The sequence below is a fragment of the Aquiflexum gelatinilyticum genome (genome assembly GCF_024741135.1).
GTDB classification, from domain to species: Bacteria; Bacteroidota; Bacteroidia; order Cytophagales; family Cyclobacteriaceae; genus Cognataquiflexum; species Cognataquiflexum gelatinilyticum.
On record NZ_JANSUY010000003.1, the window covers coordinates 115,344 to 173,014 of the forward strand.

At 39.7% G+C, this 57,671-nt stretch carries 53 protein-coding genes and 2 riboswitches (2 of these 55 cut by a window edge); of the genes, 27 read left to right on the forward strand and 26 right to left on the reverse strand.

From position 1 onward, the window contains the following. Together NU887_RS06530 and fmt are read right to left on the reverse strand one after the other, a co-directional pair. On the reverse strand, window positions 1-589 hold the 5' portion of the coding sequence (locus tag NU887_RS06530) for a DUF4412 domain-containing protein (RefSeq protein WP_258422567.1). Its footprint begins 341 nt before the window's first position; 589 of the gene's 930 nt are visible here — the first part of the coding sequence; the start codon lies at window positions 587-589; its stop codon lies beyond the left edge, outside the window. 152 nt (window positions 590-741) lie between these two features. Further along, complete coding sequence (gene fmt / locus NU887_RS06535; RefSeq protein ID WP_258422568.1) at window positions 742-1,668, reverse strand: methionyl-tRNA formyltransferase; 927 nt, start codon at window positions 1,666-1,668, stop codon at window positions 742-744. A gap of 304 nt (window positions 1,669-1,972) precedes the next feature. Between fmt and NU887_RS06540 the strand changes: the two genes are divergently transcribed. The 4 genes from NU887_RS06540 to NU887_RS06555 all read left to right on the forward strand — a co-directional run bounded on the left by NU887_RS06540 (window position 1,973) and on the right by NU887_RS06555 (window position 9,049). Further along, window positions 1,973-2,338, forward strand: a complete 366-nt coding sequence (locus tag NU887_RS06540) for a hypothetical protein (protein ID WP_258422569.1) — start codon at window positions 1,973-1,975, stop codon at window positions 2,336-2,338. Window positions 2,339-2,589: 251 nt separating this feature from the next. Further along, window positions 2,590-2,772: a hypothetical protein gene (locus tag NU887_RS06545; RefSeq protein ID WP_258422570.1), complete on the forward strand. Its 183-nt coding sequence runs from the start codon at window positions 2,590-2,592 to the stop codon at window positions 2,770-2,772. 593 nt (window positions 2,773-3,365) lie between these two features. Continuing rightward, the gene (locus NU887_RS06550) at window positions 3,366-7,679 is read left to right on the forward strand and encodes a PAS domain S-box protein (RefSeq protein ID WP_258422571.1); all 4,314 of its coding nucleotides are present in this window, start codon (window positions 3,366-3,368) and stop codon (window positions 7,677-7,679) included. A gap of 62 nt (window positions 7,680-7,741) precedes the next feature. Beyond that, a complete protein-coding gene (locus tag NU887_RS06555; RefSeq protein ID WP_258422572.1) occupies window positions 7,742-9,049 on the forward strand; it encodes a hypothetical protein in 1,308 nt (435 codons plus the stop codon). Here NU887_RS06555 and NU887_RS06560 read toward each other — a convergent pair. Further along, window positions 9,046-9,636 carry a RidA family protein gene (locus NU887_RS06560; protein WP_258422573.1) on the reverse strand — a complete coding sequence of 197 codons (591 nt, stop codon included), beginning with the start codon at window positions 9,634-9,636 and terminating at the stop codon, window positions 9,046-9,048. The two genes, NU887_RS06555 and NU887_RS06560, sit on opposite strands and share 4 nt — an antisense overlap. Window positions 9,637-9,774: 138 nt before the next feature. Further along, window positions 9,775-9,875, forward strand: a riboswitch (SAM riboswitch). Window positions 9,876-9,933: 58 nt separating this feature from the next. Here NU887_RS06560 and NU887_RS06565 point away from each other — a divergent pair. The 4 genes from NU887_RS06565 to NU887_RS06580 are packed head-to-tail and all read left to right on the forward strand — an operon-like array spanning window position 9,934 to window position 15,505. Next, window positions 9,934-10,977: a homocysteine S-methyltransferase family protein gene (locus NU887_RS06565; RefSeq protein WP_258422574.1), complete on the forward strand. Its 1,044-nt coding sequence runs from the start codon at window positions 9,934-9,936 to the stop codon at window positions 10,975-10,977. Next, window positions 10,970-13,675, forward strand: a complete 2,706-nt coding sequence (metH, locus tag NU887_RS06570; RefSeq protein ID WP_258422575.1) for a methionine synthase — start codon at window positions 10,970-10,972, stop codon at window positions 13,673-13,675. Before NU887_RS06565 ends, metH begins: the two co-directional genes overlap by 8 nt. A gap of 5 nt (window positions 13,676-13,680) precedes the next feature. Next, window positions 13,681-14,634, forward strand: coding sequence for a methylenetetrahydrofolate reductase [NAD(P)H] (gene metF / locus NU887_RS06575; protein WP_258422576.1), 954 nt, complete (start codon window positions 13,681-13,683; stop codon window positions 14,632-14,634). 22 nt (window positions 14,635-14,656) lie between these two features. After that, window positions 14,657-15,505: a hydroxymethylglutaryl-CoA lyase gene (locus NU887_RS06580; RefSeq protein WP_258422577.1), complete on the forward strand. Its 849-nt coding sequence runs from the start codon at window positions 14,657-14,659 to the stop codon at window positions 15,503-15,505. Between the two features lie 47 nt (window positions 15,506-15,552). On the opposite strand, the gene NU887_RS06585 is transcribed toward NU887_RS06580, so the two are convergent. Then, on the reverse strand, window positions 15,553-16,605 hold the full coding sequence (locus NU887_RS06585; protein WP_258422578.1) for an acyloxyacyl hydrolase: 1,053 nt from the start codon (window positions 16,603-16,605) through the stop codon (window positions 15,553-15,555). Between the two features lie 331 nt (window positions 16,606-16,936). On the opposite strand from NU887_RS06585, the gene NU887_RS06590 reads away from it, so the two are divergent. Further along, on the forward strand, window positions 16,937-17,494 hold the full coding sequence (locus tag NU887_RS06590) for a PepSY-associated TM helix domain-containing protein (protein ID WP_258422579.1): 558 nt from the start codon (window positions 16,937-16,939) through the stop codon (window positions 17,492-17,494). A 52-nt stretch (window positions 17,495-17,546) separates the two neighbouring features. Next, window positions 17,547-19,199, forward strand: a complete 1,653-nt coding sequence (locus NU887_RS06595; protein ID WP_258422580.1) for a Na/Pi cotransporter family protein — start codon at window positions 17,547-17,549, stop codon at window positions 19,197-19,199. Window positions 19,200-19,269: 70 nt separating this feature from the next. On the opposite strand, the gene NU887_RS06600 is transcribed toward NU887_RS06595, so the two are convergent. Beyond that, a complete protein-coding gene (locus NU887_RS06600; protein ID WP_258422581.1) occupies window positions 19,270-20,097 on the reverse strand; it encodes a universal stress protein in 828 nt (275 codons plus the stop codon). A 146-nt stretch (window positions 20,098-20,243) separates the two neighbouring features. On the opposite strand from NU887_RS06600, the gene NU887_RS06605 reads away from it, so the two are divergent. Then, entirely contained in the window at window positions 20,244-21,008 is a 765-nt protein-coding gene (locus tag NU887_RS06605; RefSeq protein WP_258422582.1) for an SDR family NAD(P)-dependent oxidoreductase, read from the forward strand. Window positions 21,009-21,122: 114 nt separating this feature from the next. Then, window positions 21,123-21,776 carry a Crp/Fnr family transcriptional regulator gene (locus tag NU887_RS06610; RefSeq protein ID WP_258422583.1) on the forward strand — a complete coding sequence of 218 codons (654 nt, stop codon included), beginning with the start codon at window positions 21,123-21,125 and terminating at the stop codon, window positions 21,774-21,776. 63 nt (window positions 21,777-21,839) lie between these two features. Here the strand turns inward: NU887_RS06610 and NU887_RS06615 are convergent, their stop codons facing one another. From NU887_RS06615 to pdeM, 12 genes are all read right to left on the reverse strand, one after another. Further along, complete coding sequence (locus NU887_RS06615) at window positions 21,840-22,457, reverse strand: carbonic anhydrase (protein WP_258422584.1); 618 nt, start codon at window positions 22,455-22,457, stop codon at window positions 21,840-21,842. Then, window positions 22,457-24,208, reverse strand: coding sequence for a SulP family inorganic anion transporter (locus tag NU887_RS06620; protein ID WP_258422585.1), 1,752 nt, complete (start codon window positions 24,206-24,208; stop codon window positions 22,457-22,459). The genes NU887_RS06615 and NU887_RS06620 overlap by 1 nt, the downstream gene beginning before the upstream one ends. Window positions 24,209-24,375: 167 nt before the next feature. Continuing rightward, entirely contained in the window at window positions 24,376-27,339 is a 2,964-nt protein-coding gene (locus tag NU887_RS06625; RefSeq protein ID WP_258422586.1) for a TonB-dependent receptor, read from the reverse strand. 279 nt (window positions 27,340-27,618) lie between these two features. After that, a complete protein-coding gene (gldC, locus tag NU887_RS06630) occupies window positions 27,619-27,963 on the reverse strand; it encodes a gliding motility protein GldC (RefSeq protein WP_258422587.1) in 345 nt (114 codons plus the stop codon). Window positions 27,964-28,071: 108 nt separating this feature from the next. Next, the gene (locus NU887_RS06635; RefSeq protein WP_258422588.1) at window positions 28,072-28,731 is read right to left on the reverse strand and encodes a 3-oxoacid CoA-transferase subunit B; all 660 of its coding nucleotides are present in this window, start codon (window positions 28,729-28,731) and stop codon (window positions 28,072-28,074) included. A 154-nt stretch (window positions 28,732-28,885) separates the two neighbouring features. After that, a complete protein-coding gene (locus tag NU887_RS06640; RefSeq protein WP_258422589.1) occupies window positions 28,886-29,584 on the reverse strand; it encodes a CoA transferase subunit A in 699 nt (232 codons plus the stop codon). Window positions 29,585-29,603: 19 nt separating this feature from the next. Beyond that, on the reverse strand, window positions 29,604-30,536 hold the full coding sequence (locus NU887_RS06645; protein ID WP_258422590.1) for a bifunctional riboflavin kinase/FAD synthetase: 933 nt from the start codon (window positions 30,534-30,536) through the stop codon (window positions 29,604-29,606). Beyond that, window positions 30,523-31,206: a tRNA pseudouridine(55) synthase TruB gene (gene truB / locus NU887_RS06650; RefSeq protein ID WP_258422591.1), complete on the reverse strand. Its 684-nt coding sequence runs from the start codon at window positions 31,204-31,206 to the stop codon at window positions 30,523-30,525. Before truB ends, NU887_RS06645 begins: the two co-directional genes overlap by 14 nt. 1 nt (window position 31,207) lies before the next feature. Further along, window positions 31,208-32,002 carry an undecaprenyl-diphosphate phosphatase gene (locus tag NU887_RS06655; protein WP_258422592.1) on the reverse strand — a complete coding sequence of 265 codons (795 nt, stop codon included), beginning with the start codon at window positions 32,000-32,002 and terminating at the stop codon, window positions 31,208-31,210. 3 nt (window positions 32,003-32,005) lie between these two features. Beyond that, a complete protein-coding gene (locus NU887_RS06660; protein WP_258422593.1) occupies window positions 32,006-32,215 on the reverse strand; it encodes a DUF3098 domain-containing protein in 210 nt (69 codons plus the stop codon). 1 nt (window position 32,216) lies between these two features. Then, window positions 32,217-33,107, reverse strand: a complete 891-nt coding sequence (locus tag NU887_RS06665) for a cell division protein FtsX (RefSeq protein WP_258422594.1) — start codon at window positions 33,105-33,107, stop codon at window positions 32,217-32,219. Between the two features lie 51 nt (window positions 33,108-33,158). Beyond that, window positions 33,159-33,833 carry a ligase-associated DNA damage response endonuclease PdeM gene (gene pdeM, locus NU887_RS06670; protein WP_258422595.1) on the reverse strand — a complete coding sequence of 225 codons (675 nt, stop codon included), beginning with the start codon at window positions 33,831-33,833 and terminating at the stop codon, window positions 33,159-33,161. 112 nt (window positions 33,834-33,945) lie between these two features. Between pdeM and NU887_RS06675 the strand changes: the two genes are divergently transcribed. Then, window positions 33,946-34,389 carry a DUF2147 domain-containing protein gene (locus NU887_RS06675; RefSeq protein ID WP_258422596.1) on the forward strand — a complete coding sequence of 148 codons (444 nt, stop codon included), beginning with the start codon at window positions 33,946-33,948 and terminating at the stop codon, window positions 34,387-34,389. Between the two features lie 94 nt (window positions 34,390-34,483). Then, window positions 34,484-35,047 (forward strand): hypothetical protein, encoded by a 564-nt coding sequence (locus tag NU887_RS06680; protein WP_258422597.1) that lies wholly within the window; start codon window positions 34,484-34,486, stop codon window positions 35,045-35,047. 70 nt (window positions 35,048-35,117) lie between these two features. Here the strand turns inward: NU887_RS06680 and NU887_RS06685 are convergent, their stop codons facing one another. Next, window positions 35,118-35,507 (reverse strand): VOC family protein, encoded by a 390-nt coding sequence (locus tag NU887_RS06685; protein WP_258422598.1) that lies wholly within the window; start codon window positions 35,505-35,507, stop codon window positions 35,118-35,120. 173 nt (window positions 35,508-35,680) lie between these two features. Here NU887_RS06685 and NU887_RS06690 point away from each other — a divergent pair, with 173 nt between their 5' ends. Continuing rightward, window positions 35,681-36,820, forward strand: coding sequence for a DUF4221 domain-containing protein (locus NU887_RS06690; RefSeq protein WP_258422599.1), 1,140 nt, complete (start codon window positions 35,681-35,683; stop codon window positions 36,818-36,820). 49 nt (window positions 36,821-36,869) lie between these two features. Here NU887_RS06690 and NU887_RS06695 read toward each other — a convergent pair whose 3' ends face one another. Both NU887_RS06695 and NU887_RS06700 read right to left on the reverse strand, forming a co-directional pair. Next, entirely contained in the window at window positions 36,870-37,925 is a 1,056-nt protein-coding gene (locus tag NU887_RS06695) for a homoserine O-acetyltransferase family protein (protein ID WP_258422600.1), read from the reverse strand. 45 nt (window positions 37,926-37,970) lie between these two features. After that, complete coding sequence (locus tag NU887_RS06700) at window positions 37,971-39,269, reverse strand: O-acetylhomoserine aminocarboxypropyltransferase/cysteine synthase family protein (protein WP_258422601.1); 1,299 nt, start codon at window positions 39,267-39,269, stop codon at window positions 37,971-37,973. 188 nt (window positions 39,270-39,457) lie between these two features. Next, window positions 39,458-39,565, reverse strand: a riboswitch (SAM riboswitch). A 294-nt stretch (window positions 39,566-39,859) separates the two neighbouring features. Between NU887_RS06700 and NU887_RS06705 the strand changes: the two genes are divergently transcribed. Continuing rightward, window positions 39,860-40,816, forward strand: coding sequence for a DUF4097 domain-containing protein (locus NU887_RS06705; RefSeq protein ID WP_258422602.1), 957 nt, complete (start codon window positions 39,860-39,862; stop codon window positions 40,814-40,816). Here NU887_RS06705 and NU887_RS06710 read toward each other — a convergent pair. The 4 genes from NU887_RS06710 to NU887_RS06725 all read right to left on the reverse strand — a co-directional run bounded on the left by NU887_RS06710 (window position 40,813) and on the right by NU887_RS06725 (window position 45,692). Beyond that, a complete protein-coding gene (locus NU887_RS06710) occupies window positions 40,813-41,136 on the reverse strand; it encodes a YbjQ family protein (protein WP_258422603.1) in 324 nt (107 codons plus the stop codon). The genes NU887_RS06705 and NU887_RS06710 overlap by 4 nt on opposite strands. A gap of 123 nt (window positions 41,137-41,259) precedes the next feature. Next, a complete protein-coding gene (locus tag NU887_RS06715) occupies window positions 41,260-42,561 on the reverse strand; it encodes an amidohydrolase family protein (protein WP_258422604.1) in 1,302 nt (433 codons plus the stop codon). A 31-nt stretch (window positions 42,562-42,592) separates the two neighbouring features. Continuing rightward, entirely contained in the window at window positions 42,593-43,975 is a 1,383-nt protein-coding gene (locus NU887_RS06720) for an amidohydrolase family protein (RefSeq protein ID WP_258422605.1), read from the reverse strand. 19 nt (window positions 43,976-43,994) lie between these two features. After that, a complete protein-coding gene (locus NU887_RS06725; RefSeq protein WP_338080983.1) occupies window positions 43,995-45,692 on the reverse strand; it encodes an amidohydrolase family protein in 1,698 nt (565 codons plus the stop codon). A gap of 253 nt (window positions 45,693-45,945) precedes the next feature. On the opposite strand from NU887_RS06725, the gene NU887_RS06730 reads away from it, so the two are divergent. Genes NU887_RS06730 through NU887_RS06750 form a run of 5 tightly spaced genes read left to right on the forward strand, consistent with a single transcriptional unit; the run spans window position 45,946 to window position 51,804 of the window. Continuing rightward, window positions 45,946-46,308, forward strand: coding sequence for a response regulator transcription factor (locus tag NU887_RS06730; RefSeq protein ID WP_258422607.1), 363 nt, complete (start codon window positions 45,946-45,948; stop codon window positions 46,306-46,308). A 5-nt stretch (window positions 46,309-46,313) separates the two neighbouring features. Continuing rightward, window positions 46,314-47,906 (forward strand): hypothetical protein, encoded by a 1,593-nt coding sequence (locus tag NU887_RS06735; RefSeq protein ID WP_258422608.1) that lies wholly within the window; start codon window positions 46,314-46,316, stop codon window positions 47,904-47,906. Further along, window positions 47,899-49,362: a glycosyltransferase family 2 protein gene (locus NU887_RS06740; RefSeq protein ID WP_258422609.1), complete on the forward strand. Its 1,464-nt coding sequence runs from the start codon at window positions 47,899-47,901 to the stop codon at window positions 49,360-49,362. Before NU887_RS06735 ends, NU887_RS06740 begins: the two co-directional genes overlap by 8 nt. A gap of 7 nt (window positions 49,363-49,369) precedes the next feature. Next, entirely contained in the window at window positions 49,370-50,611 is a 1,242-nt protein-coding gene (locus tag NU887_RS06745; RefSeq protein WP_258422610.1) for a YaiO family outer membrane beta-barrel protein, read from the forward strand. Continuing rightward, window positions 50,611-51,804, forward strand: a complete 1,194-nt coding sequence (locus NU887_RS06750; RefSeq protein ID WP_258422611.1) for a hypothetical protein — start codon at window positions 50,611-50,613, stop codon at window positions 51,802-51,804. Before NU887_RS06745 ends, NU887_RS06750 begins: the two co-directional genes overlap by 1 nt. Before the next feature lie 17 nt (window positions 51,805-51,821). Here NU887_RS06750 and NU887_RS06755 read toward each other — a convergent pair whose 3' ends face one another. Beyond that, complete coding sequence (locus tag NU887_RS06755) at window positions 51,822-53,852, reverse strand: LTA synthase family protein (protein WP_258422612.1); 2,031 nt, start codon at window positions 53,850-53,852, stop codon at window positions 51,822-51,824. 88 nt (window positions 53,853-53,940) lie between these two features. On the opposite strand from NU887_RS06755, the gene NU887_RS06760 reads away from it, so the two are divergent. The 6 genes from NU887_RS06760 to NU887_RS06785 all read left to right on the forward strand — a co-directional run bounded on the left by NU887_RS06760 (window position 53,941) and on the right by NU887_RS06785 (window position 56,825). After that, window positions 53,941-54,489 carry a class I SAM-dependent methyltransferase gene (locus NU887_RS06760; protein WP_258422613.1) on the forward strand — a complete coding sequence of 183 codons (549 nt, stop codon included), beginning with the start codon at window positions 53,941-53,943 and terminating at the stop codon, window positions 54,487-54,489. 162 nt (window positions 54,490-54,651) lie between these two features. After that, window positions 54,652-54,918 (forward strand): DUF3253 domain-containing protein, encoded by a 267-nt coding sequence (locus tag NU887_RS06765; protein WP_258422614.1) that lies wholly within the window; start codon window positions 54,652-54,654, stop codon window positions 54,916-54,918. Window positions 54,919-55,047: 129 nt separating this feature from the next. Continuing rightward, entirely contained in the window at window positions 55,048-55,617 is a 570-nt protein-coding gene (gene msrA, locus NU887_RS06770) for a peptide-methionine (S)-S-oxide reductase MsrA (protein WP_258422615.1), read from the forward strand. Window positions 55,618-55,682: 65 nt separating this feature from the next. Beyond that, the gene (locus tag NU887_RS06775; RefSeq protein WP_258422616.1) at window positions 55,683-56,192 is read left to right on the forward strand and encodes a DUF4920 domain-containing protein; all 510 of its coding nucleotides are present in this window, start codon (window positions 55,683-55,685) and stop codon (window positions 56,190-56,192) included. Continuing rightward, window positions 56,185-56,610, forward strand: coding sequence for a hypothetical protein (locus NU887_RS06780; RefSeq protein ID WP_258422617.1), 426 nt, complete (start codon window positions 56,185-56,187; stop codon window positions 56,608-56,610). Before NU887_RS06775 ends, NU887_RS06780 begins: the two co-directional genes overlap by 8 nt. A gap of 5 nt (window positions 56,611-56,615) precedes the next feature. Next, on the forward strand, window positions 56,616-56,825 hold the full coding sequence (locus NU887_RS06785; RefSeq protein ID WP_258422618.1) for a hypothetical protein: 210 nt from the start codon (window positions 56,616-56,618) through the stop codon (window positions 56,823-56,825). Between the two features lie 40 nt (window positions 56,826-56,865). On the opposite strand, the gene NU887_RS06790 is transcribed toward NU887_RS06785, so the two are convergent. Then, window positions 56,866-57,671 carry the 3' portion of an HAEPLYID family protein gene (locus NU887_RS06790; RefSeq protein ID WP_258422619.1) on the reverse strand. Its footprint extends 76 nt past the window's final position, so only the last 806 of its 882 coding nucleotides appear in the window; its start codon lies beyond the right edge, outside the window; it ends in the stop codon at window positions 56,866-56,868.

Here is a 57,671-nt window from a genome sequence, read left to right on the forward strand (position 1 = left end):
AGACATCTTCTGATTTATCTTGGATTTCAGCATCTTCGGAAATTTCTGTTTCACTCATAGCTGCATAGTCATAAGCAAAAGTCATCCTCATTTTTTCGCCTTCATTTTCAAGCAGAGTAATTCCGGCATTCCTGTTGAAGTCGTAGATAAGAACATAGGTTCCATCTTCTTTTTTTTCAGGATCTGTAAATTTCATTCCTGTTATTTTTGGATTTTCTGAATAGTAAGAGGTCAAATTGATAGGGTCGTTTTGTTTTCCTTTTTCATCTATTCCTGTAATTTCCAATACCGAAAAGCCTTCAAATTCGTAGGATTCATCCACCTCGATATCATTATAAACTGATGATATCATTTTTTCAAAGTCAACAGTTGGAATGGTACTTGGGTCATCAGTCCCATAAACATCTTTGAACATTTTGTCGAGCTTTCTTCTCGCCATTTTTTCCATTTCACTTTCCACCTTCTTTTCAATTGCCCTGCTAACGCCACGTTCAGCGGCATTTTTTATCTTATTTATAAATTGGGCATTTGTAGAAAACGAAGTCAATAAAAAAGCAAGAGTGTAGAAGAATTGGAATGTCCTTTTCATTTGAATAAATTTTTATTGTAAGATGTGGTTTTGATTATTCAAGAAATCCTATAAAATATTGGAATGTAAATTATTCTATTTGACTTAGAAAGACAAGAAAAAACAGGTCCAATAAATAGAGCATTTCAAAATTCCTTTTGCTTACTCAAGTATCAAGTAAGTTTGTACCCTCTTAAAAATTCAGAAATTTCTAACTTTTTTTTCCCTTCCAACTGAAGTTCCAAAATTTTCAGTGAACCAAGGCCTGTTTGAAACACCAACTCCTTTTTGTTATCGGTCTGAAATTCTCCCGGTTGGAGTCCGGTCAGGTTATTTTCTGAAATTTCACTTTTGAAAATCTTACAAATTTTACCGTCCAATTGAGTCCATGCAGCAGGATAAGGAGAAAGTCCCCTGATCAGATTGTGTATCTCTTTGGCCGGTTTATTCCACTTTATTTCGCAGGTCTCTTTGAAAATTTTAGGTGCATGGTGTATTGCAAGCGATTCATCTTGGATCGTAGTCTTGATTTTTTTACCTGCAATAGCTTCTACAGTTCTCAAGACCAATTGGGCACCCTTGAGCTTAAGCTTTTCGTACAAAGTGCCAATATTGTCTGCTGGACTTATAGATTCTTTTTCTTGAAATATTATGCTGCCTGTATCGATTTCATGCTTTAAAAAAAAAGTGGTTATGCCTGTTTCTTTCTCACCATTGATTATTGCCCAGTTGATTGGTGCGGCCCCCCTATAATTTGGAAGCAATGAAGCATGGAGATTAAAAGTACCTAGGGGTGGCATACTCCAAACTATCTCAGGCAACATCCTGAATGCTACTACAATTTGTAAATCTGCTTTTAAATCCCTTAGCTGTTCAATGAATTCAGGAGATTTAAGGTTGGTTGGTTGAAGGATAGGAATACCAAATTTTAAAGCGGCTTCTTTCACAGGGGAAGGGATCAGTTTTTGTCCGCGACCTTGTGGTTTGTCAGGTGCAGTAATGGACGCTACAACGTTCCAACCGTTTTCAATTAGGATTTCAAAAGACGGAACCGCAAATTCCGGGGTTCCCATAAAAATTATTCTTAAACTTTTATCCATTTTTCATCAATGTACTGTTGTGAAGGTCGGAAATTATTTATGGAACAATATGAAGAAAAATAATAAAAAATAAAATTTCCTTTTTTTGGTCAAAATAATGTGTTGTAAAACAACAAAAAGTATCACTATTATTTCATGAAAAATAATTAAAACAATGTATATTCATTAATTTGTAAAATTTTTAATATTTTCTAATTGTTAAATATTTTGGTAAAATCTTAAAGAATCATCAATAAATGAAGTAATTATTATTCTTATCGAAAAATATAATTAGGATTAATAAAAAATTATATAATTTTGCAACATGAATCAAGGTTTAAAATTTGGTCTTTCAAAAGGAATTAGACTTTTCGTCGGTTCCATGGCTATATTTTTTACTTTATTGGCTGTTTTTGACAGTTTTGTAAAAAGAGCAGAAATAGTTTATACGGGTGAATTTGTTTCTGAAGCAGATTTTAAATTTATTGAACTTCCAAATACCTTACAAATTCCTTCAGGGAATAAAATTACAAAGCTTGGTAAAATTGAAGTTATTCATTCCCTGATTTCAATTCCACATTTAGTATTTGAATTGCCTTTGGTCTCTCATGATTTAGAGGCAGAAACCCTTTATATTTTTTTACCTGTTTCAAGATTACTTAAGTTCTCTCTAAATACTCACGCACCCTGAAAGAACACAATTAATCTAATTCTTGCTGTTGATTTCTTGTAAGAAATCAATCTTAAAAATCCCCAAAATTTCCAAAATCAGTTTTGTAAACCTATTCTCTGTAAAGGTTCAAAGTGTGTGTTCCTTTGTAAGGAACACAATACAAGCCTGATTTTAAAGGATTTTCTTAACGCACAATTTAAAATAAAACATTACCAAAAAAAACAAAAATCAAACAAACCGTCCTTTTGGACATTAAACAAACAAACACTATGAAAAAGACAATCTTTGCAATGATGATCGCTGCTACTGCATTTATGGCTTCTTGTGGCAACAAAACAACTGAAGAGGTAGAAGTTGTTGAAACTCCGGTTGAAGAAGTAGCTCCTAAAGTTGTAGAAGAAGCACCAGTAGATACTACTGCAGCTGCAGCTGATACCACCGCAGTGAATTAATTAAAAAATTAATTTACAATAAAAAAATCCCCGATAACATCGGGGATTTTTATTTTGGGGTAAACCCTTAATTGAACTTAAACACTTTTCAGAGAGACTCTAAAAACTTATCAAACTTATGCAATTAAAAGCCTATAAAAAATAACCAATACTGGGTATTTTTCTAGGATGAAAATTAGAAAAATTATACTTTAAGATGTAAAAAATCTAATTAAGACTTTTTTTGGATTGATTTTATAGTTTAAAGTTTTAATTGTATTGCTCTGAAATTAAGTTTTTATAGATCAATCTTCTTTGACCAAATTTTATTTAACTGCAATGAATTATAAATAATGGAAAATAATAAAGTTTTGGAATTGATATTGATTAGGAAATAACTGTAAAGAGACGGTATAGAAAATCCAATCAGATAAATTTAAAAACATAGTTTAATTTCTTAAATCCGGATTTTAAGTACTTTTTAATTTGAAACTTATTATTGATTTTATTTTTTAAATGATTAAACTTAGGCTTTGTAATTAGGTATATTTCCATGCTGATTTCCCAAACAGGAGCTGAGATTTTAAATTTCATTGAAAGTCATTCCGCAATACATGAGTGTAAGAAATAAATTAGATATTTTAGGTTTTTTTGATCAATTAAAAGATCCGGTTGTTGTTTTTTCCAACAAAAACGACATTTTTTTCAATGATTATTTTATCAAGAATGTCAAAGGAAATTTCACTGATTGGAAGGAATTATTCAATTCTGATAAAATCCGTCAAGAGCTTGTTATATTTCTTGAAACAGGTAAGCTGCCTGAAAGTAAATTTTGTTCCACTCTGCTTTTATCAGATGGCCTTTCTCCAAAGATTAATTGGGAATTTAAAAGCATCTTTGATGCGTCCGGGCAAAGGTATTGTGTTGCACTTGGTGCCAAATCGATTCAGGAAAATGATGAATTCTTTGATAAAGAGAATAGTCTTGGTGTCCTTGATTTAAATTTTGTGGCAAGCGTCCTAAGGCATAGCCATGATATGGTTGTGATATTGGATAAAGATGGAAAGTATAAATTTTTGAGTGCTGCAGTTATTGATAAATTGGGAATCGATACCTCAAAGATCATCGGAAAATCATATAAAGATTTTGTAAATGAAGGAATTATAAAAATTGATGAGGGGGATATTGATCAGGTTTTTAAATCAAAGTCTGAAATAAATATAAACTTTTGGGTAAATATTCCTGATGGTAAGAAAGTATATATTGAAAGTTACTGCAGGAACCTACTTGATGACCCCAATATTAATGGATTACTTTTTAGTGCCCGTGATATTACTGCCTATTGGAAAGCAAAAAAGTCTCTTCAGAAAAGGTATGAACTTGAGAATTTGATCAACAGAATTTCTGCAAAATTTGTCAATGCAGGATATAATCAAGTCGACCAGGTTTTCAACCTTTCTTTAAGGATGTTGGGAGAATTTGAAAAAGCCGATAGGGCATATATATTTCTCGTTCATGATGACCTGCAGGAAATCGAAAATGTCTATGAATGGACAGCCGATGGGATAGAGCCCCAGATTCAATACCTTAAAAACCTTCCGATTACTGAAGATAACCTGACGATAGATTCCTTGCGAAAAGGTGAGGTTCTTGTTGTCCCTGATGTTGATCTAATGCCTGACGAATTTGGGGTAGAAAGAGACATTTACCAACAGCAGGGAATCAAATCCTTTGTATTGATCCCAATATTTTCTGAAAACAAACTGATAGGGTTCTTTGGGTTAGATGCAGTCCATGAAAAAAGAGCTTGGCATGAAAAAGATGAATATGTTCTCAGGCAGCTTGGAGATATTTATGCAGGAAGTTTTATCAATAGGGCCATAAAGAAAAGACTTGAACGGAATGAAAAGCTGTTGGCTTCTACAGAAATTCTAGCCAAATCAGGTTCCTGGAGATTTAGCAATACCAAAAAAAAGATTTTCTTTTCCTCAGGTTTAAAGAGGATTTTTGAATTAGAGGAAAATATGTATTCTTCTAATTTTTTGGGTTTTTTAAAAAGAATCAAAAAATCTGACAGAAAAGGGTTTGTGGAAAGATTGAACCAAGCTGTCATGACCAAAAGTACTACTTATGGAGAGTTTAGTATTTATACAGGAGAAGGGAAAGAAAAATTTATAAACTTCACCATACAGGTGAGAGAAATCCAAGGCAGTAAGGATGTAGAAGTTTTTGGATATTGCTCTGATATAACACATAAAAAAGATGCTGAAAATTACCTGAAACTTCAATCACAGATCCTCACCCAAGTTGATGACCCGATTGTGGTGACTGATTCTTCCCTAAAAATAATCTACATCAATAAGGCTGGTCTCAAAGAATGTAAAATTTCCGAAGCAGAGAATTTCCAAGGGAAAATCACCGACCTATTTGAATTTATATTCGAAGATTCCAACACACTTGAAAAGTTATTGGTAAGCCTGAAATCCAATGAAGGCATTACCAAACAAATGCAACTCAGGTTGAGGACAGGAGTGGTTGATCCTTATGAAGTTTCTGTGCAACAGTTTTTGAATGATGACCTCGAAAAAATAGGGTTTTCATTTGTGATCAGAAATTTATCCCTTCAGGTGAGGCAAGAAGCAATCGCCAGAAAGGCGCAGATGATTGTCGAAAACAGTCCTGCGGTTTTGTTTACAGTAGATCCAAATGAGAATTTCAGGATTCTTTATATCACTGACAATATCAGGCAGTTTGGTTATAACTCTTCCAAACTTGTCAATTCCAAAACAAGCATACTTGATTTGATTCATCCGGATGATGTGGTTAGGCTTTTGGATTATCATTATTCTAAAGAAAGTGAAAACGGTATCCCAGCTTTTTCAGGAGAATACAGAATAAGAAAAGGAGACGGATCCTATAGATGGGTCGAGGACCGGACACGAGAAGTGTATGATTCGGAGGGAAGGATTTTTGTGCATGAGGGAATTCTTCAGGACATCACCGAAAGAAAAAACAACAGAGAAGAAATTCTAAGAAGCCAAGAAAGATACCGTGTATTAGCTTCAAATATACCTGGTACAAGTATCTTTCTGATAGACCGTGACTTGAGATATATTGCAGCACAGGGGACAAATTTTGCTGATTGGGGAATGATGGCCTCAGACTTTGAAGGAAAGACCTTAGCAGAAGTCCATACCGGTAACCTTAACGAAATTCAACCTATAGTTACCAGAGCATTGCTCAAAAATGAGATAATCCAAAAGCACCTTGTGTTCCGTCGCAGGGTATATGAAATTACTGTCCGTCCTATTATGTACGGGGGAGAGATTGAGTATGCACTTGGGATTTTGAGAGATATCAACGAGGAACATCAGGCAAAAGAAAATCTGAGAAAAAATGAAGAAAAGTATAGAAAACTGGTAGAGGAATCTACCGAAATCATTTTCTCATTAGATCTTGACATGACGCTTATCTATATTTCTCCCAATGTGAAGCAGTTTCTTGGATATCCTTCCGAGGAAGTCATGAGTAGGAATTTGACAGAATTTTTGCATCCTGAGGATATTTTAATATTTGCTGAAAAGAGTGGATCTGAACCTGACTTTTTTGAAAAAAACCAGTATCTCGAATTTCGATTACGGCACCTGGAAGGGGATTATAGGGTTTTCAGTTCCAATGGGAAGTTGGTAATTGATGACGAAGGAAAAAAAATGTATTACACAGGGATTGCAAGGGATATTACCAGTCTCAAAGAAGCCCAAAAGGAACTTTTCCATGCAAAAGAAAAAGCCGAACAAGCCTCAACTATAAAGTCTCAATTTCTTTCCATCATGAGTCATGAAATCAGGACTCCCATGAATGCGGTAATTGGGATGGCTCACCTGTTGATAGAAGATGAACCTAGACCGGACCAATTGGAGAATTTAAAAACCCTTCAATTTTCGGCCGAGAATCTCCTCGGATTGATTAATGATATCCTGGATTATAGCAAAATTGACTCAGGAAAAGTTGAGCTTGAAAAAGTCAATTTTGAACTCAGCAATGTTTTCAACCGAATCCTTCATTCCTATTCTTATCAAGCTAGGGAAAAGTCACTTCAGGTCATTTTTGAAGCGGATCCCAAATTGCCTCAAAATCTAATGGGTGATCCAGTGAGATTGGGGCAGATTGTAAACAACCTGGTTTCCAATGCCATAAAATTCACCGAAAAAGGATTTATCAAGATCAAGTTGACCAACGAGAAAGAAAATGAAAAGTCTATTGCCATCAGATTTGATTTTGAGGATTCAGGCATAGGAATTCCCAAGGAAAAACTTGACTTGGTATTTGAGGCATTTACCCAAGCAAGTGCTGCAACGACCCGAAAATATGGTGGGACAGGTCTTGGATTGGCGATTGTCAAAAGATTGGTGCAGTTGTTCGGGGCTGAGATCAAAGCTTACCAAAGAGAAGAAGGGGGAACAAGATTTACATTTACTGCCGTATTTGAAAAGCCACAAACCAAGGCTGTTTTCTCCCAAAGTGACCATTCAGAAGGATTAAAATTTCTGGAAGAAGCAAGTATCCTTGTCGCTGAAGATAACCTTGTAAACCAGATCATGATCAAAAAATTTCTCCATAAATGGGGGGTTAAAAATGTTGTCATGGCAAATGATGGAAATGAGGCAATCAAGGCATTTATGGATCAGGATTTTAATTTGATCTTGCTTGACCTTCAGATGCCCGAGAAGGATGGTTTTTTTGTTGCTGAATACATCAGAAACTTGGATGAGGCAAAAAAGAAGAATGTTCCTATAATTGCCTTGACAGCTTCTTCGTTGATTGAAGTAAAAGACCAATTGGATAAAGTGGGAATGAATGATTATATAAGCAAACCGTTTAACCCTGATAACCTTTATACCAAAATACTCAAATACCTTAAGCCATAAATTTGAAAAAAGGAGTTCGCAATAGCCACTTTCATTATAATTTTGAAGGCAAACAAATTGGTATGAGACTTTTCTTGGTACTGTTTCTTTCATGTTCTTTTGGATTCACTGCTTTTTCACAGTCCCCAAAATCCAATAGGACTACCATGTACATGACATACGGCAAAACGGGGGCAAACCTGAGGGAGTTCAATCAGATGCTATCGGGTAAGGGGCTTTCTCCGATGAGAAACAGCTACTCCAACCTTAGCTTTGGGTATTTGACGAGATTCAATGACTTCATTATTGGATTAGAACTTTTTCAAAACAGCGGTCCTAAATCAATCTTTGACGGATACCAAATTGATTACCATACCACTAGGTTTTATGTAAACGTAGGTTTTGCCTTTACAGAAGAAGGTAATTTTCAATTGATCCATTACATGTCAGTTGGAACAGGATTTCTCAATTTTCAGATGTTAAAAGAAAACCCGGCTGAAAATCTAGGAGAGTTTTTCGAAAATCCTGAGCATGGCTTTATTCTGAGAGACGGAAACCTTCACAAAGGGACTTTGAATATGACCGGATTTCTGACCGAAATTGGGTTTCAAATGAGTTATGATTTTCCCATTCCGGGCAGAGGTGAAGCTATTGAGCTCTTGGCGAGGTTTGGATATTCTTTTAGCCCTTTTGAGGATTCTTGGAAATTAAATGGAATCAGGTTTAATAGTGCACAAAGTGGGGCATTTCTGAGATTGGGGGCAGGATTGACTATACCGGATCACAATTTTTTCTACAAAGATGCTGCCATTGGAGCCCATTTGCTCTATGGATTCCATTTTACCAAACCAGATCGCTTCAATGCTATTCTTCAAGAAAAAGGTCTTACGCCATTTAAGGGAAGACCAAATAATATCGGTCTAAAAGTATTAGGAGAAAGTAAAGGTTTCCTTTATGGAATCGATTTTTATAATCTTGGGCTTTCGGGAGAAGCAGATGAATCAAAAAGCCATACTTTAAACAGTTTAAGAGTTTATGGAAACGTGGGACTGAAATTCTTTGAAAGAAGAAATCTTGAACTTGGCGGAACAGGCGGATTAGGATATGGAAATATCCGATATAGTCTCATCAGTAATGAAAAACCTGATTTTCCAAGATTATTTGAAGAGCCCATTCATGATGCGTTTTTGAGAAAAGGTGGCTTGATGGCCAAGCCTGAGGTTTTTGTAGCTTACGGGATCCCATTGTCACCAAACCACTCCTCCAAAATCATGTTTGGAATCAATGGTGGCTATGAAATCCCTTTGGCCAATTACAAACTACTCGATTTGCCAATGTCTGATTACATTTCAAATCCTTATTTTCAGGTAAGCGTTGGTATCAAACATTAATTGTCGTCAATCTCTACGATCAGTTCTACTTCCACAGATATATCCATTGGCAGTGCATTCATACCAACAGCAGACCTTGCATGTTTTCCTTTTTCGCCAAAGACCTCTACCATCAAGTCAGAGAAGCCATTGATGACCTGAGGCTGTTGGGTAAAATCAGGTCCACAATTGACCATGCCCAAAACCTTAACCACTCTTTTGACTTTATTCAAATCTCCCAATTCAGCTTTTAGGACTGCCAATTGGTTGATTGCAACCATCCTCGCTGCTTCTTTTCCCTCTTCAATCGTAAGGTCTTGCCCCACCTTTCCTGTTATAAATGTTCCGTCAGGAAGTCCAGGACCTTTTCCGGAAAGAAAAAGAAGGTTACCGCTTCTAACCGCATTGACATAATTGGCTACAGGAGCACTTGCCTCAGGAAGAACAATTCCCAAATCTTTGAGTTTTTGCTCTGCATCCCAGACCTCCTGATTTTTGGGTAATTGTTGATTTTGATTTTCTGTGGAACTACAGGAAAATGTAATCAGCAATATCAGGGTTGATAAAGCGAAAGATAGCCATCTGAAGGTTTGGGCTTTTAAGTCCATAAGGAGTTTGTTTGTTGTCGGTTAAATTTCCTTTTAAAGGAAGTGTTTGATTTAGCAGATATGAGAAATATATACCTATTTCATTAAAGAATCTCTATAAAAAACAGCAAAATTCAATTATTGGATTTAAATTTGGATTGCTTATCGAGAAAGACTGAGGGAAAGGCCCTATGACGTCTTGGCAACCTGACTTACAAGGTGCTAATTCCTATTCCGGAAAAGCCGGAAGAAGATGAGCGGAAGAATGAATTCTTTTTTCCGGTTCTTGCTCGTATAAGTTTTTGAAATTTATCATACATGAACAGAACCGCGTTATTACTCTCCTTAGCCAAGAAAAAAATTCTCATCCTTGATGGTGCCATGGGCACGATGATTCAGCGTTTTAAGCTGAATGAGGAGGATTTTAGAACACCAGAACTTGCAAATCACCCCAAACCATTGAAGGGTAACAATGACCTGCTCTCACTTTCGAGACCGGATGTCATCAAATCCATTCATGCAGCCTACCTTGAAGTTGGGGCCGATATCATTGAAACCAATACTTTTAGTGGAACATCCATTGCACAGGAGGATTATGCTTTGCAGCACTTGGCCTATGAGATCAATTTCCAATCCGCAAAAATTGCCCGCGAAGTGGCTGATGAATTCACCGCAAAAAATCCTGACAAACCACGTTTCGTGGCAGGTGCCCTTGGGCCGACCAATAAAACAGCATCCCTTTCTCCAGATGTCAATGATCCCGGATACCGGGCAATCACGTTTGACCAATTGTCTGAAGCTTACAAAGAACAGGTTAGGGGATTGCTTGATGGTGGATCTGACATCCTTTTGGTAGAGACGATTTTTGATACGCTCAATGCAAAAGCGGCACTTTTTGCTATTCAGGAAGTATTTGAGGAAAGAAGTATCCCATTGAATCCTGAAGAAGGTGGCATTCCCATCATGATCTCAGGAACCATCACTGATGCTTCAGGCAGGACACTTTCAGGACAGACGACGGAAGCATTTCTGATTTCAGTTTCCCATGTACCGCTTTTCAGTGTAGGATTGAATTGTGCACTTGGAGCCAAAGAGCTCAGACCATACCTCAAAGTAATGGCAGACAATGCACCATTTCTGGTTTCGGCCTATCCCAATGCCGGCTTGCCAAATGAATTTGGCCAATACGATCAGGGAGCAAATGAAATGGCAGGGCAGATCGAGGAGTTTTTGAAAGAAGGGTACGTCAATATTTTGGGAGGTTGTTGCGGAACGACACCCGAACATATTGCTGCCATAGCCAAAGCGGCTGAAAAATACGCCCCACGTAAGGTTGAAATTGTCACAGCAGAAAATGAGTAAAATTCAAAAATATAATGCCATGAAATTGTCAGGTCTGGAACCGTTGGTTTTCACTCCTGAAATCAATTTTGTCAATGTCGGTGAAAGAACAAATATCACCGGGTCAAAGAAATTTGCCAGACTGATTCTCAATGGCCAATACGATGAAGCGCTTGGAATTGCATTGGATCAAGTCAGAGGCGGCGCACAGGTATTGGACGTCTGCATGGATGAAGGCATGCTTGACGGTGTGGTGGCTATGAAAAAGTTTCTTAACCTCATTGCTTCCGAACCGGAAATCAGCAGGATTCCGATCATGATCGACAGTTCACGTTGGGAAATAATCCTTGCCGGACTCAAATGCATTCAAGGAAAAGGAATTGTCAATTCGATCAGTTTAAAGAATGGCGAAACCGAATTTATCAATCAGGCAAAGACCATCAAAAAATTTGGTGCGGCGGTGGTGGTCATGGCTTTTGATGAAAAAGGTCAGGCCGATACTTATCAGCGCCGGATAGATATTTGCAAAAGGAGTTATGATATTCTGGTCAATTTAGTCAGATTCAACCCTCAGGACATCATTTTTGATCCGAATATCTTTCCTGTTGCAACCGGAATGGACGAGCATCGGAAAAACGCCCTTGACTTTTTTCATGCTACCCAATGGATCAAACAAAATCTTCCGGGAGCCAAAGTCAGTGGCGGTGTAAGCAATGTGAGTTTTTCTTTCAGAGGCAATGATCCTGTGAGGGAAGCCATGCACGCCGCTTTCCTCTACCACGCCATTCGTCACGGGATGGATATGGGAATTGTGAATCCAACCATGCTTGAGATCTATGACGATATTCCAAAAGATTTGCTTCAAAGAGTCGAAGATGTCCTTTTTGATAGGTCTGAAGATGCTACCGAGCAATTGCTTGCTTTTGCAGAAACTGTAAAAGCTTCCGGAAAGAAAGAAATTGTCAACGAAGCCTGGAGGGAATTTCCGGTAGAAAAAAGAATTGAGCATGCTTTGGTCAAAGGCATTATTGACTTTGTCATTGAAGATACGGAAGAGGCTAGGTTGAAATACCAAAACCCACTCAAAGTCATCGAAGGGCCTCTGATGGACGGGATGAATGTGGTTGGAGATTTATTTGGTGAAGGTAAAATGTTCCTTCCCCAAGTAGTGAAATCTGCGAGGGTGATGAAAAAAGCCGTTGCTTATTTGGAGCCATTTATGCCCAAAATCGGGGATTTGGATTACAATGCCGAGCAAAGCAGCATCAAAAAAATCCTCTTGGCTACTGTCAAAGGGGACGTCCACGATATCGGAAAAAACATTGTAGGGGTGGTTTTGGCTTGCAACAGTTATCAGATCATCGACCTTGGCGTGATGGTAGACGCCCAAAAAATAATCGATGAAGCCATCAAAAACAAAGTGGATATTATCGGATTGAGCGGTCTGATTACACCTTCCCTTGACGAAATGGTCTACGTCGCTTCCGAAATGGAGCGTCAGGGAATGCAGATACCACTGCTAATCGGTGGAGCTACGACTTCAAGAATCCACACCGCAGTAAAAATTGATCCGGTCTACAGCGGGACTGTCATCCATGTGACTGACGCTTCCAAGTCGGTTCCGATAGCAGGGGAATCCATCAACGAGGAGACCAAGGCAACTTATCACAAGCAGATCAAGGAAACATACAGTCAGGTGCGGGCCGAGCATGAGGCCAAGCAACAGGTCAAGCAACTCGCCACATACGAAGAAGCCAAAGCTAATCCCGTCTATATCGATTGGAGTCAATACGTGCCTGTGGTTCCCGCCAAATTGGGAGAAACGATCTTCCAAGATCTTGACTTGGCGGTTTTGAGAAAATATATTGATTGGACGCCGTTTTTCAGCACTTGGATGCTGACAGGAAGGTATCCCAAAATCTTTGATGATGAGGTAGTGGGAAATGAGGCGAAAAAACTGTTTGATGAAGCCAACAAGATGCTCGATCAGGTGATTGCTGAAAAATGGCTGCAGGCCAAAGCAATAGTGAATTTGTTTCCTGTCAAAAGAAATGGGGAAGATGTAGCTGTCCTTTCCAAAGGAGTTGAGACCGGCTTCAACTTCCATTTCCTCCGTCAGCAGGGCAAAAAGGGGAAAGGTGTTCCCAACAGATCCTTGGTGGATTATATCCATCCTTCAAAAACAGATTATATGGGCGGATTTGCGGTGACTGCCGGTTGGGGAATAGAATCCAAACTGGAGGAATTTCAAAAAAACCACGATGATTACCATGACATCATGCTCAAGGCCTTGGCAGACCGGCTTGCAGAAGCAGGTGCTGAATATCTGCATGAAAAGGTCCGAAAAGAGCTTTGGGGCTATGCCAAATCAGAAATATTGGAAAATGAAGCATTGATCAAGGAAGAATATCAAGGAATCCGACCGGCACCGGGATATCCGGCTTGTCCTGAACATTCTGAGAAAAAGACACTTTTTGATTTGATGCAGGTCGAGAAAAGTATCGGGATTACCCTGACCGACAGTTATGCGATGTATCCCACATCCTCAGTAAGTGGTTTTTACTTTGGTCATCCTGAAAGCAAATATTTTGGTCTGGGCAAAATAGGGGAGGACCAAGTTTTAGATTATGCCAAACGAAAAGGGGTCAGTAAGGCGCAGGCAGAAAGATGGTTATCACCAAACTTAGCTTACTCACCATTGTTACAAGTTCAAGAATAAAATACATGAAAATCACTGAACATATAGAACAGGCGAAAAAAACCCTGTTTTCTTTTGAAATATTACCCCCTTTGAAGGGACAGAGTTTGAATGAACTTTGCATTGGGATAGAGCCATTGATGGAATTCAAGCCACCTTTTGTGGATGTGACCTACCATAGGGAAGAATTTATTTATAAAAAGCATCCCAACGGGCTTTTGGAAAAAGTAAGTACCAAAAAGCGTCCTGGTACAGTGGGGATTTGTGCAGCTTTGATGAATAGATTCAAAGTAGATGCCGTGCCCCATTTGCTTTGTGGAGGGTTTACCAAAGAAGAGACAGAAAATGCACTCATTGACCTCAATTTTATTGGTGTTCAGAATGTGTTGGCTCTGAGGGGTGATGCCCCAAAAAATGAGGGAACATTCAGGCCTGAGCCCAATGGACATGAATTTACAAAGGATTTGGTGAAGCAGATCGTAGGAATGAACCACGGCAGGTATTTGCATGAGGAAACAGAAACCGGTTTCCATACTGATTTTTGTGTAGGGGTAGGAGGGTATCCTGAAAAGCACTTTGAGGCTCCCAATATGAAATTTGACTTGAAGCATCTGAAGGAAAAAATAGATGCCGGTGCCGAATATATCGTTACCCAAATGTTTTTTGACAACCAAAAATATTTTGATTTTGTGAAAAACGTCCGGGCTTTGGGTATAAAGGTGCCAATTATTCCAGGATTGAAACCAATCACAACGCTTGGTCAGATCAGCATGCTCCCGAGGACTTTTTTCCTGGATATGCCGGATGCTTTGATGGATGAACTCGAAAAATGCAAAACCAATGCTGATGTCAAAGAAGTGGGAATTGCATGGGCCATTCAGCAAAGTAAGGAGTTGGTCGCCAATGGGGTAGATGTATTGCATTATTACACCATGAGTAAAGCTGACGCCACTTATAAAATAGCAAAAGAGGTCTTTTGAGGGATTTTGCTACATTCGTGGCATGATCAAATTGGTAGAATGTCCCCGTGATGCCATGCAGGGCCGGGCGGAGTTCATAGATACTTCTATTAAAGCTGCTTATATCAACCAACTGCTACAAGTGGGGTTTGATACCATTGACTTTGGAAGCTTTGTCAGCCCCAAAGCCATTCCTCAAATGAGGGATACAGCTGATGTTTTGGAGCAGCTTGACCTTTTTGGAACCAAATCCAAGCTTCTTGCCATCGTTGCAAATGTCAGGGGAGCGGAAGACGCTTCCCATTTTGAAGAAATCGATTACCTGGGTTTTCCCCTTTCCCTTTCAGAGACTTTCCAACAGCGCAATACCAACAAGTCTATTGCTGAAGCTTTGGAGGAGGTAGAAGAAATCCAAAACCTCTGTGAGACCAAAGGCAAAACCTTGGTCACCTATCTTAGTATGGGGTTCGGAAATCCTTATGGCGATGCATACTCCCCTGATCTGGTAGCAGAATTTGTCAGAAATTTGGATCAAATGGGTATCAAAATCATCTCTTTTGCCGATACCGTCGGTACTGCGGATTCGACACTGATCTCAGAACTGTATGAGATCAGTTCTCATTCCTATCCTAAAATTGAGTTTGGATTGCATTTACATACCCATCCCGAACAGCTTTCATCCAAAATTACAGCGGCATTGAAAGCAGGATGTTTACGGTTTGACAGTGCGGTATTGGGATTTGGAGGATGTCCCATGGCCAATGATGACCTTGTAGGTAATGTGGCCACAGAATCCTTGATCCGGATTTTGGAACAGGAAGGGTTTGAACTGGACCTCAAAAGGATGGAATTTGCGGAAGCGATGAAACTTGCCAAGGTAGTGTTTCATTGAATTGGGAGATTATAGGCCTTTTTCTTGTATTCAAAAGTAAAAGTTTTTTAAAAAACCCAACCTATTCTAAAATCCATAAACTCAGCGACATGCCCATGGGCCTTAAGTCCGGCTCCAATTCGGATATTTTTTCCCGTCATGTAATTCAATGTATACCGCTGGTAAAACGCCCTATCCTCTTGATACCCCATTGGTTTGGACATGTACTTGACCATACGCTGACTGAAATCAAATTTTCCAAATAGGAAATGATTCTCCAAAAAGATTCCTGGAATCACAGCCTCTATTCGACTTTCCTGGATTGGCAGTGAAAAGTCCTTAGCAATCTCAATTCCTCCTCCCAAGCCAATTATTCCGGTAAATTTACGGTAAGTACCTCCGGCAAGGGTAAAGTTTGGTTGACGGTTTCCATTGTCCGAGTCTCGTGTGTTGAATCCTAAGTCTGCATAAATAGACCAATTGTTCGGGAGAGGGCTTTTTTCATAGCTTGGTAAATCGGCTTTTCGGGTGTAATGAACAACTCCCAATCCCAGCATTGGATAGTTCATCCCCCGATTGGGCTGACTTTGTCCCCCATTGGAAATGTGGTTGTATGAAAATGAGGCTTGCAATTCCCATTGATGGCTAAGTTCAAAGGAAAGTTTTGGCGCAATAAAAAGTAAAAAACTGATCGGAGCACTAAAGAAGGTATTCCTTGGATTTTCGAAAGGGTCATAAATCCGGGTAAGGTAGCTTACCCCCATTCCTGTAGAAAGACTGGCCGACCACCTGTCAGTTCTGAAAAGGTATGGTTCAAAACTCCCTGAAAGGTTCCATGCCTGCCCCAACTCTTTGGGATTTTGAAAATCTACGACCAATAGGTTTAGCCCCAAATAATGGAAACAATTGCAGGCTTCCCAGTTTTTGCGGGTTGTTCTCATCCATTGGGAAGATATGTTCAGGGAAATGGGTCGGCTGGAAGCCAGATCCTGGAGTTCAGGATTATGGGCAATTATCCATCCATATTGACTTTCCAGCCCGATCTTGTGAGAGTTGACCTGCGCTTCTGCATTTACAGTCAAAAAACTGAGAATAAGAAAAATAAAGACTGCCTTTTTCAATATTTTCTTTTTTTGATTTCTACGAAAATGAAACAAAGAGGTATAGGCCTTAAATATGTTTTTTTATTCTTTTCACTGATAAACTTTTCTGATTAAATATTAACCAAAAGGATTTTCAAGGTGAATTTTCTCCAAAATGAGTCCTCTTAATGTTTTGAAATAAACAATATCGGAAGAATAATCGCAGAATTTTGAGGTCTCGCTGGTATTCAAATTCCAATAATTTTCAGGAAACTGTGTTTCGCCTTTCCTTCAAGAAACCGCCTGAAAAAAATAAAATACATCTGCCTCGATTTTAATTATTTTCGCCGATCGTTATTGATTATTTCTTATGATTTCTAAAAAAGCCCATCAAACCCGTATCTACAGGCGAATACACAAATGGATTAGTATAGTCTTTGTGTTTTTCCTTGTGGTCATTGGCATTACGGCTATTCTTTTGGCTTGGAAAAAAGAATTGGGTCTCATCCCCAAAACCCAAACTACGAAAGTCGAGAATCCTTCGAATTGGATTCCCTTGGAGAGAATGATGGAGATCGGGCAAACATTTGTTAGGGACAGTCTTAAAAAAAGTGATTTGATCGACAGGATAGATGTCAGACCTGAAAAGGGAATTGCAAAGATTGTCTTTAAAAGGCATTTTACCGAAATTCAGGTAGATGGCTACTCGGGAGAGATACTTTCAGTAAGCCAAAGAAACTCTGATCTTGTTGAAAAAATCCATGACGGAAGCATTTTAGATTTTTTGATGGTTTCCGATTCCGAAATTTCCAAAATCACCTACAGTACCTTGACTTCAGTTGTCTTGCTTTTGCTTTGTTTTACGGGTTTTTTTTTATGGTATTTGCCTAGGTTGATAAAGAAATTAAAAAACCGGAAGGCCTCCTAAATCATTCTAATTGTCACCATTGCTTTCTATATTTGGTTTAGGTTGAAAGGTTATGGATCATGTTGACTTTGACTTTTGGAAATTTTTTGCAGGGATAGGGATTTTCCTATGGGGGATTTTTCAACTTGAAAATGCGATCAAGGAAATCGGCGGTAATTCTCTCAAGCATTTGATGCATAGGTTTACCGGATCTGCCTGGAAGGGTATTTTGACCGGGACTTTGGTGACTGCTATTCTGCAGAGCAGTTCACTTGTCACACTAATGGTATTGGCATTTTTGGGTGCAGGTGTGTTAAATCTCAAAAATGCCCTTGGGGTTGTCTTGGGAGCAAATCTCGGGACTACCGCCACAGCTTGGATTGTAGCTACTTTGGGATTCAAGTTAAGTGTGGAAGCTTTTTCACTTCCATTTCTCGGATTTGGTAGTTTCCTTTTTTTATTTTTCAAAGACAGGCCTTTTCTTAAAAACTTTGGAGGCATTTCCATAGGTTTCGGATTGCTGTTTTTAGGACTTGATTTTATGAAAACATCCATAGAAGAAGTTGCCGGCAGCATGGATCTGGAAAGTCTCCAAGGCTACGGCACTTGGCTTTTCCTGATTGTCGGATTGTTCATTACCGCTGTGATGCAATCAAGTTCGGCTGCCATTGTTATTGTCTTGAGTACAATGGATGCAGGTTTGATCGGATTGACGGAAGGCGCTGCGATGGTCATCGGGGCTAATATCGGTACAACAGTGACCCTTGGAATCGGATCCTTAGGAGGAACAGCAGACAAAAAACGTCTTGCATTTGCCCATTTTTTGTTCAATGTGGTTACGGGGATTTTGATTTTTCTTTTATTGGATTGGGTGCTTCAATTTTTAATGACCGTATTTTCAGTTGAAGACCCTTTGATGGAATTGGTGTTATTCAATACTTTACTCAATGCAATCGGAATCCTGTTGTTCTATCCTTTTATTGCTCCATTGGAGAGATTTCTTAAAAAGCTGTTTAAAAAAGATGAACCACAGGGCATTTCTAAATACATCAAAAACGTAAGTACCAAACTTCCCTCAGTGGCATTGGAAGCTTTGGAAAAAGAAATTCTATTGGCCTATGAGGCTACCACAAACTTCATTGTCAATTTATTGCATAACGGTGAAACAAATAATGAGAACATTTCGATTTGGAGGAAAATTCTATATCAGCCTATAGATTTGCTCAATGAATACAGTAGGATAAAAAGTCTTGAAGACGAGATTACCAAATACCACATTCTTCTTCAAGAAGAGTTTTTGAGTGAAAAAGAAGCACAAAAGCTGACTTCCTTGATGTTGTCTCTCCGGACTATGGTTTTCGCCGCTAAAGACATCAAGGATGTCATGCACAACATCAGAGACATGGAAGATGAAGAGGATCGTCTTGTAGTGGAACTGCATGGCAAGATCAAGTCCTATATCATGTCTTTTCTGGAAAAAATGGATGATTATAAAAATTTGGAAACAGTACCGGAAAAGGAACCTTCATGGATCAATGAAAATGCGAAGCAATATAAAATATGGATTTCTGAACTATATGAAGATATGAAATCAAACAACCTTGAGTTTCCTATCTCTACCTTGACCAATGTCCTCAAACAGGTAATTTCCAGTATGGACAACTTGGGAAGTGCTGTGATTCATTGGAAACACCAAAAGAAGGAAGTTATCGATGTGATGCCCTGATAAAAAACAAGCAGGCCCTTGAAACATCGTTTCAAAGGCCTGTAACCTTACATCAAGCTGGTGGTTTTGGCTATTCGATTTTGATGCTTAACACCGCTATATCAGATTTGTATAGGACTGTATCAGTCACTCCCACCTGGTAAGTTGACATGCCTTTTCTATTTCCTGAGGCAATACCTATAAAACCTATTTTTCTGGTCTTTGCAAATTCAACTATCCCATTTTCGGGTTCTGTATGGCAGTAGACATGTTTATGGATCACCAAATCTTCAAATCCTTTGGCGTAAGCATCCATTCTTGATTCTGCGATATCTGAATTGACAAAATGGGAAGGTGTATTGACAAACAAGAAATGGACAGAGGTATGAAAATCTTTCAATACTGCTTTCATTTTAGTAAAGGCAGGCCTTGAATCTTCATTGAACATGGAAGCAAAAACCATTTTCCTTAAGTCATTTCCGCTAAGTATTTTTTTGACCGCCATTACAGGACAATCCGCATTTCGGAGTACATGTTGGATGGTTGATCCTATAAACTTACCTTCCTGATACCCTGCGCCATAAGCGCCTATTACGATCAGGTCAGCTTTGTGTTTTTGGGCCACTTCCAATATGACATGCTGGGGTACTCCTATTTCTACTATTGTTTCGACAGGTACTGTATGCAGTTTATGTTCTAAAACAAACGCTTTCAACTTATCTTTTGCTTCTGCTTCCAGATCCAGTATTTCGATGTTCTTTGCTTTTTGTTCATTTGATAAGCTATTCCAGTCTAACAATGAACTGACCACATTCACGCAGGTAATGCTGCTGTTGGCTTTTTGTGCGATTTTCAAAGCACTCAATAAAGCAAAATCTGAATAGGAGGAAAAGTCGATGGGGACGATTATTCTTTTCATGGTTATCGGATTTTTGGTTGCTGATTTCATAAAGGTCTAGAATTAACCGAAAAAATTCTATGATCAAAATCATGTGAATATCTGATTATTTTCCTGTTTAAGTAATTGTCTATGAGATAGATTTGATAAATCAATATCAAAAGACCATGAAACCATTGCATAATAAATCCATCATAATTACCGGAGGAGCAGGGGGCATCGGTAAGGCCACTGCACGGATGTTTCTTGATGAGGGAGGCACGGATGTACTCTTGGTAGACATAAATCCAAAAGCATTGGAGGAGGCAAAAAAAGAGTTAAACCATGCCGGAGTGAAAACTTATGTGGCTGATATCAGTAAGTCCAATGATGTAAAAGCTTATACCGACAAAGCCGTTGAACTGTTTGGTAAATTAGATGTGGTTTTTTTGAATGCAGGGTATGAAGGGATAGTAAAACCATTGACAGATTATCCTGAAGATATTTTTGATAAAGTTCTTGATATCAATGTCAAAGGTGTTTGGCTGGGTTTGAAATATGCTTTTCCACATATGCAAAAATCCGGTGGCTCAATTATCATCACTTCATCCGTTGCGGGACTTACAGGAACTGCCCAGATGATGGCATATACCACCAGCAAGCATGCTGTGATCGGTAGCATGAGGGTAGCCGCTTTGGAAGGCGCTCCCCATAACATCAGAGTCAATTCGGTCCATCCTGGTCCTGTTGACAACAGAATGATGCGGTCTTTGGAGGAAGGATTTGCTCCTGGAGCTGGGGACCAAGTCAAAAAAGGCTTTGAAAGTCAGATTCCTTTGGGAAGATATGCAACCAATGAAGACATCGCTTCCATGGTTACTTTCCTTGCCTCAGATAAAAGCAAGTATATTACCGGATCCATGCATATCGTAGATGGTGGATTCGTCATTTAATTTCATAGGGTTAAAAAGGTTAAAAAAGGCTGGAAGGATTTTCAGCCTTTTTTTTTGTGATAGTTGTCACTAAATTGCTCCTGTGACAAGGATATTTTTGACCAAACTTTGACTATGGAATTAGAAGATTTAAAACAAAAATTACCCAACATAACTGACCCTGCGCTTTTGAAGGCACTTTTGGAAAATGGTAAAGAGTTGGTGTTTCAACCCGGAAAAGTAATTACTGAACCGGGACAATTTGTGAAAATGGTTCCGATTGTCTTGGAAGGTTCTATCAAAATCATGAGGATGGATGAAGACGGGAAGGAACTTTTTCTTTATTATTTAGAACCCGGCGAAACCTGTGCACTTTCTTTGACTTGCTGTACCTCTTCACGGCCAAGCGAGATCAAGGCAGTCACTGAGGAACGCACAGTGATATTGGCTGTGCCTGTAGAAAAACATGAGGAGTGGTCTGACCATTTTAAACAGTGGAAAGATTTTGTGGCTATGACGTATCAGTCAAGATTTCATGAAATGTTGGTCGCATTAGATGCAGTGGCATTCAAAAGAATGGATGAACGCCTAATGCGGTATATCCTTACCAAAATGAAACAACACAAATCCAATGAATTGCATACCACCCATCAGGAAATTGCAAATGAATTAGGAACCTCCAGGGAGGTGATATCAAGATTACTGAAGCAGTTGGAGAAGAAAAAATGGATAGAACTCGGTAGAAACATCATCTATGTCAGGGATGATTTCGAAGAATTGATCAGCTAAAATCATCAATAAAATAGAAAAAATAACCCCCGAAAGCGCTTTTGTTTTTCTTGGGTTATTTTTTTAGACGATGCTTGGTTTGATGTTATATTTCTTCTTCAGGTCATGTACCACTCCAGTATTGAAATCAAACACCCATGCATAAAGCTTTAACTTATTTCCTGAATCAATCGCCTGTCTGTAAATTGAAGTCTGTTTGATGTTTTCTATTTGTTCCAAGACGTTCAATTCAACAAGTCTGTTAAGTCTGGTATTTTGGTCTTCGATGCTGTTCAATTCTGATTTATGGTGTCTGATTACATCTTTGATGTTTGCCAGCCAATTGTCAATCAATCCGTTTGAATTGTTTTCATAGGCGGCTTTGACTCCACCGCATCCATAATGGCCATAGACAATGATATCCCTAACCCCGAGATTTTCTACGGCAAACTGCATTACAGAAAGGAAATTGAGGTCAGTATGTGACACAACATTGGCGATATTCCGGTGGATAAAAAGTTCACCAAGTTCTGAACCCAAAACCATTGAAGGCGAAACGCGGCTATCCGAACATCCCAATAGAAGTGCTTTAGGATGCTGACCTTCTTTCAAGACATCAAAATATTCTTCGTTTTGGGACAATACAGTTTTGACCCAATTTTGGTTATTTTCTAGGTAGTGGTTGATATCGGTCGCGCACATTACTTTGAATTGGTTTGGGTGGCGTAGGATGAATATTTTTCCAATGTTTCCTCCGTGATGGCATGGTCAAAAGCAGATAGTGCTGTATTGTCGTCCAAGAAGATATGGTCCGAACCTACGCTTTCCAGAAGTGCCCATCTATTCAATACATCCCGTACAGGACCTTTTATACTTGTCATTGAAATGTCCATGCCGGATTTTCTCCAGGTATTGATCCACTCATTGAGTTCATGGGCGCCTGTACTGTCTATATTGCTGACACTTTCCATGTTGAAAACAAGCATTTTCACTTTCTTTCCTTTTTCGGTAATCCACAGATCCAGTTTGTCTTTGATAAATTCCACATTGGCAAAATATATCGGACCATCAATCCTCACCATCAATAAGTCATCCCTTACTTCGAGATTTTTGAATCTGCTGATGTTTCTAAAAGTATTAGTGCCGGGTACTCTTCCGAGTTGGGCAATGTGGGGCCTTGAAGCCCTGTAGATGATTACCAACAAGGATAAGACCATACCTGAGATAATTCCTGTTTCAATCCCCAAAGTCAATGTGATCACAAAAGTGGCTACCAACATAGCGAAATCAGCTTTGTCTTTGTGCCATAAATGGACAGGTTCTTTGAAGTCAATCAATCCTGAAACAGCAACAAGGACTACTGCTGCAAGAATAGCGCTTGGAAGGTTATAAAACAGTCCTGTAAAAAACAAAAGCGTAAGTACAATCAATATGGCACTGAAGATAGAAGAAAGGGTGGTTTTGGCTCCTGCATCATTGTTGACGGCAGTTCTGGAAAATCCCCCTGTCACAGGATATCCCTGGAAAAAGGCCGCCCCAAAATTAGCCATCCCCAAAGCGGTCAATTCCTGATTGGCATTCAATCTATAGTTTTTATGTTTTGCCTGAATCGTTTTTGCCACCGCAAAGCTTTCTGCAAAGCCTACCAAAGAAATGGTCAAGGCTATTGGAATCAACGTTCTCCAAGTGTTCAAATCAAAAGAAGGAGTTGAAAATGAAGGTAATCCACTTGGGACATCACCCACGATTTTGACTCCTTGGCTTGTCAGGTCAAATCCCGAAACCAATGCAATACCTACTATGACAGCCACCAAAGGCGCTGGAAAGCTTTTATGGATTTTCTTTCCGTATTTGATAATGATGATGCCGACTACACCAATTCCAAAGGTTATCCAATGGATATCACCGATATTCTGGTATATGGCAACAATCATTTCTTGGATGTGCTCTGAATTGGGAAGGTTGATTCTAAACAAATGCTTGATTTGGCTCAATCCAATGATAATGGCTGCAGCAGAGGTAAACCCGCTGATAACAGGGTGGGAGAGAAAATTGACTACAAACCCCAATTTGAAAAGCCCCATACCAAACTGAATCAGACCTACCAAAAAGGCCAAAGAAAGTGCATAAAGTAAATATTGTTCGGGAGATGATGCATTCAGCGTAGCTATCCCGGCAGCCGTAAGCAAGGAAACCATCGCTACCGGACCTACTGCCAATTGCCTTGAAGTTCCAAATATGGCATATAAAATAAGAGGAACAGTCACTGCATAAAGTCCATGGATGGGTTCCAATCCTGCAAGCATTGCATAAGCCATACCCTGTGGGATCAACATGATGCCCACCGTTAGACCTGCCGAGAGGTCACCCTGAAGGTCGGATTTCTTGTAGTTTGGCAACCATTCCAAGATAGGGATATACCCTTTTACACTTTGTAGGAAATTATTTTTCATAGCTGAAATTCTATTCTCAAGTTAGCAAAATTCAAGGACTTGTTTATTTAGCCCTGAAATCATCCCCAAAATTCCAAAAAAATGGACTTGGAATTTGTGATGATTGTTACGCAATAAAAAAAGCCATCCTTTGGGGATGGCTCTTTGAACTTAATTTTAGTATTTGATTAATTCAGGAATTCATCAAATGTAATGGATACAAAGTACATGGATCCAACGGTTGGGTTACCCCAAGCCTGACGGTAGCCACTGTTAAGTAAGTTTGTACCTCCAACTTTGATGATGGATTTGATAGATTTCACTTTGTAGCTTACCTGTGCATCGAAGATGCTGAAAGCAGGCATCACAGACAATCCCTGAGTAGAAACGGTGTTCGATACGAAAGAAGACTGCCATACAAATTCATCCTGCCATCTCCAAGAGATACCAAAACCGAGGTTTTTGATCACTTCTCTATTTGCGAAGTTGAACACAGTTCTGTATTCCGGCGTGTTGAATGAAGGCTGGAAGCCATCCAAATCATCTATGTTGTCCAGTTTGTTGAAGGAGACGTTACCACCGATGGTATAGCCTTTAGGCAACTGGTAATCCAATCCCAAAGCCCAGCCATAAGACTTGATGATTTCCTCCCTGTTTACAGGCATAGAATACACATTTCTGGTATTGGCGCTCAAAAGATTTAGTCCTGAGAAAGACGCAGGATTGGTGGCACTTGGATTTCTGTCCTGAACCAATACCTGACCTCCAATGAAGTTTTCAAATCTGTTATAATAATAGTATCCGTCAATCAAGAGTTTGTTGTTAGCCACCAAAGACTTGTAGCCAAACTCATAAGATTTCACGATTTCAGGTTTGAAAGTTGTTGCTTGGTATTCTGTTTTCTTGTCTTGATTGGCCATGGCTGCACGGAAAGGAAGTAACTGAGAGAAAACATCTAAAACTGCAGGGTCATTAGGAGGTGTTCCTGGAGGGAATTGGCCTAGAACTTCCTTCATAACAGCCTCTTGGTTTGCAGGATTTGCTGCCCATTGTTGTACAGCTCCACCAAATTGGGTAACAGTGGCTAAAGAGTATACAGGGTTTGTGTTGAAATTATATCTTTCTCTGAACAATGGAAGTCCGCCAATCAATCTTGCCTGAGGAGTTACCAAATCAATGAATTGATCTTGGGTAGTAGGTAACCTGAAGCCTGTCTGATAAGATGCCCTGAAGTTGTGTTGTCCTGCAGTATATACAGCAGAAACCCTTGGTGACCACTGACCTTCAAAGTTCTCGTTTTTATCATAACGGATAGAAGCCGTCAATTTCAATTTGTCATTGATCATTCTTTTTGAACCCTGAGCGTATCCGCCATATTCTTGGATGGTAAATTCATTCCCATCATCATCTGTAGCAAAGAGGGTCTTTTCAGAATTTAATTGGTAAGTTCTGAAATTGGCACCCACCACAAAGTCAGCAAACTTGATGTCCTTGAAGCTATAAGAACCTTCATAGTGGTAAAGGTTTGTTTTGTCCACAAATCTTGCACCCACACCATTCTGATCGCCTGGAATTGGCCTGGAAGTCACATCTGCCAAAGCTTGGTTGAATTCAGGTGTGCCCGGAAGGTATCTTCCTGTATCAGCGGCACCTCTTGCGGCTGCGTGTGCTGCGTCAGGAGAAGCTCCCTGTGATATTGCACCTACATAAGTTCCCACATATTGACCAAACCATGTTGTGCTTGGCTTCCATGCTTCATTGATACCCTGGGCAGCAATACCTACTGCATAAGCATCACCTGATCTTTCCTGAGTAGTATATGCTCTTACAAACCAGTTTGAGCCTCTTAATTCAGCTTTGTATTGACCTAATTTAAAATTGGCAATAGAATACCTATCTGCACCGGTATAGACTGTAGTACCCATACCCTGGTTACCTTGGAAGATTGCTTCTACCTTATCTGAGATTCTCCAATGTAAAGCCGCATTCAATTTCAATGACCTTGTATTATAATCAGCCACATCTCTTTCAAGATAACCTGTTCTGGATACAAATGTATTTTGCGGAATCAAACCAAGAGCAGCTGATGGAAGCAATCCTGCATTCACTAAAGACTGACCTACACTTTGCATGCTAACGTTGGTTTCATCTCCGTAGATGTTGACACCGTTAAATCCTGGGTTGTTTGTTCTGCTGCCATTTTCAATAGTCGAACCATTCAAAAGAGATTGGTCTCTGAAGTCATTGGCTTGCCAATCATCAGCTGACAGATAGCTGACATTTACTTTGATAGCTACTTTGTCGCTAAGTGCGGTGGCATATCTTGCGGAGAAGTCATAAAACCCTGTGGATGGATTGGTTCGGGAACCTTCGCTCATCAAGCCGCCTTTCATCTGCACCGATAGTCCTTGGTACTGGAATGGATTTTTGCTGTTGAGCAACAAGATTCCATTAATGGCATTTGGTCCATATAGGGCTGAAGCTGCTCCCGGAAGCAATTCAAGACTTTCTAGATCCAATTCAGAGATACCTGCAATGTTACCCACAGAGAAGTTTAATCCAGGAGCTTGGTTGTCCATACCGTCAATCATCTGAACAGTACGCACGTTTCCGTTTGCATTGAAACCTCTTGTATTGAAAGATTTGAAAGTGAGTGATTGGGTACTCATTTCTACACCTTTGAGGTTGTTCAAACCATCATAGAAACTTGCTTGAGGAGCCTCTCTGATAGAAATGATATCCATTCTTTCCACGGTGACCGGAGATTGAAGAACACTTTCTTCTACACGGGAGGCTGAAACAACAATTTCCTGCCCTAGGATAGAAGCCTCAGCAAGGCTTACCTCCAAGTTTGATACATTGTCTTGCGTGATTTCAACTTCCTTGCTGGAAAAGCCTACCATCGAAAAAATCAAAGTAAGGGGAGGAGCTTGATTTACCCGAAGGGTGAAATTTCCATCTAAATCTGAGATCGTGCCGACCACTTTTCCTTTGACCACAATGTTGACGCCAACTAGGGTTTCTTTTGTACCTTCCTCTAGTACTTTTCCAGAAATAGTAGTCGTTTGCGCGAATACCTCAGGAGTAATGAAGGCAACCATCATGAGCAGCATTAGTACAACTTGCCACCTGTTTTTAGTAAATTTTTGCATATGTATTTTGGGTTTGTTATTTGATAATTTTGAGGGCAGATTTTTTGTTTGAAATTTAGATTAAATTACCAATTATCAATATAATTAGCCGAAAAAAATTTTAATTAAGATTCAATTTTTTTGCAATAAATATGGGCAATTGAGTTTCTCGACGCTGAAAATTGCCAAAAAAATAATAAAGTTTAGTGTTTATTAATTTTTTATCAGGATTTGCTGAATTTTAATGTTTCTAATCAGATAAAAAAAATAAAAAAACCCTGCCGTGATGCAGGGTTTGGATTATTTCAAAGTTTTTTTGTTTTCTTCGTTGACATGGGTGACTAACCTGTCGCAAAGGGTTTTGATTTCCTCGGAAATATATTCATCTCCTGTACTGTTTAGTATTGTTTGTCCCATTCCTCCCAAAATATCTATATAGAATCTTTTCATTTCTACTACAGACATATCCTCAGTCCAAAGGTCAATTCTTAAGGTACTTTGATTTAGGTTGTCCCAAACATTCAAGCTGATGCTTTTGGTGGTTTCAAATCCTTCTTCTTCCTTGTCAGAAGCATCCCATTGAATGGATTTTGGAAGGTTTTTATCGTCAAGATTTATAGAGAATTTTATTTCTGAATTTTTCATCGTGGTTTGATAATTTCAATGCAAAACTAGGAAAGGACTTTGCAAGTTCCTGAATACTCAATAATATTTTGTCTCTTCTATAATATGTTGAAAATGAAATTTTGTCTTTCAATCAAAAACCATTTCGGGGATTTCCCCCTCGACCAATAGTTTGCCATCAGTTTTACTGATAATTTCTTTCACAGTTACTCCAGGCGCTCTTTCTAGCAATTTGAACCCTCCCCCTGGAAGCACATCCAAAACCGCAAGATCAGTCACGATTTTTTTTACACATTTGATTCCTGTGATCGGAAGGCTACATTCTTTTAGTAATTTGGACTGTCCGTCTTTGCTGCAATGCTGCATGGCCACGATAATGTTTTCGGCAGAAGCTACCAAGTCCATCGCCCCACCCATTCCTTTGACCATTTTTCCGGGGATTTTCCAGTTGGCAATGTCTCCGTTTTCAGAAACTTCCATCGCCCCAAGGATAGTCAAATGGACGTGTCCACCACGGATCATGGCAAATGAATCTGCGGAATTAAACAAAGCAGAACCTTTTACCACCGTAATGGTTTGCTTGCCGGCGTTTATCAGGTCCGGATCTATTTTGTCTTCGGTAGGAAAAGGGCCGATTCCCAACAATCCGTTTTCAGACTGAAGTACCACTTCGAGATTATCAGGAATATAATTGGCAACCAAAGTTGGAATACCGATTCCAAGGTTGATGTATTGTCCATTTTTGACCTCTCGGGCTATTCTTTTAGCTATTTGGGTTTTGTCTAGCATGGGAGTTTTAATTTGTTGTAATGGTTGGAGTTGTTGTAATAGTTGTCTGCTTCGCGTTGCCAAGTTCTCAGGTTTTCATTGTCCGATCTTAAGTGGAAATTCTACTGCAACTCTTTTCTCTCGATTCTCGCTTCTCGTATCTCGTCTCAAACTTCTACCCTTTACTCACCGTCCTTTGCTCGATTCTCTTTTCATAATCTTCACCTTGGAAGATCCTTTGGACATAAATACCCGGGGTGTGTATATGGTTTGGATCGAGTTGGCCGGCAGGAACCAATTCTTCTACTTCGGCGATTGTGATTTTGCCGGCTGTTGCCATCATGGGGTTAAAGTTTCTGGCAGTTCCTTTGAAAATCAGATTCCCGGCAGTATCTCCTTTCCATGCTTTGACAAATGCAAAATCTGCTATCAGGCCTTTTTCCATCAGGTACATTTTTCCATCAAATTCCCTGATTTCCTTTCCTTCTGCGACTTCTGTTCCGACTCCGGCAGGTGTAAAAAACGCAGGAATTCCTGCGCCGCCTGCCCGGATTCTTTCAGCAAGGGTTCCTTGAGGAATCAGGTCAACTTCTAATTCTCCACTCAACAGTTGCCTCTCAAATTCGGCATTTTCACCGACATAGCTTGAAATCATCTTTTTGACCATGCGCTTTTTGAGCATCAATCCGATTCCAAAATCATCCACCCCGGCATTATTTGATATACAGGTGAGTCCATGCAAGTCTTTTTGTAGCAAAGCTTGGATACAGTTTTCGGGAATTCCACAGAGGCCAAAGCCTCCAAACATCAGCACCGAATCGGAGAAAACGTCCTTCACGGCTTCTGCAGCATTCGTAACGGTTTTTGTGATCATACAAAAATTTATTTTGGGTTTATACTTTGGTCAAAATCTGTCTTGCCAATTCCTTGTCTTTGGCCAATTGCTCTTGGAGAGACTCCAAACCTGAAAATTTGATCTCAGGTCTCAGGTAAGATTTCAAATGGACACACACTCTCCTGTCATATAAATCTCCATTGAAATCAAACAAGTGCGCTTCAATCGTCCTGCTACTTCCGTTTACGGTAGGTCGGTTGCCGATGTTGAGCATACCGGAATAAGTTACTTTTTCTATGTCAATAGTCGCTGCATATGCCCCGTCACATGGAATCAGCTTGTAATCGTGTGGAATATGGATATTGGCTGTTGGAAATCCGATAGATCGGCCAAGCTGCTGCCCTTTGATGATGATGCCATTAAGTTCATACGGTCTGCCAAGAAATTCATTGGCGATATGAACTTCGCCTACTTCCAATGCCTGTCGGATTTTGGTACTAGAGACGCCCACATCATCGACGTCTTCACGGGAGATTTCCTCCAATTCAAAGTGGTATCGACCGATGTTTTCTTTCAGGTATTCAAAACTCCCTTCCCTGTTTCTTCCAAAACGGTGGTCATATCCAATTACCAATTTACGGGTTTGGATCTTATCAATCAGGATGGTTTGGATAAATTCTTCCGAAGTCAATTCCGAAAATTCTTTGGTAAAGGGAATTGTCAACAAATGGTCAATCCCAAATTCACGGAGTAATTTTGCTTTTTCTTCAAATGTGGTCAGCAACCTGAGGTTGTGTTCCTCGGGGTGGAGGATTAGCCTTGGATGTGGCCAAAAAGTAATCATAACCGTTTCACCACCGATTTGGTCAGCGATGGCCCGTATTCTTTTGAGAATTTTTTGATGGCCTAGGTGGACTCCGTCAAAAGTCCCAATCGTCACTACCGGATTGGGAACTCGGCTGAAGTCTTCTATACCTTCATAGATTTTCATCCTGTCTGGCTTTTATTTTTTCGATGAGGTCAGTCAATTGAGATGCTTCATTCAAACTGAAATCACCAATTCTTGTTCTTCTCAAGGCGGACATATATGCCCCCACTCCCAAAATTTCCCCAAGGTCTCTCGCGAGGCTACGGATATAGGTGCCTTTGGAGCACACTATTCTGAATTGGACTTCAGGGTTTTCAAATGATGTAATTTCAAATTCAGAAACTGTTACCGGCCTGGCTTCCATTTTCACTTCAATGCCTTTTCTCGCAGATTCATATACTCTTTTTCCGTCGACTTTGATGGCTGAGTGCATGGGGGGAATTTGGAGGATATCACCTGTCAATTGGGCTACGGCTGATTTGACTAGGTCAAAAGTAATGTCAGAGGGATCTGAGACATCAGTTACTTCTTTTTCCAAGTCAAAACTTTCCGAGGTTTTGCCCAAAATAAAGGTGCCTGTATACTCTTTCTCTTGGGCCATGTAGGAATCTATGGATTTGGTTTTCTTTCCGGCACAGACAATCAGCAATCCTGTCGCCAATGGATCCAAAGTACCGGCATGTCCTACCTTTTTTATTTTCAAAGCATTTCTGACTTTCTTGACTACATCAAAGGAAGTCCATTGATAAGGTTTGTCAATCAGGAATACTTCACCGTAAGGTTCTTCCTGCATGTTACAAATATAAGCCTGAGAAGATGGCAATCAGGCCAACGATAGCACAATAAACCGAAAAATATACCAGTTTGCTTTTCCTGACCAAAGAAATCATCCAAGTACATGCAAAAAAACCAGCAATAAAAGCCGCAACAAATCCGGCTGACAAATAGCCAAAACTAGCTTCATTGTAAGTCAATGCACCATCCATGATGTCCTTGGCAATTTTTCCGAAAATCAATGGGACTACCATCAGGAATGAAAATCGTGCTGCTTTATTTTTATCGATTCCCAAAAGTACCGAACTCGAAATCGTAGCCCCTGACCGAGAGATTCCTGGAAGCATGGCTACCATTTGGGCAAGGCCCACTAAAACTGCTTTTCCGAATGTCACATCATTCTCTGTACTTTTTGCTTTATCTGCCAAAAACAACAAGACTGCAGTCACAAGGAGCATAAAACCGACAAAAACTACTTTCCCTCCAAAAAACTGCTCAAGCTGCTCTTCAAAGAACAAGCCTACAATCACTGCGGGAATCATCGAAATGATGATTTTGACGGTAAACTGGGTTTCTTCGTTCCATTTGAATTTCAATAATCCCTCCAAAAGCACTACAATGTCCTTTCTGAAAACCACCAATGTGGCCAAGGCCGTGGCAAAATGAAGGACCACGGTAAACAACAAACTTTCTTCGGGTAATTTGTCACTGCCGAGAATGACCGATCCCAATTCAAGATGGCCACTGGAGGATACAGGCAAGAATTCGGTCAGACCTTGGACGATTCCAAGAATGATCGCATCAATTATTTCCATAAATTATTTCTTTTCAGAATGGGCAAAAATCGCATAAAACTGAAATATGAATCCTGCCAAAGTAACTATAGGACCCAATGTCAATCCAAGAAAACCAAAGCCATGTGGCTCAGAATCCAGACCCATGATGACAAAACCCAAAATGATGATCCCGATTCCTATCAGCATCAATCGGTAATTTTTCTTTGAAAAAGGAAAAGGTGATTGGTCCATATTAATAAAGTTCGTCTAAAGACATGTTTAAATATTTGTTTACCGCCTGCAAGGTACTTAAAACCGAAAGTAATATACCTGTAATGATCAAGCCACCAAATAAGGCATAAAGCAAGTTGTAATCCTGTAACAACGCAAATCCGTCAATATTGGCCTTGGTATATTCGATGATCCCAAGCAAGATGGCAGAAGCCATAATTCCTGATAACACTCCAAATACAAAAGCCCTTCCCAAAAAAGGTTTTCGGATAAATCCTCTCGTAGCGCCAACCAATTGCATACTTCTGATCAAAAATCTCTGAGAAAATAGTGCCAACCTGATGGTATTGTTGATCAGCATCACAACAGTAAAAACCAAAATCATTATAAACCCTCCCATAACAAGGGCCACTTTGAAGAGGTTTTTGTTTATTGATTCCACCAGGTCTTCCATGTATGTCACTTCAAAAACCCCGTTCATGGCTTCGATTTCTTTGACTATCTCTTCAATTTGCTCAGCGGTTTGGTATTCTTCCGCAATGGCGATTGTATAGCTGTCCCTCAGTGGATTGTCATCCAAAAACTGTGTAAAATCTTCGCCTGTATCCTCAAGGAAAGATTTTGCCGCCTCATCCTGTGAGATAAATGTAATGGCAAGCGAATCACCTGATTGTAATACATAAGGCTTAGATTCAAAAGATTTGCCAATAGCCTTCAACTCAGATTCAGTGACATTTTTGTTCAAAAAAACCTGGATTTCGATATTCTCCCGGATGATTTTGGTCAAAGTCTTGGCCTGAATAATAATCACCCCAAAAAGTCCCAAAATAAACAAGGATAGGGTAGTGCTGAAAAGAACTGATGCAAATTTGAATTTTCCCAGTTTTGCTTTTTTCCTTGGATATGTACTCATCTTTTTTTTCTAATGGGTTCAAAATTAAACAGCTTGGCCAATTAAACCAACCTATTCCATGAAATTGACAGGAATTACTTTTTTGTCCGTCACGGCAAAGGCCTGATCGCTTTTTTCACATTTCATCCCATACAATCCGGTAAACCTCCCAAATGCTGGAAGAATCAATTGCCTTCCCGAAAGGAAAAAGCAGGGAAGCGTCAATCTCTGCCTACCGGTTCCATAGAGAGAAATCCCCGGATGGATATGTCCACAGAAATTGAACAATCCTTCAGGAACTTCATACATTGGTTCATGGGTAAGGATAAAATCTCCCAAAATCAGAGATTCGGGGTGGACTTTCCATATTTCCGAACGATAAAGTCTCTCAGGAAGTATGTCGTGGTTGCCTTTGATCAAATGAAACTGGCAACCCGGGAAATTTCCTGCAAATAATTCAAGATCATTCCAAGACTCATTCCAATCACTGTGAAAGAGGTCTCCTAAAAAGTAGATGTCGGTGGGCTCGTGTCTTTCAATCAGTTTTTGGATTTTGACAAAATCATGGATGTGTACTTTTTCGGTTACCGGGATTCCGGCCTTTCTGAAATGTGCAGCTTTGCCAAAATGTGGGTCAGCAATGAGCAATGATTCGAATTGGGGAAGGAAAACAGCTTTTTCGGGTAAAAGCTGCAAGTTATTTTGATTGAAATGGATGATTTGAATACCTTTTGGATTTGGTTCCATCTGTTGGATTTAGATCAGATAATGGAGGGACTCTAGAAGAAAATAATATCCCCTATTGAAATAGCACCGTAAAAGTATTATTATTCGATTGAGATTGAAAAATAACTTCATCATGACTCAGAAAAAAGCAATTTTGTCATTTATCGTTTTATTGATGGTCGGATTTGGGATCAATGTCCAAGCCCAATCTGCCGATGCCATTGTAGGCAAATGGTACAATACCGAAAAAGACGCCCAAGTAGAGATCTTCAAAGAAGGAAGCAAATATTCAGGCAAAATAGTTTGGCTAAAAGACCCAACCGAGAACGGCAAACCCAAAACAGACAAAAACAACACCGACCAGGCCAAGCGGACAAGGCCAATCATGGGGATGAAGCTGCTAAGTAATTTCGAACACACAGGTGATACTTGGGAAAATGGGACCATTTATGATCCGAAAAACGGTAAAACTTATTCCTGCATCATCAAAAAGAAAAATGACAAGACGCTTGAGGTTCGTGGTTTTGTAGGCTTTTCAATGATCGGAAGGACAGTGGAGTGGACCAAGGCGGAATAGCGGTGAATTATTCCTGATAGGTATATTTTGAGCCAATTAAAGTTTCGCCTTACTTAACCACTAACCGTCAATACATTCAATCCTTTACACATACATGAAACAGGTTGTTTTCATATTTATCGCGCTCTTTTTGTGTTTTACAAAAAACGGGCAAGCCCAAGAGCTAAGAGACGGCTATGTCGTTCTCGCCAAAAGAGATACAATCAATTGTAAAATTGTTTTTGGTGGGCCAAAAGGAACTGACAAAACCCAAATCTCGATAGTGACGAAGGAAGGGGAGGAGAAGATTTTTAAAACAAAAGACAAAAAGGTTTTTGCTTATGGTTTCAATCAGGTCGGTGTGCCGTTTGATTATTTGTTTGTAGATAGGGGAATAAAAGTCGAAACAGGATTTTACAAGTTGGTGGAAAAAGGAGACCCCTACAAGTTATACATCCAAAATATCAATTCGACCACCAAAGGCGTGACTGTCACGACTTCATATTATATATTGTTTGATGAAAATGGGGATTCAATAGATTTTTTTGTCAGCGGAGTCAGTGGTTGGAAAAAGAAGTTGGAAGTTTTTTTTGAAAATGATCCTGAAGCATTGGAGAAGTTGGAGGATGTTTCCCGGCAGGATATTGTCAAATTCATCAAAAGCCTTAATGAAAATTGAATTATTGAAAATCAAGTTCAAATCCATAGAAATCTGTCAGGGAAAGACCAGATAAGTTTTTCCAATTTTCTTATTCCCAAATCCCCACCGGCACAATCTCCAATACATTTCCAAAAGGATCGTCGAAATAAAAACTTTTCAATCCGTGGTTCCATTCCTGCTCGTGGGTGAGGGTGATTCCTTTTTCGAGTAGGTTGGATTTGGCCTTAAGGTAATCTCTCTTACTTACCTCAAATGCCAAATGCTGCTTTCCGTAAGCATAATGTGGAGGCAATGTCTTTTCAAATTTTGTTACCTCAGGCAGGAAACACAGCAACACAGAACTGCCGCAACGAAAAAAAATATGTCTGTCTGCCACTTTGGATATGATGGGCATTTCAAGGATTTGGCCGTAAAAATTTTCTGCCAGATCCAAGTCTGTGACGTACAGGCAGGTTTCCTTGATTTGGGTATATTTCATTACAGAAGCTACAAAAAAACAAATGCCGCAGAAAGATAAATGTGGAGGAGTGAACTATACTTTTTTAACCTTTCGGTTTTTTGGAATAAATGGTAAATGAAATTATCTAATTGGATTTGGACTACGCTGTTTTTTGATTTCAATATGCTGTCTTGTTAGTTTAATCCAATCCTATGAAATACCTGCATCCCATTAATTACTTTCTTTTGTTTTTGCTCCTATTTTGGTCATGTTCAGCTCCAGAAAAGAAGGAAGCTAAAACTGAACTCGAGTTTGTGGTCACTGAAAAATTCAAAACTTTTCCATTGCCACCGGATATCGGGCATTTGGATTTGTATTTTCAGTCCATTGAGGACAAGTATTTTTTTCTATTCGATTACAAAACCAAGCAACTTTTGACCTATTCCATCCCTGAAAACCGCCTGCTCAAAACCATCAAGTTTGAAGAAGAGGGTCCTGCCGGTGTCGGGAACAATATTGCAGGTCTTTTTATCGAAAGCCCCGATGTGATTTACCTGACTGCGGGGATCAATACACTTTTCAAATTTGACGGTGACGGAAACTTGCTCCAAAAAACACCGATCAATGTAGAGGGATTGGAAGAAAATGGAATCAGTTTATTCTCTAATATCTTCACCTTGGCGAAGGACGGCTTTTACTTTCCTGCCTTTCCAATGGTATTTGCATGGACATCGGTGACTCCTAAGGAATTGACTGAAATCCCTAACCTCATTAGGTATGATACCCTTAGTAAAACATTTACACCGGTAAGTTACTTTCCTGAGGAATTTGTGGGAGATAATCTCAACAAGTCAATCTTTCCTTTGCTGTCTTTGGGGCCTGACGACATGCCTGTGATCAACATGAATTTCAGGAATATTTACCGGTTAAAAGAGGGAGAAATTGTTTCATCGTTTGCAGGACATTCTGCTTTCCCTAACGATCCGCCGATATCCAAATCTCCCAATATGTTTGAAGACATGCCCGAGATTATGAAAATCATAAACCATGTGGATATCTATACTGACCTTTTTTATTTCAAAAATCTGGAGCTGATGGTAAGGGTCGCAAAATTTGAGGATGTCCCTGAAAACGTGTTTGAAACAGGTTCTTTTTTGGCTTCAAAGTGGGGATTGGTTTTTTTGGATAAGGAATTCAACAAAGTCGGCGAAATGGAATTGGAACCGAATAGGTATAATGGGCAATACATTTTTGAAGACGAGGAGGGGATTTGGATTTGTACAGACCATCCGGACAATCCTGCACTTTCTGAAGATTTTATAAGGTTTCAATTGATAGAGATAAAAAAATAAGGGACCTGTTTTTGCAGAATCCCTTTTCATTCAAAATCTATAAGTGCAATTACCCATTATTCTCTAGGTAAAATCCCTTCAAAATATACTGCAACTGCCCATATTCGATTAGAAAAGCATCGTGGCCGTAGGGAGATTGGATTTCTCTGTACGTCCCTTTGGGAACATGCCGTGATATGAATTGGGATTCTTCTTTGAGGAACAATAAATCCCGGTCTACGCCGATTGCCAACACTTTGGAAGGAATTTGTTGGAGTACTTTTTCCGTTCCTCCGCGTCCGCGTCCTAAGTCATGACTGTCCATAGCTTTGCTCAGCACCCAATAGGAAAATGCGTTGAACCTATTCCCGAGTTTTTGGCCCTGATACCTGAGGTAGGAGGAAATGCGGAAGTTGTCAAGTTTTTCTTCAGTATCGCTTTGCTTAAGGGCAAAATCCTCAGGATGTCTGTAAGAAAGCATCGCAATGGCCCTTGCGGCTTCCATCCCTTTTTTGCCTGCATCTGCATGGTTTTCTCCCCAGGTACAATCGGACTCGATCGCCATTCTTTGGGTTTCATTGAAGCCTATGGTCCAGGGGGAAGTCTTCGCATTGGATGCAAGGATGATGGTGTTTTTGACCTGATGTTGAAGAAGGTAAGCCCACTCGATAGCTACCTGTCCACCTAGCGAACCTCCAATGACCGTATTGATGGTATTGATTCCAAGATATTCTCTGAGATGGTCAAGCGATCTCGCCATATCTCTTGTGCTGAGGTTAGGGAAATCATAGTAGTAAGGTTTGCCTGTCAGGGGATTTTCTGAGAGGGGACTGCTCGAACCGTAGCAAGAACCCAGTAAGTTGGCGCAAACGATAAAATACTTGCTTGGGTCATAAAACTTATCTTCTCCGACCATCCCGTTCCACCATTCTTGGACTTTGGCATCTCCGGTGAGCGCATGGATGACCCAGATGACATTGTCTTTTGCTGTGGTCAGACGTCCTTGGGTGGTATAAGCCAGTTGGAATCCGGGAAGAGACTCTCCGGACTCCAGGTCAAATACGTCCTCATGCGTGTACGTTTCTTGCGCCATATCAATAATCAGGTAGTTGCTTGCTACATTCATTACTTTACTATTGAAATTCTTCTCAGGCTACTTGGCCTGATATTTTTAACTGTTGAAAGCTTGTTCTAAATCGGCTTTGATATCTTCAATATGCTCAATACCCAACGAAATCCTCAAAAGGGTAGGAGTGACACCCGCAGCGGCTTGTTCTGATTCACTCAGCTGCTGATGGGTGGTCGCGGCAGGTTGGATGATCAATGTTTTGGCATCACCGACATTGGCAAGGTGGGAGATCAACTTGAGGTTGTTGATAAAGTTGGAGGTGCTTTCTTTATCTCCTTTCAATTCAAAACTCAAAACCCCACCGAAGCCATTTCTCAGGTATTTCTTGGCAAGTTCATGGTAAGGAGAAGATTTCAAACCCGGATAATTCACCTTTTGCACTTTAGGATGGGCCTCTAGCCATTGTGCAATGGCGAGTGCATTGTCTACTGTTCTTTGGACCCTAAGGGATAAAGTTTCCAATCCTTGAATTAATAAAAAAGAGTTGAAAGGGCTCAAGGCCGGTCCAAAATCTCTCAGACCTTCAGTCCTTGCACGGATGATAAAGGCCATATTTGGAAGACCCAATGGGTTATTTTCTCCGAATACTTCCCAAAATTTCATCCCGTGATAACCTTCAGATGGTTCTGTGAATTGAGGATATTTTCCGTTGCCCCAGTTGTAATTTCCTCCATCTACAATCACACCACCGATGGAAGTACCATGTCCGCCGATCCATTTGGTGGCAGAGGCAGTGACGATATTGGCGCCATGCTTCAGTGGCTGAAACAAGTAGCCGCCGGCACCAAAGGTATTGTCCACAATGACAGGCAGGTCATGTTTTTTTGCCATGGCGGCAATAGCTTCAAAATCAGGAATGTTAAATTCAGGATTACCGATAGTCTCCAGATAGATGGCTTTGGTCTTCTCATCAATCAGCTTTTCAAATTCCTTCGGGTCATTGCCTTTGGCAAATCGTGCTTCAATGCCGATTCTTTTGAATGCTACCTTAAATTGATTGTAGGTACCTCCGTAAAGGAAAGAAGTTGAAACAAAGTTTTCTCCGGTCTGTAAGATGTTGTTCAAGGCTAAAAACTGTGCGGCCTGTCCGGATGCAGTAGCCAAGGCTGCCACCCCACCTTCCAAAGCAGCAATTCGTTGTTCGAAAACATCTGTAGTAGGATTCATGATCCTTGTATAAATGTTCCCGAATTCTTTTAAGGCAAAAAGGTTAGCCCCGTGTTCTGCGGAATTGAACACATAAGATGTAGTCTGGTAAATGGGTACTGCACGGGAATTGGTGGTAGGATCTGGAACCTGTCCTGCGTGCAATTGCAAAGTTTCGAAACGATAATTTGACATGGTATCTCTGGTTTATGGTGTTATTAAAAATTTTAGATTTTGAAAGGATTAAATTTAAACCTTTTGGTTTGGTAAAAGAAAAAAATTAGTTCCGAATACGGAAAGGTGCGCAAAATTTCACCCAAAACTGATGGCGTGTATCTTAAAACGAAGGGATGTTTGAAAAGGAATTGATCCATAATGTTAAGAATTTATATTTCCAGGAAATAAATTTTACCTGGCAGGATTTGGCACCTTGGATTTTCCTGGTTGCCAGAGGGTCACAGAGCCTGTCTCTTACCTCTTCTTTATAAATCCCCACACAAAAAGTGAAAGGACAGTACAAATTAATACGCCTCTGATGTCAATTGCAAAATATCTTGAAGATTATTTTGCAATTAGTTTTTTTGGAAAAACTTCAAGCATTTTCATTTGCCCTAATTAAAATGGAATTAATTACCGTTTCTCAAATTTTTTTTGATTCCGAATAGGGGTGATTCCAAGTTGGTTTGTCTTAGATAAAAGAGAGAAATCAAAAATATGTTTCTATCTAAATACAATGACGCTGAATAGAAAAAACTAAATCAAACCAACAAATAAATTTAATTATCATGAATACTATTAAGTTGAAATCAAGATTTTATGTCATCGTTTTGGGGCTTTTTGCCCTTGGAAGTCTCAATTCCTGTTTGGACAACAACCTTTCTACAGTTTCAGAAATCAACCAAGACTTCAGCGGCATCACTTCTGTAGAAGTAGACGGAGCTTTTTTGGAAGTTGAATACCAAGGGGAAACCGGAAAACAAGATGTTTCATTGGATGCTTTACTTAGGTCCAACTCTGACAAGAGGCATGAAATAGTTTTCAATGTCATCGACGGCAGCAAACTTAAAATCGAAGTAAAAACAAACAGTGGACTTTCTGGAAACCTCAGAACAGAAGGTTTTATCAGGTTGAAAGGACCAAAAGCGATGATTTTGGACCTCGAATCAGGTTCAGGAAAAGTAAGTGCAAAGGATGTGGTGAGTACTGAGACTAATTTACTTGTTGGATCGGGGGAAATCTTTGCCAAGAATATCAGTTCAACCTTAATTACCCTTAATTCTTCCTCCGGTAAAATATACGGGGAGGATATCACAGGTAAAGTGTCGGCTTTGGTTTCTTCAGGCAACCTTGAATTGTTGCGTATCGAGGGAAATATCGATGTGGAAGGTTCAAGTGGTCAAACAAAACTAATTGACATCAATGGGATGGTCAATGTTTCTGTCAGCTCAGGAAAAATTGAATTGTCAAAAGTAAAGGCTTTAGGAAAAGCTTCCTTGTCATCCGGTCAATTGTTTGCCACAGAGACAGGATTGGGTTCGGCAACTTCTCTTAAAGCCTCTTCAGGAAACATCTACATTCAATCTGTGAGTAATTTAAAAGATTTTAATTTCAACATCAGCTCAGGATGCGGTTTGGTCAGGGTAGGAGACAGTCTGACTTCAGGAAATCTTGTGATCAACAACGGATCACCCAATACCATCCGGGGTGAAGTGAGCTCAGGGAAAATTGAAATTGTGAATTAGAAGTTTTTCTCAATCTTGACTGCTGTGCCTGCAGCTGTTACCATCAGCATTCCATCTCTGATAGTCTCATAATCCAAGTCGATCCCCACTATTGCGGTTGCGCCAAAAGCCCTTGCCTGCATTTCCATTTCGGACATGGCAGTGGCTTTTGCCTCCCGCAAAACCTGCTCATAGGCACCTGAACGGCCACCCACAATATCTGTTATACTTGCAAAAAAATCTTTGAAAACATTGGCACCTATAATGGTTTCGCCTGAAACAATGCCGAGGTAAGCAGTAATTTTATATCCCTCTAGACTTGGTGTAGTACTTACTATCATTTTTTTATGGTTTATGATTCAACATTCTTACGGATTCCAAGACAATTGGATATCTCTATTTTCAGCAAGTTAACAAAAAAATAAACCGCAGCTTTTCGGGCTGCGGTTTGATTTTGGATCAAATCAATTTTCTTTTAGTCCTGGTGATCGCTGTAAAAACTCCTGATACAGCTTGATATGCCTGTTGCTCATCGGTACCCTGTAACCGTCTATGAATACATGCCTGATTTGAGTTTTGGTTTCAAAAGGATCTCCCGTGGAAACAAACAGCGTGGCATCTTTTCCCTGCTCAATGGAACCCATTCGATCTGCAACGCCGAATACCTCGGCGGCATTGATCGTAACAGCTTTTAAAGCCTCTTCTTTGCCCATTCCATAAGCAGCCGCAAAACCTGCATTAAAAGGTAGGTTTCTTGTGTTTTCGGCATCATTGGACCGGATGACCACTTTCACACCTGCTTTGGCCATTTTGCCTGGATTGGTATAGGCTGCATCAAAACGGTCAGAATTCCTCGTCGGGATCGAAAGCATGGGCCCTGTGATCACTGGGATTTTGGAGGCAGCGATTTTGTCGGCAACTCTCCAACCTTCTGCAACACCGGTCAATATAGCCTTTACGTTTTTAGACTGGATCCACTCTATTGCTAAAGTGATGTCAGAGGCAGCATTTACTTCGACAAGTAAAGGCAATTCTCCTGCAATAACTTTTGCCAATTGCTCCATTTCAGGATAGTAATCCAAAGTGGCATTGGCCTGCTTCAGCTGATGAAAAGTGACAGCCCTTTCCCAAATTTCATTGAGCGTTTTTTCAGCTTTTTCAGCATCTTTTTTGATGTCCTCATCACTCCTTCTATCCCAAGTACTGCGACGTGCAGAGGAAGGAAAATTCATGACAACACCTTTGAAGCCTGCATACATTTGATCAGCAGTATAGCCATTGAGGTTTATAAGGGCTGCCGTTCCCGGGAATATTCCTCCTGAAGGGACGGCCAATGTGGTGGTGACACCGCTTACCCTTGTCACCGGAATGGCTACAGAGTTTGGGTTTACTGCTACAATAGCCTGCATATTGGGTGTAACTTGACCAATTTCGGCATAATCCTGTGTTTCAGGCACAGAATTAACCTCAACCAATCCAAGCCTGCTTCCCCCGTCAAACATTCCAGGATAGATATAATGTCCTGTGCAGTCTATGACTTCCGCATCTCCCGCCGGGATGTTTTTTCCGACGGCTTCTATTTTCCCATTGGAAATAAGGACACTTCCATTTTCAATATTTCCTTTCGTTACAGTGACAATGGTTGCGTTTTGCAGCAAAAATCTGCCGTTTCTAGGCTTGATAAACTCTCCGTCAAATTGGGCTTGTGCCAAAAATGGGAGAACCAATAAAGCGACTGTAAATATGATTTGATTTATCTTCTTCATCTTCAGTATGTTTTGATCTTCCATTTAGATTTTAGTGTTCGTGGTCAAATAAGCTTCTACCAAAATTGGTAAAGAAGAAATCTACCCCATGCATACACTTATGATCATGTTCTTTAAGGAATATGGGTTCAATGGATTCTGTAGCAGATACTCTCAATCTCATGTCATTGGGATCCTCATTTATGTCAAAATATTTGACACCATCCACAAAAGTCATCTGAGGGATAGCATAAACTGAAAGTGGATGATCGTTGAAAATGACCAAATCAGCCTGTTTGCCTTCTTCGATGGAACCTACCTTGTCCGCAATTCCAAGTTGTTTGGCAGGATTGATGGTGATCAGGGCCAAGGTTTGCTCGTCTGTCAATTCGCCATACCGTTGTGCTTTTCCTGCCTCATGGTACAGGTGACGGATCAATTCACCGGAATCTGAATTGATAGAAGTGATGACACCGTTTTGGGTCAATATAGCGGCATTGTATGCCGTGGAATAATACACCTCAAACTTGTACGCCCACCAATCAGCAAAAACAGAAGCTCCCATTGTATAAGCTGCCAATTCTGGAGCTACCTTAAAGCCTTCATTGACGTGGGAGAAAACGATATTGGTAATACCAAACTCCCTACAGACATTGATCAGCATATAGATTTCATCCGCTCTGTAGGAGTGGCAGTGGATGATGATTTTGCCATCAAGGATCTCCGAAAGTGTTTGAAGCCTTTCACTGAATTTTGGAGGCACAGGGGTTGCTCCTTTTACTTTGAGTGCATTGTTGTAGTCTTCCCATGACTTTTTGTATTGTATCGCTTCGTTGAAGCCGTTTCTGATCACCGCTTCCACACCCATTCTTGATCTGGGCTGGATCCCGTTGCCTCTTCCGTGTACCCTTGTAGGGTTTTCCCCGAGTGCAAATTTAATTGTCCTTGCAGCATCTTTCATGATAAGGTCATCGGGATTGCCAGAACCATACCTGTGTTTGAGGGTAATGTTTTGTCCTCCGATGGCATTGGCAGAACCATGCATGGCGTGTGAAACCGTCACCCCGCCGGCGAGTGCACGGTACAAACCGATATCATATGGATCAATCACATCTGCCATCCTTACCTCTGAGGTAATGGGAGCCGTACCTTCATTTACCGCATCTAAAGCCACATGGGAATGGGCATCAATGATTCCCGGCATCAAATATTTTCCTTTTGCATCAATGGTGGTAATATTTGAGGAGGTAAGTCCCTTGCCGATTTTTTTGATTATGCCATTTTCTACTAGTACATCTGTGTCCTCTAAAGTCCCCTTAGTGACAGTAAGAACAGTGGCGTTTTTGATCAAAACAGATCCTTTTTGGGTCTGGGAATTAGCCGGATTCCAACCCATCACCATTGCAGCCGCTATGATATAAATTATCTTTTTCATGATTTCTGGTGATTAGCTTTTAAAATGATTTAGGTTTTTTGGTAGCATTCATCGGAAAACTTCCATATTCTGAGAGTGACAGGTTGCCTGTTAGTCTATCCCCGTTTACTTCACCGCTTACATTTACAACCAAAGACATTCCTCCTGCCGCAACATCAAAAGAAAAAGACAAATTGCTGCCTGAAAGAGTAATATTTTTCATTTCGGAACTGGCTTTTCCACTACCACCTGGATTGTCGTACGTGATGGTTCCTTTGAAGGAGTCTCCTTCTTTTTTGATTTCCAAAGTGCCTGAAGAACTTCCTGCCGGAGTATCTGAGGTATATTCCCAAAATCCATCAATCGCCATAGCTCCATTATTGCCGTTCTTGTCGCCATTCCCGTTTTTCTTTGCTTTTACTTCGTAATCGAATATATAGCCGTCAGCTACCACATGCTTAATCTGTGTTTCTTCGTCCAACAACGGAGCCGTTAAAATGATCATATTCGCCAGTTTGCCTTTTTCCAAAGTCCCTGCATATTTTTGGATGCCTAAGATGGTAGCTGTGTTGATAGTAAGTGCCGCCAAGGCAGCATTTTCTGATAAGCCATTTTCTACCATCAGTCTAAGGTTTTTGAAAGTATCTCCGCTTTTCGATCCTGAAGATGTAAATCCAAAAGGTATTCCTGCTGACTCCAAGTATGATGCCTGCTTCAATTGGCTTTGGTATGCCTCTTGAATTCTCTTGGTTCTAGCCTGCATTTCCTCAGACAATTCTTCCATCTTGGCTTTTGTTACCTTATCATCAGGCAATTTGAGAGAGAGCAATACTTGGGCGTTTGAACTTTTGATTTCATTGATGACTTTTTCAAAATTTGAACCTCCCAATAAAACCAGCCTGAATCCATTTTCTTTTTGCAAAGAAAGGGCTCTTCTGATTTCAATGTCATCGGATACTTCAAACAAAACCGGGATGTTTTTATCAACTACCGGATATAAAGCCTCATAGGTCTTGTTAATTTCAGGTCTGTTAAGTCCGGAATTGGAAGCAAAAAGTTTACTGTGTCTGGAAGCCAACTCTGTATTTTTGTACACATCCCTGAATTTTGCCATGACACCGAGTGGTGTTCCCGGGTAGACCCTTGAGCTTCCTCTTGCTCCTTGGAATTTTACTGATAAGGCAGAATTTTGTGATAAAATATTGGTGGAGGATTGGTTTCCAAAAACTACTACGGCAGTCTTTCCTGAAATCATTCCACCATCGGGGATTAATTGTGCGATGGTGAAACCACTCTTTCTCCAATCATTAATCTGGTTATTTTTGTTATCAAAAACGTCAATCACATTTCTCCAAGGAGTAATACCCGCCATTTCGTCAGGAGGATTGGCGGGATTGAAGTTTGCAGGTTTTTCGGGGTCTGCAAATTTTCCAACACCTGCACTACTTGCTCCGTCAATGAATCCCGGATAGATAAATAATGAGTCTGCCAATATTACCTGCGCCTCTTTTGGTATGGTGATGTTGGTGCCAATAGCCTCAATAAGTCCGTTTTTGATCAAAACCGTACTGTTTGGGATGGTTTTTCCGGGTGATGTTGTGATTGTGGCATTCTTGAAGGCAATGGTTCCTGTTACTCTTTTTTCTCCGCTTGGATCGCTTTGCGCTTTGATATTTTGAAAGGAAAGAAAAAGAGCCAAAACCAATACATGTTTGAATACCTGAATCTTAGGGTTCATAATCATATTGTTTGCTTGAAATGATAGAATTGTTCAGTGAGTAAGCTAACAAAAGAAATTTTTTCAAAAAAAATTTATTTTTTTTAAAACCCATAAACGGTTAGGAACGGCAAATATTTTTTTATGTAATACATTTTAATCCTATTGTATTTTTTCATAGAATTTTTTCAATTTTTCGAGAGTTTCAAGGCTTGTTTTTTTATTTTTTTTACTTCTATATTTAAATCTCTTATCACCCAAAAGATTGAAAAAAATGAAGAATATCCTAATCATCGAGGACGATAGACTTATATCCAGTCTGTTGAACTTTAGACTTAAAAAAGATGGATACCATGTGACAATGGCTGAGGATGGCTTGACCGGAATGGATGCCATAGATGCTTCTGAACCGGACTTGATTATCACCGATGTGATGATTCCTTTCAAGACAGGAATTGAAATCATAAACCATGCCCGGAAAGTATATCCTAAAGTGCCTATCATCGTTTTAAGCTCTCTAGGAGAAGAAGAAAGCACTGTGATGGAAGCTTTTAATCTTGGTGTTTCTGATTTTGTCCCAAAACCATTTAATCCAAATGAACTTGCAGTGCGTGTTCGCAGATTAATCAATAACTAAATGGGATGAATGGATCGGGAAAGCGGCATTTGCTGAAATTGTTTCAGCTACTTTTAATTTTGGTTTTTCCGCTTGGGTACCTTCATGCACAGGATTCCTTGAGACTTAAAATAGAATCCAGACTTTTTGAGGTATCACAAGAAATCCCCGGGCTTTCTTTTGTACTTCAGGTTCAAGAAAATGACAAGGACCTATCTGTTTTTGACCTAAATCGATCAGCGGAAAATGGAATTTGGGTTTCCGATACTATCGCAGATTTTAAGAGTATCGCCCAACTTAAGGATACCGTATTTTTGGCTACAGGCCATGAAGGATTGCTTACTTTTTTGATTTTCGGAAAAGAAGCTGAAGCAGAGGCTACAGGTGAATTTTTAGAAAACCTGGTTCGAAATGAACTCTTGCTGAAAAATGATATTTCAAACGCCAATGGCTTTGAGGAAGGAGCACTTTTGGTAATGGCATCCAAAGTTCCTTTTACACCTTATCATAAGATGAAAACCAAGATTTTGAGCGACACCAAAATGTTGCTTTTGGTATCTACTCTTGTCCTGTTTTTGATCGCTTCTGTAATTTTGGTTTCGATCATGTATGTGGTCAAAGTAAAAAAAGGGAAAAGGGATCTACTTACCCAAAAGTTTAAAGAGCTGAGTTTCGAACCTCTTTCAAATCTCCTTTTTGAGCATTCTTTGGAAGAATTGAAAAACTTTGACAAAAAAAGGTTTGAAAGTTTTTTTCCTGTAGACCACCTAAAAAACAATCTTTTCAAGGATGTGATGATCATGGAAATCATCAGCCTTAATAAAAACATGAAAGGTGATTTCAAATCCAAACTCAAAACGATCTACCGTAAACTTGAATTGGATCTTCATTCAATCAAAAAACTTTCTTCTAAAAAGTGGGATGTCATTACAGCTGGAATAGTTGAAATCAACGAAATGGATGTGGTGGAGGCAGTCGAAAAAGTCAAGAAATTTGCAGGATCGGAGAATTTCAATATCAGGTCCAATGCAGTGGCCACCCTACTCAACATTTCCAATGACCCTGAGCTAAAAGTGCTCGTAAACCAGGATTATCCGCTTTCCAAGTGGCAGCAAATGGTTTATTTTAGAATCATCAAATTCATAAACAACAGTCAGGAAAAAGTCCGGGTTGATTTTTTGTTTGAATCCAAAAATGAATCCGTACGGATTTTCGGATATAAGCTCGTCAGGTACCTTGGACTTTTTGAATTGCTAGATATCCTTTTAATCAAGTATAAAAATGCCACTATTGTCGAAAAAACAGAAATGATTAAATGTTTTGATGCTTTCAGTTACCAAGATGCACTTGATCTTCTTCACAGAGATTTATATACCAGTGACAAGGCCTTGTTTTTGGGAATAGTAGGGGTTTTACAAAATATAGGCAATCCGATTTCAGAATCACTTTTGCAGGAAAAGCTTAACTCAGGACTGGATTTTGAATCCAAAAAAGCTGTGATGCAATCTCTGAATGCTTTGAATCCTGAGGACTTGGCAAAATGGAATATCCAATCCAAAGATGCCGAAGTTCATCAAATTTATGATCACCTGATAGATCCTGTTCTGATCAATGTATAATTTACTTTTAGACATATTGGTTGATATTTTTGGAATCCTGTTCTTGGTTTACAGTTTTTCGATCATTTTATTTTACTTGACGATGACTGTTCTTTCAGCATTGGAGATGCGAGACCACTTGAAGAAAAACAAGTTTGCTGACTACAGAGACGTCATTACAAGTCCTGTTACGCCAGGGATTTCAGTCATTGCCCCTGCATATAATGAGGGACAAAACATTGTTCAGAATGCAAAAAGTCTCCTTACGCTGCATTATGGCAAATATGAGGTGATCATTGTCAATGATGGATCTAAGGATGATTCCCTTCAAAAAATGATTGAAAGTTTCGATTTGGTAAAAACCAAATATGCTTATTACAAACATGTCGAAACCGGAAATATCAGAGGAGTATATAAATCCACCAATTCATCTTATGCAAAACTTACTCTCGTAGATAAAGAAAACGGGGGCAAAGCAGATGCCTTAAATGCAGGAATCAATATTGCGGGATTCGAAATTCTTGCTTGCATCGATGTAGACTGTATCCTATCAAGTGATTCCCTAACAAGAATGGTGAGACCGTTTATGGAAGAGACCAATAGAAAGGTTATCGCCGTCGGAGGCGTCATTGGTGTTGCAAATAATTGTCAGGTCAAAGACGGAACAGTTACTGAATATCGAGTGCCTGAGACATTGTTGGGAAGATTCCAAGTAATTGAGTATTTCCGCGCTTTTTTGATGGGAAGGATGGCTTGGACTAGGATCAATGGTTTGATGCTTATTTCAGGTGCTTTCGGATTTTTTAATAAGGATTTGGTATTGAAAGTAGGAGGATATTTCCCGAAAACTGTGGGGGAAGACATGGAACTTGTCGTCAGAATGAGGAGGTACATGGAGGAGACAGGTCAAAAATACAAAGTCGGTTTTGTTCCTGACCCCTTGTGCTGGACTGAGGTTCCGGAATCTGAAAACATCCTTTCAAAGCAACGAAACAGGTGGATGCGTGGAACCATAGAAACACTTCAGCTCCATAAAAAGGTAAAACTGAATCCTAAATATGGGGTATTGGGATTGGTGTCCTATCCTTATTGGTCAATCTTTGAAAAGGCCGGTCCAATCATCGAAATGGCAGGATTTTTATATACGACATTGATGATTTTCAAAGGAGATATCAGCGCATTGTATTTTATCGGTCTTTTTGTTTTGATGTATGTCTTTTCGGTCATGATATCTTCATTCAGTATTTTGTATGAAGGAGTGGCTTATAATAACTATAAAGACAAAGCGGATCTAAACAAGCTAATGAGGACTGTATTATTGGAGCCATTTCTGATCCATCCCAAAATAGTTCTTTGGGGTCTAAAAGGTCATTGGCACTTTATCAAAGGCAAAGGCGGATGGGGCGAAATGATCAGGACAGGATTCAAAAAAGCCGAGGATAAGAAAAAAATAAATTCACCCATACAGCTACAATAAGCAGGTTATGAGAAATTTTAAAACATTGCTTTTTTATGGTTTCCTCTCTTTGGCTTTGTCAATATCCAATGCAGGATGGGCACAGGAGTCTTTTGATCCGGACCAACTTTTTCTTAATGCCCGAAAACTTATTTTGGATGGAAAAAGAGATGAAGGCAGGGAAATCTTGTACAAAGTTCTAAAAAAGTATCCTGAATACGGGGATGTTTTGATTTTGATGGGAAGGTCATTTGCCTGGGACGGCAAATACGATTCGGCTGCCATTTATTTTGAAAGAGCACTAGTATCGAGTACGACTTACGAAGACGCATATATTGCCTATATCGATGATTTGTTTTGGAGTGAAAATTATGAGAAGGCTGATTCGGTGGTCCAGTTGGGTTTGGAAAAAATCGGCCCCCAATCCATGGATTTGAAATACAGGTATTCACGATTGCTTTACTATAAGGAGGATTACAAATCAGCTTTGAAAATTGCAAATGAAGTATTTGCCAAAGCTCCTAAAACGGAGGGATTGCTTGGATACATCGAAACGCTGAGAAGAAAGACCCGAATCAATGCAGTAGGCGCCACTTATGATTATGATTACTTTTATGGAGAACTTACCCCTTGGAATACTTACACTGTGTATGGACGAACCCATACTGATTTTACAGGATCTCTGATTGCCAGGGTTACCCATTCCGAGAGATTTGATGGTAGAGGAACCCAAGCTGAATTGGATGCATTTCCGTCCTTGGGCAAAAACAAATACGGCTATTTCAATGTCGGTTATTCCCAATCTTCTTTTTTCCCAAAATTCAGATTTGGGACTAGCGTTTTTTGGAACCTTCCCAAAGCATACGAATTGGAAGCAGGTTACCGATTGCTTCAATTTTCAGATATCACTCACATCATAACCGCTTCCGCAGGAAAATACATCAGTAATTGGTGGCTCAATCTCAGGTTAAATTTCATTCCCGGTAAGGATGGTTCTTCTACAAGTGCCAACTTTCAGACCAGATATTATTTCAATGGTCCTGAAGATTTCTTCAGCTTACAATTGTCCACCGGAGTATCCCCTGACGAGGAAACAAGAGACTTTCAGTCACAATTGCTCAATTCTTATAGAGCTAGATTTGGATACCAACACCTTTGGACATCTAGATGGATGGGTTTTGGGTTTGTAGGCTATTCAAGAGATGAAATATCCGAAAATCAGTTTCGGAACAACCTCAATGTTTCATTAGGTACTGAATTCAGATTTTGATGGGGAATTTTTTAAACAAACATTTACCGATCGAATTCCGCGTTTTTTTTCGTGGGGTTTTGGTAGTGGTATTTGTTTTCATTTTGATTCCACTGACAAGTCTTTTGATTTGGCATCTGATTCCATCTGCTTCATTGGGTGTTGTGGTCATTGACAAAACGGTTTCCACTCAAAACTTCCAAGAGCATCAATCCCTTCATTGGCTGCTCAACCATTTCAAATTCACCAAAAGAGACGGTAGTATTTTTGACGAGTCTAAAGACTATTTTGGGTTTTTTCCCGGAGATAAAAAAGAACAATTCGAAATTGCCGACTTGTCAGGTCAGACCGATTCTCAAAAGCAACAAATCCTTAAAAATTCCCGGCTTGTTTATTTTTCGGATACCTATGGGGTTTATGAAAACGACTTGAAGCAAGAACCTTCACTGACTCCTTCAAAGAAAATTTATGGAGGAATGGATACCTTCGATCTGAGTTTTATGAAGCAAGCTTATCAAGAGGAAATTGACATCATAGGTGAGTTTAATACCATTGCCAGTCCCACAAAAAAAGAAGTAAGAAAAGAATTTGAAGAGTTTGCAGGCATCAAATGGACCGGTTGGATTGCAAGGTATTTTGATGAACTTGATACGGTGTTGAATGAGGAACTTCCGCCTTGGCTTGTAGCTAGCTACAAGAAGCAGCATCAGGAGGTATGGGACTTTTCAGGTCCCGCGATGGTTTTTTTACATGAAAATGGACAGGTCGAAATCCTCAGAGACAAAATTGAAATAAAAAATACAGTCCCTAACATCATGTCCAGCCCAAAAAGCCAGGATACTTATGGGATACCTGAGATAGTAAAATATCCCTATTGGATCGACATTATTTTTGTTAGCAGGGAATTTGAGGTGATTTCCTATTACGACCTTGCCCCGACAGATGCAGGTGTCGCAAAACTCAGTGAATTGGGTCTTCCAAGATACTTTCCCGCTGTAGTTATGAAGAAAAACGGTACAGGTAAATTCTACTATTTCAGTGGGGACTTTGCCGATAACCCCGTATCAGGAAGTTCATATAATTTCTATGGGATAGAAAAACTCTGGAGGATGTTTTTGCACTCAGAGGATTATTCCCAGCGAAACAGTTTTTTTTGGAATTATTATTATCCTTTGATGGGAAGTATTTTGAAAGATACCTATCAGAGAAATTAACTCAAGAAACAAAAAAATTAATTCTTTGGAATATACACAGCCAAGGAATCAGGAATAATCCTGTTGTTACCCGTGGCAAACCTGTTGGAGTTTTTATAAGTTTCGAATTCAGATTGTAATTTTTCTTTCATTGATACATCTGTTACAGGTTCTAATCCCATATTGTCAAAAAGCCGATAAAGTTGGTTGTCAACAAGAACGTATTCCCCACTGATGTAGTCGACCAACTGGTTTTTATTCCTCATCAAAGGATTGGATATCTTCGATTGAAATACGGATGAAGTGTCCATGACATATCCTTTCCAAGCCACTTTTGAAGGTAAATCCAAATCAAACCTATTTCCCAACAGACTGAGTAGTGTGGGAGTGATTTCAAAGTGACTGGTCACGCCGTGCATTCTTTTGGAAGTATTGAGTCTTGGAGAAAAAATCATAATCGGCACATGAAACCTGTCAATAGTCGTCGCAAGAGGAATCTCGGGAAGTCTGTGGTCTCCTGTAATGATAAAAATGGTGTTCTGATACTTTGACAGTTTCTGATAATCCTCAAAAAACTCCTTGATAGCTTCATCCACGTAGAGTATACTCGAATACATATTTTTATACTTGGTATATTCAGCCACTTTGGAAGGAGATATTTTTAGCTCATTCTTGATGTAATCCTCAAACATCGCAAAATATTTTTCTTCATCAGGAATAAGAAATGGGTCATGTGAAGTCTGGGTCTGAAATATGCTGATTTGTGGCTGATTCTGGCTGACAGGCAGTTTTCTCATGCCATTCTCAAACATCGCTTTGTCAGGATATCCCCAAGAAAAGCCGGACTTGGAAGGCGTTTCCTCAAAATCCGGATCAAAAGAAGTCATGTCCAAAATCCGATCAACTTGTTGGTATTGAAGGAAAAAATTAACATTGTCAAAATTTTTGTCTGCTCCGATATGGTAATTGACATAATAACCATTGGTTTTGAGCAGTGAGAGTAAGGTATGGTGAAGCGGCAGGTTAGGGGCCTGATCCATGAATCCTTTTTGGGCAAAAGGCAAGGAGCCAAATATTCCTGTCAATACTCCAAAAGTCCTTCCTGTAGTCGACAATCCATTTTTCCAATACAATGAATGATCACTTAAAGAGTCCAAAAATGGTGTAAAACTTTCCAAATAAGCATCCTCTCCTGAATAAGCTTTTCCGAGCCCTTCCACAATGACAAATACAATATCAGGCAAACTGTCAAACTCATCAAAATAGGGTCCCAATACATCTGGGTAATTATTGCTGTGCAAGAACGGGTATTCTGTTTCGGTCAGGTCCTTGGATACGAGTACTCCCTCTGAGGTGTTGGAGGCAAGAAAAAAGTCAAAATACATGTAATCATTGGAAGTGAAGTAATTGTAGGATTGGTCATAAAAGTAGGATGATTTATTGGCCAAAAGGTTACTTTCAAGTTCACTGGGGCGCTCCTTTTGGACATTTTTCATCAGGTCTGTTCCCAAGAGGTAAGCGTAGCAAATTACCGTCAAGACCATCGCTGAATTTAATCCCATAGGAACCCACTTTCCCAATCCAAGGACAATATAAACCAGGACCAGAATAAAAACGATCCCAAAGACATTGATCAAATTCAGTTCACCTGATGCTTTGATGGTAAGAAAAATATCATTGAGAGAATAGGCATAAAGATCTGTTCCAAGTGGAAGAAGCATTTTGGTAAAATAAAAAAGAAGTCCTCCCTGAAGTACTATGAGAAGAGTCAGGGTAATTTTGATTAAAACCCTAGTAGCCACAGGATAAATCGAGCTCAAAATTGTATTCAAAATCAAGAGGAAACCAAGCGTGTAAAATGCCCACTCCAGGTCATAAACCCATCCTATCAGGGTTATTTGGGTTTTTGAATACGCCAGACTGTGTAAATTGAATACAACAAAAACCTCTACCAAACGAAGCAGTATAAATATCAACAGAAAAGGAATTGCCAATTTCCAAAAGTTGATAAAGCTTTGTTTGAGATTAAGCAAAAAATTGGATCTGATCTGGGCCTGCGGGGAAGACATACTTAATTTAGGGAATACTTAATTTTTAGGGTATGACTACAAATATAAATTTTCTAAAATTCATATCTTGCGCAAATAATAAAAATCTATGAAGAATAAGGGAGCTTTGCTCAAAGAGCTTTTTACAAACCTTTCTACTACCGGTGCGGTTACTTTTAGTTCTAAACCCTTGGTAAATAAAATGTTGTCTTATGCTAATTTCCGGGGAGCAAAGCTTATCGTGGAATTGGGAGGTGGGGATGGTAGCATTACGCAGGGAATTGTGGATCGCATGGATTCCGATGCGGTTTTGTTGGTTTTTGAAATTAACAAATCTTTTTGCGAGAATATGGAAAAGATTTTTCCGCAAAAAAACATCAAAATTATCTGCGATTCAGCTGAAAATATGGATAAATACTTAGGAGGAAAAAAGGCGGATTTGATCCTGTCCTCGCTTCCATTGACCTTGATCCCAAAACCTTCCCGCGAAGAAATTTACAGAAAGTGCAAGGAAAACATCGTTGAAAATGGGAAATTGATTCAGATATGCTACTCTTATTTGCTCAAATTCCAGTTTGGAAAATACTTTGAAGAAATCAAGAGTCACCTGATGTTCAAGAATTTTCCTCCGACATTTATCCTTGTCTGTGAGCAGTAATAAATACCTTTTGAGATTCTAACTGGAGCCTATTTCTTTTTCATTTTGAAAAGAATTAGGCTTTTATTTTTTCTTTTCCGATAAGGATTGTTTTTTTAGTCTCATTGGGCAATATTGAATTGTTACTTGATTGCGGAGCTCAAGAAAATCAAGGTGTTGATTATGGCAAATTTTCCCGATTCTGAAAACCCGAATATTCTGACCCTAGCCATCATGGAAATGTGCAGGGTCAGAAAGGGGGAAGAATTCAGGCCTGAAGATGTGGTAAAATGGCTCTTTCCCGAATCTTGGGAATATTTTGTGGAGGATGTCCATGCCGCAATGGATGATCTTCAAAAGAAGGGGAAAATCGAGGTCTTGGAAAATGGGGAACCGGTTTGTTCCGAGGGGTTTGCTAATGCTGATTTAAGAATAAGGTCGAAAAGTTAAACTTCATCTTCCTACTTGGTGTTTATACTCCAAAATCAAATTCAAATGAAATTTATACCCTTTGTTTTCGGCTTCAGCATTTTGGCAACCATTTCTTGTGCTCAAGCTCCTACTAAAAACGAAAAAACTATGCAAAAACTACCCACAACCTCATTGAACATACCTGAAGGAAAAGAAGCGGCCATTTTGGGAGGCGGATGTTTTTGGTGTACTGAGGCGATTTATCAGGATTTGATAGGTGTTGAAAAAGTCGTATCAGGATATAGCGGAGGCCATATTGATAAGCCTTCATACCGACAGGTGACTTCCGGAACCACGGGGCATGCTGAAGTGATCCAGGTAGTATTTGACCCCAAAGTGATCTCTTTCGAAGAAATATTGGAAATATTTTGGGCTACCCATGATCCGACCACCTTAAACAGACAAGGCGCTGATGTCGGACCGCAATACCGCTCCGCAGTTTTTTATCTCTCTGCGGAACAAAAGGAAAAAGCTGAATTCTTCAAAAAGAAATTGGATGAATCCGAGGCATTCAACAGACCAATTGTCACCGAAATAACTGAATTCAGCAACTTCTATAGTGCAGAAGATTACCATCAGAATTATTTCAAGGAAAACGGAGGACAGCCTTATTGCCAGTTTGTAATCCGTCCAAAAATGGAAAAGTTCAAAAAAGCCTTTGCTGAAAAACTGAAGTAATTGATTGGCATTAAATTTTGGATTAGATTTTCCTCCTATTTAGTTTTGGTAAAACAATATACATTATGAAAAAGACCTTGATTTATTTCCTGATGATCGCTTCGGCTGGATTTTCATGTCAGCAAAGAGGAACTGAAGATTCTGAATCGCTCACCGAAACCTCAAAGTCAGAAACTGCTGCGGGCAAATTTGGAGCCGACATCAATGACTCCGGTGTTGTGACTTTGGCTGAATTAGTCGCTGAACTTGAAAGCAAAGACGAATTTTCAGGAAAAGTTGTGGGTGAAATCAAAGAAGTATGTTCCAAAAAAGGATGTTGGATGACGATTGACCTGCCTAACGGACAAAGCATGAGGGTCACTTTCAAAGATTATGGTTTTTTTGTTCCTCTTAATTCAAGCGGATATCCCGTTGTCATAGAAGGAATCGCTACCAAGAAAGTGACTGATGTAGAAACCCTCAGACACTACGCGGAAGATGCGGGCAAATCCAAAGAAGAAATTGAAAAAATAACTGAATCAAAGAATGAATATGCATTTGAAGCAGTTGGAGTCATTATCAAGGAGAATGCTTAAAAATTGTTTGGTTATTTTCCTTTTGGTAGGTATTGTTTTTTCCTGCAAACAAAAAGAACAGGAAAAAACAACTCCAGTTCTGTATCCCAACCAAGATGCACCTTTAGCCTTGTTGATGCGGGAAATGTACCTCGATATGGAGGAAATGAAGATGTCATTGGAAAAAAAAGAAGACATCAAATCCTACCTCGAGAAGCATAAGGCTATACTTACTGCCAAAGCCACAGATCCCAAAGTGAAAGATGCCAAGTTTGATCAAATGGCAATAGGATATCTTGAATCACTGAGGCAGATGGATCTTGGACCATATGAATTAAAAGAGTCAAAGTATAAGATCATTTACAGTTATTGTTTGGCTTGCCATGAGAAATATTGCCCAGGCCCGATCAAAAAAATCACAAACCTTCAAATTGATTAAGTATCATGGCAATAGCATTGGATAATCTTAGAGTAGGAAGAGTTTATGCATTTACCAATATGGGAGAAAAAAGGAAACTGGAGATTTTGGCCAGGTTATCAGGAGATAACTTCAAGGTTAAAGATATGGATACCACAGAAGTCTATACCATTGAGGAACTGCTGCGATGGGGAAGAGGTAAGGATTATGAGCTTGATGAATGGATGGAGGAATAATACAAAGGCTTTGGTAATCCCAAAGCCTTTTTTATTGGAACTAGTGACCCGGTTCATAAATAATTCTGAGAAATGTACTTAATCCACTTGTTTCCCTATTGATTGGAATACCTGAAACAATCCCGATCAGGAAATTTTCAGCAAATCCAACACGCATCTGGGGCCTTAGTACAGTTGTTAATTTTCCGCTTTGAATTTCCTGGTTGATTTCTACTCCTATAAAATTCCTTGTTCCCGAAAGCATGTAATGAAAGCTAGTGTTGATGTCATATCTTGCTTCCTTCTTTCCTTCAAATTCGTTTGTGATTTTTGGACCGGTATAGACCAAAGTGTGGAAATTTCTTCCCCATCGTTTGGCCGCAACAAGAAATGGATTAAAAATATTTCCTTTATATAAATTTTCCTCACCCCATTTATTGAGATCTGCCAATTTGAATTCATGCAAATAGCCTAAAGCGAGGGTGGTTTTTGCTTTTTCTGATACAAGGAACGACCATTGTGAAGCCAATTTCAGAGATTCAAGCCTATTGGATGGCTTTTCGATATTAGACGATAATTGGTTTGTTTTTGAAAAGAAAGTGGCAGGAAGTTCTATTTCCAATCCTAGTCTGTCAATAACTGCCCATTCGTATTCAATAAGCGCCTCAAATTCGTCAAAGCCCCTTTTATCCGTCATTCCCATTCCAATATTCCATTCTTTTTCACCTTTTCTAGCCCCCAAATCACGGATCAAGTCAATGTAAAGCGGTTCGGCGTGTAGGACTTTTGGTTTTTCGTTAGGTTTGGGTTCCTCTGTTTCGGCTAAAAAAAGACTATCGAGGATGATGTTTTCTCTTCTCAGACTAT

Bases quoted from the DNA above. Each gene is read 5' to 3' on its own strand.
- fmt (WP_258422568.1), bottom strand. From the start codon at position 1,668: ATGGATAAAAGTTTAAGAATAATTTTTATGGGAACCCCGGAATTTGCG.
- NU887_RS06540 (WP_258422569.1), top strand. From the start codon at position 1,973: ATGAATCAAGGTTTAAAATTTGGTCTTTCAAAAGGAATTAGACTTTTC.
- NU887_RS06545 (WP_258422570.1), top strand. From the start codon at position 2,590: ATGAAAAAGACAATCTTTGCAATGATGATCGCTGCTACTGCATTTATG.
- NU887_RS06550 (WP_258422571.1), top strand. From the start codon at position 3,366: ATGAGTGTAAGAAATAAATTAGATATTTTAGGTTTTTTTGATCAATTA.
- NU887_RS06555 (WP_258422572.1), top strand. From the start codon at position 7,742: ATGAGACTTTTCTTGGTACTGTTTCTTTCATGTTCTTTTGGATTCACT.
- NU887_RS06560 (WP_258422573.1), bottom strand. From the start codon at position 9,636: ATGGACTTAAAAGCCCAAACCTTCAGATGGCTATCTTTCGCTTTATCA.
- NU887_RS06565 (WP_258422574.1), top strand. From the start codon at position 9,934: ATGAACAGAACCGCGTTATTACTCTCCTTAGCCAAGAAAAAAATTCTC.
- metH (WP_258422575.1), top strand. From the start codon at position 10,970: ATGAGTAAAATTCAAAAATATAATGCCATGAAATTGTCAGGTCTGGAA.
- metF (WP_258422576.1), top strand. From the start codon at position 13,681: ATGAAAATCACTGAACATATAGAACAGGCGAAAAAAACCCTGTTTTCT.
- NU887_RS06580 (WP_258422577.1), top strand. From the start codon at position 14,657: ATGATCAAATTGGTAGAATGTCCCCGTGATGCCATGCAGGGCCGGGCG.
- NU887_RS06590 (WP_258422579.1), top strand. From the start codon at position 16,937: ATGATTTCTAAAAAAGCCCATCAAACCCGTATCTACAGGCGAATACAC.
- NU887_RS06595 (WP_258422580.1), top strand. From the start codon at position 17,547: ATGGATCATGTTGACTTTGACTTTTGGAAATTTTTTGCAGGGATAGGG.
- NU887_RS06600 (WP_258422581.1), bottom strand. From the start codon at position 20,097: ATGAAAAGAATAATCGTCCCCATCGACTTTTCCTCCTATTCAGATTTT.
- NU887_RS06605 (WP_258422582.1), top strand. From the start codon at position 20,244: ATGAAACCATTGCATAATAAATCCATCATAATTACCGGAGGAGCAGGG.
- NU887_RS06610 (WP_258422583.1), top strand. From the start codon at position 21,123: ATGGAATTAGAAGATTTAAAACAAAAATTACCCAACATAACTGACCCT.
- NU887_RS06615 (WP_258422584.1), bottom strand. From the start codon at position 22,457: ATGTGCGCGACCGATATCAACCACTACCTAGAAAATAACCAAAATTGG.
- NU887_RS06620 (WP_258422585.1), bottom strand. From the start codon at position 24,208: ATGAAAAATAATTTCCTACAAAGTGTAAAAGGGTATATCCCTATCTTG.
- NU887_RS06625 (WP_258422586.1), bottom strand. From the start codon at position 27,339: ATGCAAAAATTTACTAAAAACAGGTGGCAAGTTGTACTAATGCTGCTC.
- gldC (WP_258422587.1), bottom strand. From the start codon at position 27,963: ATGAAAAATTCAGAAATAAAATTCTCTATAAATCTTGACGATAAAAAC.
- NU887_RS06635 (WP_258422588.1), bottom strand. From the start codon at position 28,731: ATGCTAGACAAAACCCAAATAGCTAAAAGAATAGCCCGAGAGGTCAAA.
- NU887_RS06640 (WP_258422589.1), bottom strand. From the start codon at position 29,584: ATGATCACAAAAACCGTTACGAATGCTGCAGAAGCCGTGAAGGACGTT.
- NU887_RS06645 (WP_258422590.1), bottom strand. From the start codon at position 30,536: ATGAAAATCTATGAAGGTATAGAAGACTTCAGCCGAGTTCCCAATCCG.
- truB (WP_258422591.1), bottom strand. From the start codon at position 31,206: ATGCAGGAAGAACCTTACGGTGAAGTATTCCTGATTGACAAACCTTAT.
- NU887_RS06655 (WP_258422592.1), bottom strand. From the start codon at position 32,002: ATGGAAATAATTGATGCGATCATTCTTGGAATCGTCCAAGGTCTGACC.
- NU887_RS06660 (WP_258422593.1), bottom strand. From the start codon at position 32,215: ATGGACCAATCACCTTTTCCTTTTTCAAAGAAAAATTACCGATTGATG.
- NU887_RS06665 (WP_258422594.1), bottom strand. From the start codon at position 33,107: ATGAGTACATATCCAAGGAAAAAAGCAAAACTGGGAAAATTCAAATTT.
- pdeM (WP_258422595.1), bottom strand. From the start codon at position 33,833: ATGGAACCAAATCCAAAAGGTATTCAAATCATCCATTTCAATCAAAAT.
- NU887_RS06675 (WP_258422596.1), top strand. From the start codon at position 33,946: ATGACTCAGAAAAAAGCAATTTTGTCATTTATCGTTTTATTGATGGTC.
- NU887_RS06680 (WP_258422597.1), top strand. From the start codon at position 34,484: ATGAAACAGGTTGTTTTCATATTTATCGCGCTCTTTTTGTGTTTTACA.
- NU887_RS06685 (WP_258422598.1), bottom strand. From the start codon at position 35,507: ATGAAATATACCCAAATCAAGGAAACCTGCCTGTACGTCACAGACTTG.
- NU887_RS06690 (WP_258422599.1), top strand. From the start codon at position 35,681: ATGAAATACCTGCATCCCATTAATTACTTTCTTTTGTTTTTGCTCCTA.
- NU887_RS06695 (WP_258422600.1), bottom strand. From the start codon at position 37,925: ATGAATGTAGCAAGCAACTACCTGATTATTGATATGGCGCAAGAAACG.
- NU887_RS06700 (WP_258422601.1), bottom strand. From the start codon at position 39,269: ATGTCAAATTATCGTTTCGAAACTTTGCAATTGCACGCAGGACAGGTT.
- NU887_RS06705 (WP_258422602.1), top strand. From the start codon at position 39,860: ATGAATACTATTAAGTTGAAATCAAGATTTTATGTCATCGTTTTGGGG.
- NU887_RS06710 (WP_258422603.1), bottom strand. From the start codon at position 41,136: ATGATAGTAAGTACTACACCAAGTCTAGAGGGATATAAAATTACTGCT.
- NU887_RS06715 (WP_258422604.1), bottom strand. From the start codon at position 42,561: ATGAAGAAGATAAATCAAATCATATTTACAGTCGCTTTATTGGTTCTC.
- NU887_RS06720 (WP_258422605.1), bottom strand. From the start codon at position 43,975: ATGAAAAAGATAATTTATATCATAGCGGCTGCAATGGTGATGGGTTGG.
- NU887_RS06725 (WP_338080983.1), bottom strand. From the start codon at position 45,692: ATGAACCCTAAGATTCAGGTATTCAAACATGTATTGGTTTTGGCTCTT.
- NU887_RS06730 (WP_258422607.1), top strand. From the start codon at position 45,946: ATGAAGAATATCCTAATCATCGAGGACGATAGACTTATATCCAGTCTG.
- NU887_RS06735 (WP_258422608.1), top strand. From the start codon at position 46,314: ATGAATGGATCGGGAAAGCGGCATTTGCTGAAATTGTTTCAGCTACTT.
- NU887_RS06740 (WP_258422609.1), top strand. From the start codon at position 47,899: ATGTATAATTTACTTTTAGACATATTGGTTGATATTTTTGGAATCCTG.
- NU887_RS06745 (WP_258422610.1), top strand. From the start codon at position 49,370: ATGAGAAATTTTAAAACATTGCTTTTTTATGGTTTCCTCTCTTTGGCT.
- NU887_RS06750 (WP_258422611.1), top strand. From the start codon at position 50,611: ATGGGGAATTTTTTAAACAAACATTTACCGATCGAATTCCGCGTTTTT.
- NU887_RS06755 (WP_258422612.1), bottom strand. From the start codon at position 53,852: ATGTCTTCCCCGCAGGCCCAGATCAGATCCAATTTTTTGCTTAATCTC.
- NU887_RS06760 (WP_258422613.1), top strand. From the start codon at position 53,941: ATGAAGAATAAGGGAGCTTTGCTCAAAGAGCTTTTTACAAACCTTTCT.
- NU887_RS06765 (WP_258422614.1), top strand. From the start codon at position 54,652: ATGGCAAATTTTCCCGATTCTGAAAACCCGAATATTCTGACCCTAGCC.
- msrA (WP_258422615.1), top strand. From the start codon at position 55,048: ATGCAAAAACTACCCACAACCTCATTGAACATACCTGAAGGAAAAGAA.
- NU887_RS06775 (WP_258422616.1), top strand. From the start codon at position 55,683: ATGAAAAAGACCTTGATTTATTTCCTGATGATCGCTTCGGCTGGATTT.
- NU887_RS06780 (WP_258422617.1), top strand. From the start codon at position 56,185: ATGCTTAAAAATTGTTTGGTTATTTTCCTTTTGGTAGGTATTGTTTTT.
- NU887_RS06785 (WP_258422618.1), top strand. From the start codon at position 56,616: ATGGCAATAGCATTGGATAATCTTAGAGTAGGAAGAGTTTATGCATTT.